This window comes from Citrobacter sp. 172116965 (assembly GCF_013458095.1).
GTDB classification, from domain to species: Bacteria; Pseudomonadota; Gammaproteobacteria; order Enterobacterales; family Enterobacteriaceae; genus Citrobacter; species Citrobacter braakii.
In genome coordinates, this window is record NZ_CP046673.1 from 4,996,981 (window position 1) to 5,054,651 (window position 57,671).

Sequence of the window (57,671 nt, forward strand, 5' to 3'; positions counted from 1 at the left end):
CATACCGCCATTCACGGGCTGTTGGCCTGGCGGGACTGGCAGATTAACCAGCAGTCGGCATCGGAAGTGTCGCTGATGATTTTTCTGCCGCCCTCTTATGGTTATCCCTTTTCATTACTGGTTGAAACAACATATCGCCTTGATGCAATAAGCGGTCTGCACATTTTTATTACTACGCTGAATATTGGTGATGAATCAGCGCCTTATGGTTCTGGCGCTCATCCCTATTTGACCTGTGGTCTTGAGAAGATAGATAGCTGTACGCTCACTCTTCCGACAGATGAGGTCTTTGACATTGATACCCTGGAAACGCATCGCGTTGAGAATACCGCGCTGAATTTCAACACGCCGCGCCCTGTCGCTGCAACGCAGATCGATCACACCTTTAAAACCCCTGTGTCCGGGCGTGAATGGGAAGTCAGCATGTTCAGTGCAACGAAAAATATGACGACGTACTTACGTTGCGACCAGCCGTGGCTACAGATTTACAGCGGCGAGAAATTACACCGTCTGGGGATTGCCGTAGAACCCATGACCTGCCCGCCAGATGCCTTTAATTCAGGCATCAGTCTTATCTCTCTGGCACCCGGCGAGATGCATCGGATGCATTTTTTAATCGGTGCCGAATAACCTTATCCCAAAACAAAAATTACCGAATTACCCTATTTTTACGGAGACGATAATGAATTCGCTACAACAACGGTCAACCGCTTTAGAACTAACGACGTTACAGAATGGCTTTACGCTGACATACCACCAGCGCCTGATTTTACGTCACAGCACAGAAACACCTTGCCTGTGGATCGGCGCTGGCGTTGCCGATATTGATATGTTCCGCGGCAACTTCAGCATTAAAGACATGCTCAATGAGAAGATTGCCCTAACCGACGCCACGGTCAGCGAGTCGCCTGACGGCTGGCAGGTGCATTTCAGTCGCGGTAACACCATCAACGCCACGCTGCACATCTCCACCGATGAACAGGGTCGCCTGAAGCTGGATCTGCACAACGATGATCTCAGCCATAACCGCATCTGGCTGCGTCTGGCTGCCAACCCGGACGATCATATTTACGGCTGCGGTGAACAGTTCTCTTATTTCGACTTACGCGGTAAACCGTTCCCACTGTGGACCAGCGAACAGGGCGTGGGCCGTAACAAAAATAGCTATGTCACCTGGCAGGCAGACTGCAAAGAAAATGCCGGTGGTGACTACTACTGGACCTTTTTCCCGCAGCCGACCTTCGTCAGCACGCAGAAGTACTACTGCCACGTTGATAACAGCTGCTATATGAATTTCGACTTCAGCGTGCCGGAGTATCACGAACTGGCATTGTGGGAGGACAAAACCACCCTACGATTTGAATGCGCTGACACCTACATCTCTTTACTGGAAAAACTGACCGCGCTGTTAGGACGCCAGCCGGAGCTGCCGGACTGGATCTACGATGGCGTCACGCTCGGTATTCAAGGCGGTACTGAGGTTTGCCAGAACAAACTGGACACCATGCGTAACGCAGGCGTGAAAGTAAACGGCATCTGGGCGCAGGACTGGTCCGGGATCCGCATGACCTCCTTTGGCAAACGCGTGATGTGGAACTGGAAGTGGAACAGCGACAACTATCCTCAGTTGGATAGCCGTATTAAGCAGTGGAAAGAAGAAGGCGTGCAATTCCTCTCCTACATCAACCCGTACGTCGCCAGCGATAAAGATCTCTGCGCTGAAGCGGCTGCGCACGGTTATCTGGCGAAAGATTCCTCTGGCGCTGACTATCTGGTTGAGTTTGGCGAGTTTTACGGCGGCGTGGTGGACCTGACCAACCCTGAAGCCTACGCCTGGTTCAAAGAAGTCATCAAAAAGAACATGATTGAGCTGGGATGCGGTGGTTGGATGGCCGACTTTGGCGAATACCTGCCAACCGACACTTACCTGCACAATGGCATTAGCGCTGAAATTATGCATAACGCCTGGCCTGCGCTGTGGGCGAAATGTAACTACGAAGCGTTACAGGAGACTGGCAAGCTCGGCGAGATCCTGTTCTTTATGCGTGCGGGTTACACCGGCAGCCAGAAATACTCCACCATGATGTGGGCAGGCGATCAGAACGTTGACTGGAGCCTTGACGACGGTCTGGCTTCCGTCGTTCCTGCAGCGCTGTCACTGGCGATGAGCGGTCATGGTCTGCACCACAGCGATATCGGCGGCTACACCACCCTATTTGAAATGAAACGCAGCAAAGAGCTGCTGCTGCGCTGGTGTGACTTTAGCGCCTTCACGCCGATGATGCGCACCCACGAAGGTAACCGCCCTGGCGATAACTGGCAGTTTGATGGTGATGCTGAAACCATCGCTCACTTTGCTCGTATGACCACCGTCTTTACCACCCTTAAACCGTATCTGAAACAGGCGGTCGCGCAAAACAGCGCTACCGGTCTGCCGGTGATGCGCCCGCTATTCCTACATTACGAAGACGATGCACGGACCTACACACTGAAATATCAGTACCTGCTGGGACAGGATGTGTTGGTTGCGCCGGTTCACGAACAAGGCCAGCAAAACTGGACTCTGTATCTGCCGGAGGATAGCTGGGTCAACATCTGGACCGGGGAAACTTACCAGGGCGGTGAAATTACCGTGGATGCGCCTATTGGCAAGCCTCCGGTGTTTTATCGCGCGAAGAGTGAATGGGCGTCACTGTTTGCCACTTTACGCAACATCTAATGCGGCTCGCCCGTGGGGAAACTCGCGGGCACATGGAGAATAATAATGAGTCAGACTTCCTCTAATCCGGCAACCCTACGCTTGCCGTTCAAAGAAAAACTCGCCTATGGGATGGGTGATTTAGGCTCCAATATCCTGCTGGATATTGGTACGCTCTATTTACTCAAGTTTTATACCGATGTCCTTGGTTTACCTGGAACTTATGGCGGTATCATTTTCCTCATCGCCAAGTTTTTTACCGCGTTTACCGATATGGGCACCGGGATTATGCTTGATTCCCGTCGCAAAATTGGCCCGAAGGGAAAATTCCGTCCGTTCGTTCTTTATGCCGCATTTCCGGTTACCTTGCTGGCGATTGCAAACTTTGTCGGTACACCGTTTGAAGTCACCGGTAAAACGGTCATGGCGACAATACTGTTTATGCTGTACGGGTTGTTTTTCAGCATGATGAACTGCTCTTATGGTGCGATGGTTCCCGCGATTACGAAAAATCCTGACGAACGCGCGTCGCTTGCCGCCTGGCGGCAAGGTGGCGCAACCCTTGGTCTGTTGCTGTGTACCGTCGGTTTTGTTCCCGTAATGAACCTGATCGAAGGCAACTCGCAGCTGGGTTATATCTTCGCCGCCACGTTGTTTTCTCTGTTTGGCCTGCTGTTTATGTGGCTCTGCTATGCCGGGGTAAAAGAACGTTACGTGGAAGTGAAACCCGTTGATGCCGCGCAAAAACCGGGATTGCTGCAATCCTTTCGCGCCATCGCCGGTAACCGCCCGCTGTTTATTCTGTGCATTGCCAACCTTTGCACGCTTGGCGCGTTTAACGTCAAGCTGGCGATTCAGGTCTACTACACCCAGTACGTTCTTAATGACCCGATCCTCCTTTCCTGGATGGGCTTTTTTAGCATGGGTTGTATCTTCATCGGCGTCTTCTTGATGCCAGGCATGGTCAGACGTTTCGGCAAGAAAAAAGTCTACATCGGCGGTTTGCTGATTTGGGTGGCGGGCGATCTGCTTAACTACTTCTTTGGCGGCGGCTCCGTCAGTTTTGTCGCGTTCTCTTGTCTGGCGTTCTTCGGCTCAGCATTCGTCAACAGCCTGAACTGGGCGCTGGTCTCCGATACCGTGGAATATGGCGAATGGCGTACCGGCGTACGCTCTGAAGGTACGGTATACACCGGTTTCACCTTCTTCCGTAAAGTATCACAAGCGCTGGCAGGATTCTTCCCGGGATGGATGCTGACGCAAATCGGCTACGTCCCCAATGTGGTGCAATCTGCAAGTACGGTCGAAGGATTGCGTCAGTTGATCTTTATTTATCCCTGCGCCTTGGCGGTGATCACCATTGTAGCTATGGGCTGTTTCTACAACCTTAACGAGAAGATGTATGTCCGCATCGTTGAAGAGATAGAAGCGCGTAAACAACCCGTTTGATAATAATAATAAATAGCGCTCTACGGGGCGCTATTGAGGAGCGATTATGTCTTTTCATGATCCGCTAACGCTAAAACTGAGCCTGCGTGAAAAATTCGCCTACGGAGTGGGTGACTTCGGCTCAAATTTGATGCTGTGTATCGGCACGCTGTATCTGCTTAAATTTTATACCGATGAACTAGGGATGCCGGCGTATTACGGTGGGATTATCTTTTTGGTGGCGAAGTTCTTCACCGCTTTCACTGATATGTTGACCGGTGTGTTGCTGGACTCAAGGCGTAATATTGGCGCAAAAGGGAAATTCAGGCCCTTTATTTTGTATGCATCATTTCCTGTTGCTGTCGTTGCCAGCGCGCAGTTTTTAGCGACAGATTTTACGCTAACGGTGAAAACCGGGCTGGCGACAGTGTTGTTTATGCTGTTCGGGCTGTTCTATAGCCTGATGAACTGCTCCTACGGCGCGATGGTGCCCGCGATCACGAAAAACCCGCATGAACGAGCTCAGCTCGCCGCCTGGCGTCAGGGCGGCGCTACCGTAGGCCTGTTACTGTGTACTGTTGGCTTTATGCCTATTCAGGCGCTATTTGTTAGTTCACCTTCGCTGGGTTATCTGATTGCCGCACTGATCTTCTCCGTCTGCGGACTGTTCAGCATGTGGTGGTGCTTTAGCGGTGTGAAGGAACGCTATATCGAAATCGTGCCGGATCACCATAAGCCCAGCATTCTCAAGTCGTTCTGCGCCATTTTCCGTAACCCTCCACTGCTGGTGCTGTGTGTCGCCAATCTGTGCACGTTGGCGGCATTCAACATCAAGCTGGCGATCCAGGTGTATTACACCCAGTACGTGCTCAACGATATTCATCTGCTGTCGTGGATGGGTTTCTTCAGCATGGGATGCATTCTGGTTGGGGTACTGCTGGTTCCCACAGCTGTAAAACGCTTCGGTAAAAAGCAGGTTTACCTCGGTGGCCTGGCGCTATGGGCTATCGGTGATGTGCTGAACTTTTTCTGGGGCAGTACGTCATTTTTATTCGTCACGTTCTCTTGCATGGCCTTCTTCGGAACCGCTTTTGTTAACAGTCTAAACTGGGCACTGGTTCCGGATACGGTCGATTATGGCGAATGGAAAACGGGGATCCGTGCGGAAGGTTCGGTGTATACGGGTTATACCTTTTCTCGCAAAATTTCTGCTGCGCTCGCAGGCTTCCTGCCGGGCATCATGCTGACGCAAATCGGTTATATCCCCAATATAGTCCAGAGCGATGCCACACTGCTCGGTTTGCGTCAGCTTATTTTCCTCTGGCCTTGCGGACTTGCAATTATTGCAGCACTCACGATGGGCTTCTTTTATAAGCTCAACGAAAATCGTTTTGCTTTTATTATTGAGGAAATCAGCCAACGGAAGAAAAACAACATCCAACCGGACCCTATTACTAATAAAAAGAATACCTCTGCTGTAAACGTATAAAAATAATTGCCGCCTATTCCATCCCAATGGATGGCGGCCTCCCTACGCGTAAAAAATGGATTTATCATGAAAAAATTAACGACAATAATTCTATTATCCTCTGTGGTATCAACCTCTGCTTTCGCTGGAGCCTATGTAGAAAACCGCGAAGCATATAACCTGGCATCCGACCAAATGGAGGTCATGCTGCGCGTTGGCTATAACTCCGATATGGGCGCGGGTATCATGCTTACGAACACCTACACTATGCAACGCAAGGATGAGTTAAAACACGGCTATAACGAAATAGAGGGTTGGTACCCGTTATTTAAACCGACAGATAAATTAACAATCCAGCCTGGAGGGTTAATAAACGATAAGAGTATTGGCTCAGGCGGTGCTGTTTATCTGGATGTTAACTATAAATTTACACCGTGGTTTAATCTTACCGTGCGTAATCGATATAACCATAATAACTACAGTTCAACCGACCTAAGCGGTGAGCTGGATAATAATGATACCTATGAAATAGGCAACTACTGGAACTTTACCATTACCGATAAATTTTCCTATACCTTTGAACCGCACTATTTTATACGAGTCAATGACTTCAATAGCAGCAATGGAAAAGATCATCACTGGGAAATTACCAATACCTTTAAGTATCGTATCAATGAACACTGGTTACCCTACCTTGAATTACGCTGGTTAGATCGCAATGTTGAACCCTATCATCGCGAACAAAACCAGATTCGTGTTGGGGCAAAGTATTTCTTCTAATTCTCCTGATGATAAAAAAAGCCGCTGAAATCAGCGGCTTTTTTATGCTTACCTGAGAAAGAGCGTTAATTACTCTTCTTTCGCGCCACGCATTGCACGGCGACGATCGTTTTCAGTCAGGTGACGCTTACGGATACGGATAGAGGTTGGGGTAACTTCTACCAGTTCGTCGTCATCGATGAATTCCAGAGCCTGCTCCAGAGTCATCTTAACCGGCGGAACCAGAACCGTTGCTTCGTCAGTACCGGACGCACGCATGTTGGTCAGTTTCTTACCGGTCAGGCAGTTTACAGTCAGGTCGTTAGAGCGGCTGTGAATACCGATGATCTGGCCTTCGTAAACTTCAGCACCGTGACCCAGGAACAGCTTACCGCGGTCCTGCAGGCTGAACAGTGCGAACGCAACTGCTTTACCCTGGCCGTTGGAGATCAGTACGCCGTTCTGACGCTGACCCACATCACCCGCACGAACATCGTCGTAGTGGCTGAAGGTGGAGTACAGCAGACCGGTACCGGAGGTCATGGTCATGAATTCTGAACGGAAGCCGATCAGACCACGGCTTGGGATCACGTAGTCAAGACGTACGCGGCCTTTGCCATCTGGATTCATGTTTTTCAGGTCGCCTTTACGCTCACCCAGAGCCTGCATGACAGAACCCTGATGCTGCTCTTCTACGTCCAGCGTTACGTTTTCGAACGGCTCTTGTTTACGGCCGTCGATTTCGCGGAAGATTACTTTCGGACGGGAAACCGCCATTTCGAAACCTTCACGACGCATGTTCTCGATCAGAACAGACAGGTGCAGCTCACCACGACCGGATACACGGAACGCATCCGCATCTTCGGTTTCTTCGACGCGCAGCGCAACGTTGTGCACCAGCTCTTTGTTCAGGCGATCAAGGATCTGACGAGAGGTAACATATTTACCTTCTTTACCACAGAACGGGGAGGTGTTTACGCAGAAGAACATGGTTACGGTCGGTTCATCAACGGACAGAGCCGGCAGCGCTTCGACGTTCTGCGGGTCGCAGATGGTGTCGGAGATGTTCAGTTCGCCCAAACCGGTGATCGCGATGATATCGCCCGCTTCGGCAATATCACTCTCGATACGTTCCAGACCCAGATGGGTCAGAACTTTACCGACTTTACCGTTACGGGTTTTGCCTTCGCTATCAATGATAGTGATCTGCTGGTTCGGTTTAACTTTACCGCGTTTGATACGGCCGATGCCGATTACGCCAACGTAGTTGTTGTAGTCCAGCTGAGAGATTTGCATCTGCAGCGGGCCATCAAGGTCTACGCTTGGAGCCGGAACACGATCAACGATGGTCTGATACAGCGGAGTCATGTCTTCAGCCATATCTTCGTGATCCAGACCTGCGATACCGTTCAGCGCGGAAGCGTAAACGATCGGGAAGTCCAGCTGCTCGTCGGTAGCGTCGAGGTTAACGAACAGGTCAAATACCTGATCAACAACCCAGTCAGGACGCGCGCCAGGGCGGTCAACTTTGTTGATAACAACAATTGGCTTCAGGCCATGGGCAAAGGCTTTTTTGGTCACGAAGCGCGTCTGCGGCATCGGACCATCCATTGCATCCACCACCAGCAGCACGGAGTCGACCATGGACATTACACGTTCAACTTCACCACCGAAGTCGGCGTGCCCTGGGGTATCAACGATGTTGATACGGTAGTCATTCCATTTGATAGCGGTGTTTTTAGCGAGGATGGTAATCCCACGCTCTTTCTCCAAATCGTTGGAGTCCATCACGCGCTCTTGGGTTTCAGCACGTGCATCGAACGTACCGGATTGTTGGAGCAGCTTGTCTACCAGGGTCGTTTTACCATGGTCTACGTGCGCGATGATGGCGATGTTACGCAAATTTTCGATCACAACTTTGCCTCAGGCATTTTAGAAATAGCGCGTTATTGTACACGGATTAATCGCAGTACAAAACAGGATCACAAACATCCTCCGCAAACAAGTATTGCAGAGTTTCTTTGTGATCACATTCACGGAGCGTTAAAAGGAGTAATCTGACATGCTTTGCACCAATATGGTGCTTAATGTTCACATTAAAGCACTATAATGGTGCAATACAACCTTCATGGTGCAGCCCCTTTGCACGATAGTGCGCATGATAACGCCTTTTAGGGGCAATTTAAAAGTTGGCACAGATTTCGCTTTATATTTTTTACGGCGACACGGCCAATTTTTTGCAGAATTGAAGACTTCGTTACCACGACGACCATGACCAATCCGGGAGAGTAAGTATGTCCGCTGAACACGTTTTGACGATGCTGAACGAACACGAAGTGAAGTTTGTTGATTTACGCTTCACTGATACCAAAGGTAAAGAACAGCACGTCACTATTCCTGCTCATCAGGTAAATGCCGAATTCTTTGAAGAAGGCAAAATGTTTGACGGCTCCTCAATCGGTGGCTGGAAAGGCATTAACGAATCAGACATGGTTCTGATGCCAGATGCGTCTACTGCACTCATCGACCCGTTCTATGAAGAGTCCACCCTGATCATCCGTTGCGATATCCTGGAACCAGGTACGCTGCAGGGCTACGACCGCGACCCGCGCTCCATCGCTAAACGCGCTGAAGAGTATCTGCGTTCTACCGGCATCGCAGACACCGTTCTGTTCGGGCCTGAGCCAGAGTTCTTCCTGTTTGACGACATCCGTTTCGGCGCGTCCATTTCCGGTTCCCACGTGGCTATCGATGACATCGAAGGCGCATGGAACTCCTCCACCAAATACGAAGGTGGTAACAAAGGTCACCGTCCTGGCGTGAAAGGCGGTTACTTCCCGGTTCCTCCGGTAGATTCTTCTCAGGACATCCGTTCTACCATGTGTCTGATCATGGAAGAAATGGGCCTGGTTGTTGAAGCGCATCACCACGAAGTGGCGACCGCAGGTCAGAACGAAATCGCGACCCGCTTTAACACCATGACCAAAAAAGCAGACGAAATTCAGATCTACAAATATGTGGTTCACAACGTCGCTCACCGTTTCGGTAAAACCGCGACCTTTATGCCAAAACCTATGTTTGGCGATAACGGTTCCGGTATGCACTGCCACATGTCCCTGTCCAAGAACGGCGTAAACCTGTTCTCTGGCGACAAATATGCGGGTCTGTCTGAGCAGGCGCTGTTCTACATCGGCGGCGTAATCAAACACGCTAAAGCGATCAACGCCCTGGCTAACCCAACCACCAACTCTTACAAGCGTCTGGTCCCAGGCTACGAAGCGCCGGTAATGCTGGCTTACTCTGCCCGTAACCGTTCTGCTTCTATCCGTATTCCGGTAGTGGCTTCTCCGAAAGCGCGTCGTATCGAAGTGCGTTTCCCGGACCCGGCTGCTAACCCGTACCTGTGCTTCGCAGCACTGCTGATGGCGGGTCTTGACGGTATTAAGAACAAGATCCACCCGGGCGAAGCCATGGATAAAAACCTGTACGACCTGCCGCCGGAAGAAGCGAAAGAGATCCCACAGGTTGCTGGTTCTCTGGAAGAAGCACTGAAAGAACTGGATCTGGACCGTGAGTTCCTGACTGCAGGCGGCGTGTTCACCAATGAAGCGATCGATGCGTACATTACGCTGCGTCGCGAAGAAGATGACCGCGTGCGTATGACTCCGCACCCGGTAGAGTTTGAGCTGTACTACAGCGTTTAATTAGTACCAATACTCCGTAGATTTCTTGTTGCGACCCACGCGGCTGTAGCAAGAAAAATATAGAGTCTTTAAGTTGCCGTGGAACTTTTAGCCCATCCCAGGATGGGCTTTTTTCTCCACTAACAACCTGCTTCCTCGCGCTTTTTTGATGTAAAAAGCTATAATGCACTAAATTGGTGCAACACTTTTCAGGAGACTGCTGAATGGCAACCGGCACGCTGCCCGATGCTGGGCAGATCCTCAATTCTTTAATCAACAGCATCTTACTCGTCGACGATGAGCTGGCGGTACATTACGCCAACCCGGCGGCACAACAGCTGCTCGCCCAAAGCTCCCGCAAACTGTTTGGTACCCCACTTCCGGATCTGTTGAGTTATTTCTCCTTAAACATCGGGCTGATGCGAGAGAGCCTGGAAGCAGGCCAGGGCTTTACGGATAACGAAGTGACGCTGGTGATAGATAGCCACTCACACATCCTCTCTGTGACCGCTCAGAGGCTGCCAGATGGCCTTATCCTGCTGGAGATGGCGCCAATGGATAACCAGCGCCGTCTGAGCCAGGAACAGCTCCAGCACGCCCAGCAGATTGCTGCCCGCGATCTGGTGCGCGGCCTGGCGCACGAAATTAAAAACCCGCTGGGTGGATTACGCGGCGCGGCGCAACTGCTCAGTAAAGCGCTTCCGGACCCGGCGCTGACCGAATATACCAAAGTCATTATTGAGCAGGCCGACCGCCTGCGTAATCTGGTCGACCGTCTGCTGGGACCACAACAGCCGGGAATGCACGTCACAGAAAGTATCCACAAAGTGGCGGAGCGCGTGGTGGCGCTGGTCTCGATGGAGCTGCCGGAAAACGTCACGCTGATTCGTGATTACGACCCGAGTCTGCCTGAATTACTGCACGACCCGGACCAGATCGAGCAGGTTTTGCTGAACATCGTGCGCAATGCTTTGCAGGCGCTGGGACCGGAAGGCGGCGAGATTATTCTGCGTACCCGCACCGCGTTTCAGCTCACGCTGCACGGTATGCGTTATCGTCTGGCGGCGCGGATTGATGTTGAGGATAACGGCCCGGGAATTCCCTCGCATTTGCAGGACACGCTGTTCTACCCAATGGTCAGCGGTCGCGAAGGCGGTACCGGCCTTGGATTATCCATCGCCCGTAATTTGATTGATCAACATTCCGGCAAAATTGAATTTACCAGTTGGCCGGGTCATACCGAGTTCTCGGTTTACCTGCCTATCAGGAAATAAAGGTGACGTTTATGCAACGAGGAATAGTCTGGGTAGTTGATGACGATAGTTCCATCCGTTGGGTGCTTGAACGTGCGCTCGCAGGGGCAGGACTAAGCTGCACTACATTTGAGAGTGGTAAAGAGGTACTGGACGCGCTGGCCAGCAAAACGCCGGACGTACTGCTGTCGGATATCCGTATGCCGGGCATGGACGGCCTGACGCTGTTAAAACAGATCAAACAGCGGCATCCGATGCTTCCGGTCATCATAATGACCGCACACTCCGATCTGGATGCTGCCGTCAGCGCCTACCAGCAAGGGGCGTTTGATTATCTGCCCAAACCTTTTGATATTGATGAAGCCGTGGCGCTGGTCGAACGCGCCATCAGCCATTATCAGGAACAGCAGCAACCGCGTAATGTTCAGATCAACGGCCCAACAACCGACATCATCGGCGAAGCACCGGCAATGCAAGACGTCTTTCGCATTATTGGTCGCCTGTCCCGTTCTTCAATCAGCGTATTGATTAACGGAGAGTCCGGGACCGGTAAAGAGCTGGTCGCCCATGCGTTGCACCGTCATAGTCCGCGCGTCAAAGCACCGTTTATCGCGCTGAACATGGCTGCTATTCCGAAAGATTTGATCGAGTCTGAGCTGTTTGGCCATGAAAAAGGGGCGTTTACCGGGGCGAATACGATTCGTCAGGGGCGCTTTGAACAGGCAGACGGCGGCACGCTGTTCCTCGATGAAATTGGCGATATGCCGCTGGACGTGCAGACACGTTTATTGCGCGTATTAGCCGATGGACAGTTTTACCGCGTTGGCGGTTATGCGCCTGTGAAGGTGGACGTACGTATTATCGCCGCCACGCACCAGAACCTGGAACTGCGGGTGCAGGAAGGCAAATTCCGTGAGGACTTATTCCATCGCCTGAACGTCATCCGGGTGCATCTGCCGCCACTGCGCGAACGTCGGGAAGATATCCCATGCCTGGCGCGTCATTTCCTGCAGGAGGCCGCCCGCGAACTGGGAGTAGAAGCCAAGCAATTACACACTGAAACCGAGGCGGCGCTCACCCGTCTGTCATGGCCGGGAAACGTGCGTCAGCTTGAGAATACCTGTCGCTGGTTAACCGTAATGGCCGCCGGACAGGAAGTACTCATTCAGGACTTACCGACCGAACTGTTTGAAACCACCGTGCCTGACGCACCGTCCCATATGCAGCCAGACAGTTGGGCAACCCTGTTGGCACAGTGGGCGGATCGGGCATTACGTTCCGGTCATCAAAACCTGCTTTCAGAGGCTCAACCGGAGATGGAGCGCACGCTGCTGACCACCGCGCTACGTCATACCCAGGGGCATAAACAGGAAGCGGCACGGCTGCTCGGTTGGGGCCGTAATACCTTGACGCGTAAGTTAAAAGAACTCGGAATGGAGTGACGATCGGTCACTGTGTAAAGATTGATAATTGAGCGCAAATTGCTGCTATTTTGCGCTTTACTGTTCCGATGAGTTAAGTATGATCGTGCCCGGCAAACGGGGGGAAGTCATCATGCTGGAATCAATGATAAATATGCTATCGAGCGGTGCGGTTGAAAGCCATACGCCACAAACTGCGGTTGCCGCCGTGCTGTGTGCGGCGCTGGTTGGGCTGTTCAGCTAGCGGGTTTGTCGGGTGGCGCTTCGCTTACCCGACCTACGTATTGAGATTTCGTAGGCCCGGTAAGCGAAGCGCCACCGGGCAACCCGGCTAAATAACGCGCGAGAACTGCTGCAAACGCGCTTTTTGGCGCAGATATGCATCGAAGCACATGCAAATATTACGAATCAGCAGACGCCCCTTCGGCGTAACCTGAATCCCCTTCTCATCCACATCCACCAGCCCATCTTTCGCCAGCGGCGCCAGCAGTTTCAGGTCTTCGGCAAAATAGTCAGCGAAGTTCAGACCCCATTGCTGTTCCACGGCGGCATAGTCGAGGCGGAAATTGCAGATCAGGAGCTTAATAACATCCCGACGAATGCAGTCGTCGCGGGTCAGGGCAATTCCGCGCCACAGCGCATTCCCCTGCTCGTCTACCTGCTGGTAATAGTGCTTCAGCTCTTTCTGATTCTGCGCGTAGTTGTCGCCAATCATACTGATGGCCGATACGCCCATCCCCAGCAGATCGGTATCCCCCTGGGTGGTATAGCCCTGGAAATTGCGATGCAAAACGCCCTCGCGTTGAGCAATGGCCAGTTCGTCATCCGGGCGGGCAAAGTGATCCATGCCAATGAACTGATAGCCAGTTTCGGTCAGTGAAGAGATGGTCTCCTGCAGGATATCCAGCTTCTGCTGCGCGCTGGGCAGGTCGGCATCTTTAATCTTGCGCTGGGCAGCAAACAGCGTCGGCAGGTGCGCGTAGTTAAAGACGCTCAGACGGTCTGGATTCAGCTCAGCCACGCGTTTCAGGGTAAAGGCGAAGCTCTCTGGCGTCTGTTTTGGCAGGCCATAAATCAGATCGATATTCGTTGAGGTAAAGCCAATCTCCCGCGCATGATTCAGCAGCGCAAAGATAAACTCCTCATCCTGCTCACGGTTCACCAGGCGCTGGACTTCTTTGTTGAAGTCCTGCACTCCCATGCTCAAACGGTTAAAACCTTCAGCGCGTAAATGATCAAGGACATCCAGCTCGATTTCACGCGGATCCACTTCGATCGAGATTTCGGCATCGTCGTTAAAGTTGAAATTGCCACGCAGCAGTGACATCAAACGGCTGATTTGCGCTTTATTCAGATACGTTGGCGTGCCGCCGCCCCAGTGCAGCTGGCTGACATGGCGCCCGGCGAACAGCGGTGCGCGATGAATAATTTCTTGTTCCAGGGCATCGAGATATTGATCTGCTTTATGCTGCTGGCGAGTCACAATCTTGTTGCAGCCACAGAAGTAGCACAGTTTGTGGCAGAACGGGATGTGAACGTACAGCGAGAGCGGACGCTCAGGATAACGCGCCACGGCCTTTAGAAATGCTTCTGTGCCGTAGTCTTCAGAAAACTCCAGCGCGGTCGGGTACGAGGTATATCGTGGCCCGGAATAGTTATATTTCTGGATCAGGGCCAGGTCCCAGTCTATTAACTGCTCTGACATGCTCACTCCTTCCGATGGCGTCTCTGGCGGGTACGGCGTACCGGCTTAACCCCAGTGCGGGTGATAAGCCGGTTGCGCAGCCACTTCTGTCGCCGCGACAACCGCTGTAGTTTAACGAATAACCACACCAGATAACATATAACCGGAAGGGTTATAAGCAGGACGGGAAGACCCACGGTGTAAAACCGTTAGTTGCCGCCTTTCAGCAGACGCATCATGTCTTCCTGCTTTTCTTCCTCTTCCTCTTCTTCCTCGTCATCGTAAGAAAGACCCAGCTTTTGCATCAGCTCATCGATGCGGTCCAGCTTGGCATCAACCCAGGTCTGATCTTCCGCGCTCAGGGTTTCTCCTGCTTCAAGACGCTCCAGCAGCGCATCCAGGCGCTCATCCGTTTCCAGTAAATCCAACTCAGCCTGTGGTGAAAGCATAGGTTTCTCACTCTTCGGTTTGTGCTGTTTGGTGACTTTTTCGGTCACGCCCAATGGAATGGGGTTTTTGCTGCCAATACGAGGATCTTTTTGCTTATTTTGGTTTCCGCCACCAGATGCGCCTTCGCTACCGGACGCACGGCTACCCGCCGCATGACCACGGTGTTTTTTCTGGCGCTTACGGTCGCGAGCTTCCTGATTAATTTCTTCGCGTGTTTTACGACGCGCTTTTGCAGGACCTTTACCGCGTGGTGTAGAAGTTGGTTTCATCATGATTCGTCTTTGGCTGTTTTATTCAGTATATAATTGCGCCGGAATCTAGCAGAAATAAAGAAAAAAGGCGACAGAGTAATCTGTCGCCTTTTTTCCTGACTCTCAACCCTTACGGGCTCTACAATCCTTGTTGGCTATCAACACACCCTGTTTTTCCCTTAGCCTGAAACATTCCGTGTTGTTTCCATTTCCTTTTACTAACGTCTCCGGACGTTTGTCTCCCTGACAATCCTGTGCCTTCGCCTCCTGGCGCTCCTGACCCTCATCCTGAGTCGACTATCCTGTCAGCTTCCTCGCTATGGGCGCTACTTTACCGCTTTGGTTTAAACGTACAAGTAACCTGGGTAACAATTTCGGACTTTAAGAATAGTGCCTTATCTTAACTATATGATTTATTTTAGTTACGTCATTTTTTACTCTGTCATCTCGTATAGAAACTATCGGCAATGTCTCACAAAGTACGAGGTTTTTACTTACATAGCCTACGCGTCGAAAAACCAGCCTTTTGCTGGGGTTCAGGTATAATCGCTGCAAAGCCCTGATTGATGGAGAGGACTGCTTTGACTAACTTGAATTATCAACAGACGCACTTTGTGATGAGTGCGCCTGATATTCGCCACTTACCTTCCGATACCGGTATCGAAGTGGCTTTTGCTGGCCGTTCCAACGCAGGCAAATCCAGTGCGCTAAATACCCTGACGAATCAAAAGAGTCTGGCGCGTACATCTAAAACGCCGGGTCGTACTCAGCTCATCAACTTGTTTGAAGTCGTTGACGGCAAACGCCTGGTCGATTTGCCAGGATACGGTTATGCCGAAGTTCCGGAAGAGATGAAGCGCAAATGGCAGCGCGCGCTGGCTGAATATCTGGAAAAACGTCAGAGCCTGCAAGGTCTGGTGGTATTGATGGATATTCGTCACCCGCTAAAAGACCTCGACCAGCAGATGATCCTGTGGGCGGTTGAGAGCAACGTTCAGGTTCTGGTACTGCTGACTAAAGCAGACAAGCTGGCCAGCGGTGCGCGCAAAGCCCAGTTGAATATGGTACGTGAAGCCGTACTGGCATTTAACGGTGATGTACAGGTAGAAGCATTTTCATCACTGAAAAAACTGGGCGTGGACAAACTTCGGCAGAAGCTGGATAGCTGGTTTAGTGAACTGGCGCCGATTGAAGAGATGCAGGACGGGGAGTAACCCACCGATATGCCGGATAGCGCCGCTGCGCGTCTTATCCGGCCTACAGCCTGTACGAAACTTTTCTTTCGCACAATAAAAAACGCCCCAGTCATTACTGACTGGGGCGGCTAAAATATTCAGCCAAATCCGATTACGTGAAGTAAAAGGTCTGAAAGATAGAACATCTTACCTCTGTACCCTACGTGAATAACTTTACTCTTTTTTGAGCAGCTCAGAAAGCACTTTTTGTAATTTTTTTTCATTCCTTACATAGGGAATTCTAATGGACATCACAAAAAGTTCTATCTTATGTTGCTTAGTTACGAAAAAGGGGCGTTATTCAGTAAACCCTTAGTGCGCCTGATCCCAGTTTTCGCCACTACCGACTTCCACCAGCAACGGCACATCAATCTGGGTCTCGTTTTCCATCAGTTGATGGATCTTTTTAGAGACGCTTTCGAGGTCATCTTTATGCACTTCAAACACCAGTTCATCGTGTACCTGCATGATCATGCGCACACGTGGTTGCTCGGTTTGTAGCCATCCGTCCACCGCAATCATGGCTCGTTTGATAATGTCTGCGGCAGTACCCTGCATCGGGGCGTTAATCGCCGCGCGCTCTGCACCAGCGCGACGAGCGCCATTACTGGATTTAATATCCGGTAAATAGAGACGACGCCCTTCCAGCGTTTCAACATAACCTTGCTCTTTTGCCTGTGCACGGGTGCGTTCCATATATTCCAGCACGCCAGGGTAGCGTTCGAAGTAGAGATCCATGTACTTCTGTGCTTCTTTACGCGGAATATTCAACTGGCGCGCCAAACCAAAGGCACTCATCCCGTAGATCAGACCGAAGTTGATGGCTTTCGCGCTGCGGCGTTGTTCACCAGTCACGGAATCCAGCGGTAAGCCAAAGACTTCCGCCGCCGTTGCGCGGTGAATATCTTTCCCTTCGGCAAATGCGGTAAGCAGACCTTTATCACGCGAGAGATGCGCCATGATACGCAGTTCAATCTGTGAGTAGTCTGCAGAGACAATCACGTAGTCTTCTGGCGCAATAAACGCCTGACGAATACGACGACCTTCGTCATTACGTACCGGGATGTTCTGCAGGTTTGGATCCGTGGATGACAAGCGCCCGGTAGCGGTCACCGCCTGGTGATAGGAGGTGTGAACGCGCCCGGTTTTCTTGTTAATCATCAACGGAAGCTTATCCGTATAGGTCGACTTCAGTTTTGCTAAGCCGCGATATTCCAGGATCACTTTCGGCAATGGGTAATCGAGCGCGAGCTCTTCCAGTACCTCTTCCGACGTTGATGGCGCGCCGCCAGGGGTTTTCTTCAGCGGCTTAATACCCTGCTTTTCAAACAGGATAGTTTGCAATTGTTTGGTGGAAGAGAGGTTAAACGCTTCTCCGGCGATCTCGTGCGCTTTTTGCTCCAGCTCGTTCAAACGCAGCGTCAGCTCTTCTGAATGTTTGTGCAGAACAGCCGGATCGATTTTCACACCATTGCGCTCAACGCGAGACAAAACAGGAACCAGCGGCATATCGATATTTTCAAAGACGTTCAGCGGTCCTTTATGCTGCTGCAATTCTGGCCACATTTTGAGATGGAGCTGTAGCGTAACGTCGGCGTCTTCCGCAGCATAACGTCCGGCTTCTTCCAGCGCTATCTGGTTAAAGGTCAGCTGGTTTTTGCCCTTTCCGGCGATCTCTTCAAAGGTGATGGTTTTATGTTTCAGCCAGCGGTCCGACAGGCTGTCCATATCGTGTCGGCCAGCGACGCTGTTAAGAATGTAGGATTCGAGCATGGTGTCATAGGTGATGCCACGCAGTTCAATGCCATAGTTCGCCAGGATACCGCGATCGTACTTCAGGTTTTGCCCGACTTTATGCGCGTTCTCATCTTCCAGCAGCGGCTTCAGCAATGCCAGCGCGCGGTCGCGAGCGATCTGATCAGGGGCGTCCAGGTAATCGTGGGCAACAGGAACATATGCAGCCACACCCGGTTCAATGGCAAAAGACAGGCCAACCAGATTCGCAGAGATGTTGTCCAGGCTGTCAGTTTCAGTATCGAAGGCAAAGACAGGCGCTTTTTTCAGCTTCGCAATCCACTCTTCCAGCGTCGCTTCATCCAGAATTGTCACATATTTATCATACGAGAGAACCGTGGCCGGCCCCTCAGGCGTTTCATCGACGGCGATAGTTTCCTGTGGTTTTGCCGCCGGCTTCGTTCCTTTCGCCTGTAGCCATTTACCCGCTTCAACGTCAGTAACCCAACGCTTGAATTCGTACTGTTTAAACAGGCCAAGTAGTTCATCCGCTGCCGGCTGACGTACTTCCAACTGCTCGCAGGTCAACTCCAGTTCAACATCCGTTTTGATGGTAGCTAATTGATAAGAGAGGTACGCTACCTCTTTATTCTGCTCAAGTTTGCTCGCCATAGTTTTCGCACCACGGAAAGTCAGCCCCGCGATTTTGTCTGATTCAGCATAGAGGGTATCCAGCCCCCCCAGCCCCTGCAGCAGAGCCTGCGCGGTTTTTTCACCTACGCCAGGAACGCCTGGGATGTTATCTGAGGAATCCCCCATCAGCGCCAGGAAATCGATGATCAGTTCTGGTGGAACACCATATTTATTCACCACTTCATCCGGGCCGAGGATCGTATTGGTCATGGTGTTGATCAGGGTGATATTCGGCGTCACCAACTGAGCCATATCTTTATCACCGGTGCTAATCAGCACCGGACGCCCCACCTTCTCTGCTTCTCGCGCCAGCGTACCGATGACATCGTCTGCTTCCACGCCCGAAACGGCCAGCAGTGGCAACCCCATCGCTTTTACCATCGCATGCAGAGGCTCAATCTGCGCACGCAGATCGTCCGGCATGGGTGGGCGGTGTGACTTGTAGTGTTCGAATAACTCATCACGGAAGGTTTTACCCTTAGCGTCGAATACCACCGCAGCATGGGTCGGCTGATATTGCAGAATCAAGCTACGCAGCATGTTGAGGACACCATACATCGCGCCAGTAGGTTCTCCTGCACTGTTGGTCAGCGGCGGGAACGCATGGTATGCGCGATACAGGTAAGAGGAGCCATCTACAAGGATAAGTGGGTTTTCTGGGATCTGAACCATAATGTCCGTGCCTGTTTATCAGATTATGGGTAAAGGATGCCACAGACAGGATGAAAACATGAGTTTTTCGCCGCATTTGTCGAAAAACTTTTGTAGATCTTCTGCTTTGAGCGCAAAGAAGACTGTGGATAACTTTGTGAATAAATAATTTTCAGCTCTTTAAATATAGCAATGAAATTAACACATCATTTTATTTATACATATATTTCAGAAGCTTAAATAAATACGTAGCATTTTATTCCATTTATACAGCTTATATCCTGATGTGGATAGATATTCCCTTTTTTTCTATTCAGGGAAGATCCATCATTTGGTTCGTTTTCTGATAAAATCAGCCCCTTGCGCCTCTTTAGCGCACTATCTATGGCTAACCTTTTGAATAATTTAATTATGACGAGAATACTCGCTGCGATAACGCTGTTGCTGAGTATCGTATTGACCATATTGGTCACGATTTTTTGTTCTGTGCCGATCATCCTTGCCGGGGTTGTAAAACTCCTTTTGCCCGTTCCCGTTGTCTGGCGCAAGGTTTCTGTCTTCTGTAATTTCATGATGTACTGCTGGTGTGAAGGTCTGGCGCTACTGCTACACCTCAATCCGCGACTGAAGTGGGATGTCGAGGGACTGGAAGGTCTTAGCAAGAAAAACTGGTATCTGCTCATTTGTAACCATTACAGTTGGGCTGACATCGTTGTGCTTTGCGTGCTGTTCCGTAAGCACATCCCCATGAATAAATATTTCCTCAAGCAACAACTGGCCTGGGTGCCCTTTATTGGCCTGGCCTGCTGGGCGCTGGATATGCCGTTTATGAAACGCTATTCGCGAGGCTACCTGCTCCGTCATCCAGAACGGCGCGGTAAAGATGTCGAAACAACGCGTCGTTCCTGCGAGAAGTTTCGCGTACACCCGACAACTATTGTGAATTTTGTCGAAGGTTCACGCTTTACCAAAGAGAAACGTGAGCAAACCCGCTCTCCTTATCAAAACTTGCTCCCTCCAAAGGCGGCCGGTATTGCGATGGCATTGAACGTACTGGGGTCGCAGTTCGATAAAATGTTGAACGTCACGTTGTGCTATCCGGAAAATAGCAGCCGACCGTTCTACGATATGCTGAGCGGTAAGCTAACGCGTATTGTCGTGCGGGTGAATCTCGAGCCAATTCATGAAGAGTTACACGGTGATTACGTGAACGATAAGGGATTCAAGCGTCGGTTTCAGCTGTGGCTTAATACGCTGTGGAGTGAGAAAGACGCGCAACTCGACGCGATTAAAGCCTCAAATGAAAAAGCCGGTCAGCACAAGTGACCGGCTTTTGCTTTTACTTCTGACCAACCAGATACTTCACAGTATCCGCATACTGTTGTACAAAGATATCCATGCTGCTGGTATCCATGCCCTGCGGATTTACCTGATATTTGCCATTCACGAACATTGCCGGAACGCCCTGCAGCTGTAAATCAGCCGCCGCTTTTTCCTGCTGCGCCACGAGTGATTTCACCACGAAGCTGTTCCATGCCGCATCATAGTCTTCACCTTTAATACCCGCGTCGACAAACACTTTACGGATATCAGCTACAGACTGAACGGTCTGGGTTTTCTGAACCCCTTCAAACAACGGAACGGTTACTTGATCTTCAACGCCCAGCGCCATAGCAACGGCCCAAGCTTGCGTCAGATCTTTGCCCAACGGCCCCAGAAACTCGACGTGGTACTTAGTCATCTTGGTGCCTTCCGGCAGTTTTTTCTTCACGTTATCAGATACGTGAAGAACTTCTTCAAACTGATAGCAGTGCGGGCAGTAGAAGGAGAAGAACTCCAACACTTGCGGTTCACCCGCAACAGGCTTTTCCAGAGTGATGTATTGTTTGCCATCCTGGAACTGCGCTGCAGATGCGCTAAAAGCTAAAACCATACCAGCCAGCGCCAGCCATAATTTTTTCATGTTCAAATTTCTCCGATTAATACATTGGCGTTAATTGTAAGGGGGGCTCTTGCAGAATTTTTGCCTGCTCAATAAAAGTCGCGGTCTGACGATGCCAGTAATCTTCCCCGGTTAACCACGGGAAGTTTTTTGGAAACGCAGGGTCAGCCCAACGTCGAATTAGCCAGGCAAGATAATAAACTAAACGCATAGCGCGTAAAGGTTCTATCAGTCCGATTTCAGAGGTGTCGAACTCACTAAACTCTTCATAAGCCTCGATAATGGTTTCAAGCTGCATGCGTTGTTCAGCTTTATCGCCATTGAGGAGCATCCATAAATCCTGAACAGCCGGGCCATTTCGGGCATCATCTAAATCGACAAACATCGGACCATCGCGCCACAGAATATTACCGGCATGACAATCACCGTGCAGACGTAACGTGGTAAAACGTGCATGCCAGCGTTCGGTAACGACCGCGATAAGCGCATCCGTTGCCTTCAGAAAAGCCGCTTTTTGCCCTGATGGGATCAACTGTGCGTGTTCAAAAAGCTTACGCGGCTCAGTCAGGTATTCTTCAAGGCCAATCGTCGGGCGAAAGGCAAAAGTACGCTTGCATCCGGTCTGATGCATACGCCCCAGATAGCGCCCCACCGCCTCCATCTGATCGATATTGTCGGCCTCAAACTGCCGTCCGCCGACACTGGGGAAGATCGCATAATGGAAACCCTGATGGCTTAACAGCGTTTGGCCGCTTAGTACCAGCGGTGCAGCTACCGGGACTTCATCGCTTACCAGTTCCAGAGCAAACTGGTGCTCTTCCTGGATCTGCTCGACAGACCAACGTTCAGGGCGATAAAACTTAACGACAAAGCGTCGACGGTCTTCGTCCTGGAATTGATAGACACGGTTTTCATAGCTGTTAAGCGGGGTAAGCCCGGAGTCCACCCGGATCCCCTGCTCAAACAGTGCATCCATGATGGTATCCGGGTGTAGCGTCTGGAAATTAAAAGCGTTGTCGTTCATCCCATCATCCGGAAAATACTACGAATGATTCAGGATATCATTTCGCAGCGCTTTCGGTGGTGGCGATTACAAGCTTTTACTCTTTAATTACGCCACGTGCGCGGAGTAGTGCGGTTTTAAAATCTTCTTCATAATCTTTCTGAATACCTGGGATGACGGCGTCTTTCGCCGAGTCACGCATTTTCAGGTGATAGATCAGAATGTCATCAGTTAAATCCGCCAGTTCGCCGTCAAAACCTGACTCTTGCGCCAGTTTCTGTAAAAATTGCATCAGGTTAAGATCGGGTTCCTTCTGCCAGGCCGGCTGGAGGAGTTCAATAACTTCATTCAGACGTTTACATTTCATGGTTGTGCTCCTTAGGCTCAATACAGATACGTTAGCAGGGTCAATCCCACATTAAAAGAGGCGATATCAGTGATTCTGGATAGTGCAATAACAGGGGTTGTGCTGGCAGGCGGTAAGGCCAGACGGATGGGCGGAACCGATAAAGGTCTGCTTGAGCTGGATGGTAAACCTCTTTGGCGGCATGTGGCCGATACCCTCGCTTTACAGGTCGAAACCGTGGTGGTTAATGCCAATCGCCACCGGGATATTTACCAACAAAGCGGCCTGAAAGTTATCCCTGATTCATTGGCCGATTTCCCTGGCCCACTGGCCGGGATGCTATCGGTATTCCTGCAGCAAGCGGGGGAGTGGTTTCTGTTCTGCCCGTGCGATATGCCCTATATTCCTCACGATCTGGTCAAACGTTTGAAGGAACAGCGCAAAGCTGCACCGGTTGTCTGGGTGCATGATGGCGAAAGAGATCATCCGACCATTGCGCTAATGCACCGCACCATGCAACCCTTGCTACAGGATTATCTTCAGTCCGGTGAAAGACGCGTTATGGTCTTTATGCGCCAGGCTGGCGGTCATGCTGTCGATTTCAGCGATCATAAAGATGCGTTCGTGAACGTGAACACCCCTGAAGAACTTGCAAAATGGCAGGACAAATCATGATCCCATTACTCGCTATAGCAGCATGGAGCGGAACGGGAAAAACTACGCTGCTTAAAAAATTGATCCCGGAGCTACGTGCCAGAGGCATTCGTCCCGGATTGATTAAGCATACTCATCACAATATGGATGTTGATAAGCCCGGCAAAGATAGCTATGAGCTACGCAAAGCCGGTGCAGCACAAACCCTGGTCGCCAGCCAGCAGCGCTGGGCATTAATGGTAGAGACCCCGGAAGAGCCCGAACTGGATTTAGCGTACCTGGTAAGCAGGATGGATGCTTCTACACTGGATATGGTGTTGGTTGAAGGCTTTAAGCATGAACCTGTTGCTAAGATCGTTCTTTTTCGCGACGGTTGCGGGCACAGTCCAGAGGACCTGGCGTTAGACAACTATGTTATCGCGGTTGCCAGTGATATTCCGCTTGCGGTGGATGTTCCATTGTTAGATATCAACGACATACAGCAAGTTGCCGATTTTGTTACGCAATGGATAAGAAGATAGCTGCTGTGTCGTGATACGCTTTTGTAGGCCGGATCAGGCGGGAGGTCACATCCGGCAGTTTTCATTCCCTGCAGACGCAAAAAAGCCCATCCGGCAGGATGGGCTTCTTCACTTATTTGATGCCTGGCAGTTCCCTACTCTCGCATGGGGAGACCCCACACTACCATCGGCGCTACGGCGTTTCACTTCTGAGTTCGGCATGGGGTCAGGTGGGACCACCGCGCTACAGCCGCCAGGCAAATTCTGTTTATCAACACACTTTTCGCATGTCGATGTCATCTGTAATCAAGCTGAATTTCGTGTCTCTTTCGCCAAAACATCTTCGGCGTTGTAAGGTTAAGCCTCACGGTTCATTAGTATCGGTTAGCTCAACGTATCGCTACGCTTACACACCCGACCTATCAACGTCGTCGTCTTCAACGTTCCTTCAGGACCCTTAAAGGGTCAGGGAGAACTCATCTCGGGGCAAGTTTCGTGCTTAGATGCTTTCAGCACTTATCTCTTCCGCATTTAGCTACCGGGCAATGCCATTGGCATGACAACCCGAACACCAGTGATGCGTCCACTCCGGTCCTCTCGTACTAGGAGCAGCCCCCCTCAATTCTCCAGCGCCCACGGCAGATAGGGACCGAACTGTCTCACGACGTTCTAAACCCAGCTCGCGTACCACTTTAAATGGCGAACAGCCATACCCTTGGGACCTACTTCAGCCCCAGGATGTGATGAGCCGACATCGAGGTGCCAAACACCGCCGTCGATATGAACTCTTGGGCGGTATCAGCCTGTTATCCCCGGAGTACCTTTTATCCGTTGAGCGATGGCCCTTCCATTCAGAACCACCGGATCACTAAGACCTGCTTTCGCACCTGCTCGAGCCGTCACTCTCGCAGTCAAGCTAGCTTATGCCTTTGCACTAACCTCCTGATGTCCGACCAGGATTAGCTAACCTTCGTGCTCCTCCGTTACTCTTTAGGAGGAGACCGCCCCAGTCAAACTACCCACCAGACACTGTCCGCAACCCGGATCACGGGTCTACGTTAGAACACCAGCCATTAAAGGGTGGTATTTCAAGGTTGGCTCCATGCAGACTGGCGTCCACACTTCAAAGCCTCCCACCTATCCTACACATCAAGGACCAGTGTTCAGTGTCAAGCTATAGTAAAGGTTCACGGGGTCTTTCCGTCTTGCCGCGGGTACACTGCATCTTCACAGCGAGTTCAATTTCACTGAGTCTCGGGTGGAGACAGCCTGGCCATCATTACGCCATTCGTGCAGGTCGGAACTTACCCGACAAGGAATTTCGCTACCTTAGGACCGTTATAGTTACGGCCGCCGTTTACCGGGGCTTCGATCAAGAGCTTCTCCTTACGGATAACCCCATCAATTAACCTTCCGGCACCGGGCAGGCGTCACACCGTATACGTCCACTTTCGTGTTTGCACAGTGCTGTGTTTTTAATAAACAGTTGCAGCCAGCTGGTATCTTCGACTGATTTCAGCTCCATGAGTAAATCACTTCACCTACATATCAGCGTGCCTTCTCCCGAAGTTACGGCACCATTTTGCCTAGTTCCTTCACCCGAGTTCTCTCAAGCGCCTTGGTATTCTCTACCTGACCACCTGTGTCGGTTTGGGGTACGATTTCGTGTTACCTGATGCTTAGAGGCTTTTCCTGGAAGCAGGGCATTTGTTACTTCAGCACCGTAGTGCCTCGTCATCACACCTCAGCGTTAGCAAGACTCCGGATTTACCTGGAATCTCCGCCTACATGCTTAAACCGGGACAACCGTCGCCCGGCTAACATAGCCTTCTCCGTCCCCCCCTCTCTCGCAGTAACACCAAGTACAGGAATATTAACCTGTTTCCCATCGACTACGCCTTTCGGCCTCGCCTTAGGGGTCGACTCACCCTGCCCCGATTAACGTTGGACAGGAACCCTTGGTCTTCCGGCGTGCGGGTTTTTCACCCGCATTATCGTTACTTATGTCAGCATTCGCACTTCTGATACCTCCAGCAACCCTCACAGGCCACCTTCAACGGCTTACAGAACGCTCCCCTACCCAACAACACATAGTGTCGCTGCCGCAGCTTCGGTGCATGGTTTAGCCCCGTTACATCTTCCGCGCAGGCCGACTCGACCAGTGAGCTATTACGCTTTCTTTAAATGATGGCTGCTTCTAAGCCAACATCCTGGCTGTCTGTGCCTTCCCACATCGTTTCCCACTTAACCATGACTTTGGGACCTTAGCTGGCGGTCTGGGTTGTTTCCCTCTTCACGACGGACGTTAGCACCCGCCGTGTGTCTCCCGTGATAACATTCTTCGGTATTCGCAGTTTGCATCGGGTTGGTAAGTCGGGATGACCCCCTAGCCGAAACAGTGCTCTACCCCCGAAGATGAATTCACGAGGCGCTACCTAAATAGCTTTCGGGGAGAACCAGCTATCTCCCGGTTTGATTGGCCTTTCACCCCCAGCCACAAGTCATCCGCTAATTTTTCAACATTAGTCGGTTCGGTCCTCCAGTTAGTGTTACCCAACCTTCAACCTGCCCATGGCTAGATCACCGGGTTTCGGGTCTATACCCTGCAACTTAACGCCCAGTTAAGACTCGGTTTCCCTTCGGCTCCCCTATTCGGTTAACCTTGCTACAGAATATAAGTCGCTGACCCATTATACAAAAGGTACGCAGTCACCCCATAAAGAGGCTCCCACTGCTTGTACGTACACGGTTTCAGGTTCTTTTTCACTCCCCTCGCCGGGGTTCTTTTCGCCTTTCCCTCACGGTACTGGTTCACTATCGGTCAGTCAGGAGTATTTAGCCTTGGAGGATGGTCCCCCCATATTCAGACAGGATACCACGTGTCCCGCCCTACTCTTCGAGTTCACAACACATGCACTTTTGTGTACGGGACTATCACCCTGTACCGTCGGACTTTCCAGACCGTTCCACTACCACACATGCTGATTCAGACTCTGGGCTGCTCCCCGTTCGCTCGCCGCTACTGGGGGAATCTCGGTTGATTTCTTTTCCTCGGGGTACTTAGATGTTTCAGTTCCCCCGGTTCGCTTCATTACGCTATGTATTCACGCAATGATAGTGTGACGAATCACACTGGGTTTCCCCATTCGGAAATCGCCGGTTATAACGGTTCATATCACCTTACCGACGCTTATCGCAGATTAGCACGTCCTTCATCGCCTCTGACTGCCAGGGCATCCACCGTGTACGCTTAGTCGCTTAACCTCACAACCCGAAGATGTTTCGTAAAACACTTCAGTGTTGCGAAAATTTGAGAGACTCGAACACACCGCTTTTCATTTCTTGTTTACGGAGAAATGAAACAGTGTGTCGTTTCAATTTTCAGCTTGATCCAGATTTTTAAAGAGCAAAACTTCGCAGTGAACCTTTTCAGGTACACTCTGAAGTTTTCTTGTGTTTTTGCAGTAAAGATGGTGGAGCTATGCGGGATCGAACCGCAGACCTCCTGCGTGCAAAGCAGGCGCTCTCCCAGCTGAGCTATAGCCCCATCGTAGTTAAATCTCGTTTAACCTTAATTTCTGTTGAGGCAAGGCGTGGTGACGCGAAGCATACTGAAGTATGTGAGCGTCGCCGCAACGCAGCATCAGCAGAAATTTGGTAGGCCTGAGTGGACTTGAACCACCGACCTCACCCTTATCAGGGGTGCGCTCTAACCACCTGAGCTACAAGCCTGCAGAGATTTTCTTACTGCTAATTTTCATCAGACAATCTGTGTGAGCACTACAAAGAACGTTTCTTTAAGGTAAGGAGGTGATCCAACCGCAGGTTCCCCTACGGTTACCTTGTTACGACTTCACCCCAGTCATGAATCACAAAGTGGTAAGCGCCCTCCCGAAGGTTAAGCTACCTACTTCTTTTGCAACCCACTCCCATGGTGTGACGGGCGGTGTGTACAAGGCCCGGGAACGTATTCACCGTGGCATTCTGATCCACGATTACTAGCGATTCCGACTTCATGGAGTCGAGTTGCAGACTCCAATCCGGACTACGACATACTTTATGAGGTCCGCTTGCTCTCGCGAGGTCGCTTCTCTTTGTATATGCCATTGTAGCACGTGTGTAGCCCTACTCGTAAGGGCCATGATGACTTGACGTCATCCCCACCTTCCTCCAGTTTATCACTGGCAGTCTCCTTTGAGTTCCCGGCCGAACCGCTGGCAACAAAGGATAAGGGTTGCGCTCGTTGCGGGACTTAACCCAACATTTCACAACACGAGCTGACGACAGCCATGCAGCACCTGTCTCAGAGTTCCCGAAGGCACGTTCGCATCTCTGCAAACTTCTCTGGATGTCAAGAGTAGGTAAGGTTCTTCGCGTTGCATCGAATTAAACCACATGCTCCACCGCTTGTGCGGGCCCCCGTCAATTCATTTGAGTTTTAACCTTGCGGCCGTACTCCCCAGGCGGTCGACTTAACGCGTTAGCTCCGGAAGCCACGCCTCAAGGGCACAACCTCCAAGTCGACATCGTTTACGGCGTGGACTACCAGGGTATCTAATCCTGTTTGCTCCCCACGCTTTCGCACCTGAGCGTCAGTCTTTGTCCAGGGGGCCGCCTTCGCCACCGGTATTCCTCCAGATCTCTACGCATTTCACCGCTACACCTGGAATTCTACCCCCCTCTACAAGACTCTAGCCTGCCAGTTTCGGATGCAGTTCCCAGGTTGAGCCCGGGGATTTCACATCCGACTTGACAGACCGCCTGCGTGCGCTTTACGCCCAGTAATTCCGATTAACGCTTGCACCCTCCGTATTACCGCGGCTGCTGGCACGGAGTTAGCCGGTGCTTCTTCTGCGAGTAACGTCAATTGCTGCGGTTATTAACCACAACACCTTCCTCCTCGCTGAAAGTACTTTACAACCCGAAGGCCTTCTTCATACACGCGGCATGGCTGCATCAGGCTTGCGCCCATTGTGCAATATTCCCCACTGCTGCCTCCCGTAGGAGTCTGGACCGTGTCTCAGTTCCAGTGTGGCTGGTCATCCTCTCAGACCAGCTAGGGATCGTCGCCTAGGTGAGCCGTTACCCCACCTACTAGCTAATCCCATCTGGGCACATCCGATGGCAAGAGGCCCGAAGGTCCCCCTCTTTGGTCTTGCGACGTTATGCGGTATTAGCTACCGTTTCCAGTAGTTATCCCCCTCCATCGGGCAGTTTCCCAGACATTACTCACCCGTCCGCCACTCGTCACCCAAGGAGCAAGCTCCTCTGTGCTACCGTTCGACTTGCATGTGTTAGGCCTGCCGCCAGCGTTCAATCTGAGCCATGATCAAACTCTTCAATTTAAGTTTGATGCTCGTGAATTAAACTTCGTAATGAATTACGTGTTCACTCAGAGACTTGGTATTCATTTTTCGTCTTGCGACGTTAAGAATCCGTATCTTCGAGTGCCCACACAGATTGTCTGATAAATTGTTAAAGAGCAGGTGCGACGCGCTTTAGCGCTCTGTCGCGAGGTCCCGTATATTACGTTTTCCTCATTCAGAGTCAAGCATTTATTTTCGCTTTTCTCCGCTGACCCGGCGGTTTGTAATCCGTTGTTCCGTGTCAGTGGAGGCGCATTATAGGGAGTTATTTCAGGCTGACAAGGGGAAATTTAAAATAATCTTCCGAGTGCGTATTTTTTATTCTTTGCGCTTATTTTGACAACGTTTTGTGGGTTAATTGGGCGATTTCCCGCGCGAAATCCGCGACCTGTTCCCAATCGGTATACACCACTTCTTTATTGGTATCTGTTTCACCGCCTGACATCTTCATTATCAGTTGGATCATAACGCGGTCATACCAGCGATAGCGTGGATACAGCAAAGCGCCAGCAATAACCGCACTGCGATCAGGCCGCCACGGCGAACTCATCAGGAACTTACGCGCATAGCTGTTAGTTTGCGGCGTGCGTTTCTCCGGTTTACGGGCAACCAGGTTTACGGAGTAGAAGGCACTCGGCATCGCATTCAGCCGCGTGGCATGCTTTTTCACAAACTCCTGAAAAGCTGCATGGTAATGACCATAGCGAATCGAGGCGCCAATCACCACGCTGTCATAATGTTGCCAGTCAGGCTCCGCGGTACGATGCAAATTAACGACATCCGCCCAAACGCCCAGCTCTTTGAGTTCAGAAGCCAGATACTCGGCGATTTCACGCGTTTGTCCGTCCCGGGAAGAAAAAAGAATCAGTGTTTTCACGTGTTACTCCATTATTCACGCCAGAAAGTAGGGGTAAAGAGTACCAGCAGGGTAAAGACCTCCAGACGACCAAACAGCATATTGGCAATCAGGATCCACTTCGCCACGGGGTTCATACTGGCAAAGTTGTCGGCGACAACCCCCAGCCCTGGCCCCAGGTTATTCAGCGTCGCCACAACAGAGGCAAACGCGGAGAAGTCATCAACACCAGTCGCAATAATCGCCAGCATACTGATAATAAAGACCAGCGCATAGGCAGAGAAGAATCCCCACACAGCTTCAAGGATTCGCTCCGGCAAAGCACGGTTACCCAGCTTGATACTGTAAACCGCATTCGGGTGGACCAGTCGTTTCAATTCGCGGTTACCCTGCTTAAACAGCAACAGGATTCGAATCACCTTCAAGCCGCCGCCCGTCGACCCGGCACAGCCGCCAATAAAAGCAGAACACAGCAACAGCACCGGCAGGAACAACGGCCAGCGGGCAATACTGTCCGTAGTGAATCCGGCGGTCGTCGCCATTGATACCACCTGAAAAAAAGCCTGGTTGATGGTCGTGAGTGCCGAACCGTAGGTATTGTGTATCCACAGCACCAGCGTACAGACAGCCACCAGCGTCAGCTGCACCCCAATGAACATGCGGAATTCTGGATCGCGCCAGTAGACCTTCAGGCTGCGACCGCTTAATAAAGAGAAGTGCAGACCATAGTTACAACCGGAGATCAGCAAGAAGATAGCAATAATGGTGTTAATCGTGGGACTGTCGAAATACCCCACGCTGGCATCGTGTGTGGAAAAGCCGCCGATGGCTATCGTAGCAAAGCTGTGCCCAATAGCGTCAAACGCGGGCATCCCGGCAAACCATAGCGCCAGCGCACACGCCACCGTCAGTAATACATAGATAAGCCACAGCGTTTTCGCCGTTTCGGCAATACGCGGACGCATTTTGTTATCTTTCAGCGGGCCCGGCATTTCTGCCCGGTAGAGCTGCATCCCACCGACGCCAAGAATAGGCAAAATAGCCACCGCCAGCACGATGATCCCCATCCCGCCGAACCATTGCAGCATCTGTCGATAAAAGAGGATAGCGTGTGGCAATGAATCCAGCCCCACCAGCGTTGTCGCCCCCGTGGTGGTTAATCCGGAGAAGGATTCAAAAAAAGCGTCGGTTATCGTGAGGTTAGGGCTTTCCGCAAAGATGAACGGTAGCGCACCCACGCTACCCAGCACGGTCCAGAACAAAACGACAATCAGAAACCCTTCGCGCGATTTCAGCTCGCCCTTCTCTTTACGGTTTGGCCACCACAGCATGGAGCCGATCGCCAGAGCAACGAAGAAAGTTTGAGTAAACGCACGCCCTGCCCCATCGCGGTAGATGAGCGCTACCAGTCCGGGGATAATCATTGTCCCCGAGAATAAGATGACCAGTAGTCCAACGATTCGGGTGATGGCGCGAAAATGCATCTCTGCCGCTTCCTTAGTTCTTTAAAATGAGGTGGGGATTATTCTTCAATCGCTGACAATTGCAATGAACCACGACTAAAATCCGCCAGTTTTGCCGAAAATTCATCCACTTTGGCATAAGGAAGCGCCACCCTGAGCCGAACAAAAGCCTGGTAATCACTGGCAACAACTTTACCGTCAAACTGCCCCAGCAAAGCTTCAATGCCTGCCAGCTGACCGTACTCACACTGCAAAGTATATTCGGTTAATGGCGTCTTGCGCTGCGTCGTTAACTGACGCAACGCCTGATTCACGCCGCCACCGTAGGCTTTCACTAGCCCACCCGTACCCAGAAGGATACCGCCGTAGTAGCGCACCACCACCGCGGTAATCTCACCGATGCCACTCCCCATCAGCTGCGCGAGCATCGGTTTTCCTGCCGTACCTGCCGGTTCGCCATCGTCTGAAAATCCCAGCTGCTGCGAGTCATTGGGCGCGCCCGCCACCCAAGCCACACAATGGTGGCGGGCGTCCGGGTGTTCCGTTTTGACTGACTCAACAAACGCTTTCGCCGCTTCTACGCCGTCCGTATGGGCGAGCAGCGTAATGAAGCGGCTTTTTTTGATCTCTTCAACGACGATTACCGGCGCCGCAGGGATTAACCAACTGTCCATTACGCCAGTTTTAAATCCCGTGTCATGTTTTCGATATTGTTCTCGTGGACCACCACGTTATCTTCAATACGAATACCGCCGAACGGTTTCAGGGCTTCAATTTTCTGCCAGTTGAAGTGTTTGCTGAACTGCCCTTCACGCCACGGCGCCAGCAGCGATTCAATGAAGTAGATGCCCGGTTCGATGGTCAGGACCATGCCCGGTTGCAGAACGCGGGTGCAACGCAGGTAAGGATACTTCGACGGCGCGGCCAGATGCGAACCGCTGTCATCTTGCATAAAGCCAGCGACATCGTGTACCTGCAGGCCCAGCGGGTGACCAATACCATGCGGCATAAACGGCCCGGTAAGATCGTTTTCCACCATCGCCTCTTCACTCATATCGGTGATGATTTGATGCTTACGCAGCAGCTTCGCGATGCGCTGATGGAACTGAATGTGATAATCCACGTAGCTGGTGCCCGCTTTCATAGTGGCAATCAGCGCCAGTTGCTCGTCATTCACATCCTTCACCAGATGCGCATAGTCGTTGTCGCTTTTCGCCGACCACGTACGCGTCAGGTCTGCTGCATAGCCGTTGTATTCCGCACCGGCGTCCAGCAGGAAACTGCGGATTTCAGACGGAGCCTGATGATCCAGCCTGGTGTAATGCAGAACCGAAGCATGCTCGTTAAGCGCCACGATGTTGCTGTACGGCACGTCGGTGTCGCGATGACCGGTAGCAGTCAGGTAAGCGAGGTTGATGTCAAACTCGCTCATCCCGGAACGGAACGCTTCTTCCGCGGCACGGTGTCCATTCACCGCCATTTTCTGTGCTTCGCGCATACAGGCCAGTTCGTAATCTGTTTTGTAAGCACGATAATAATGTAGGTAGTCGATAACCCCTTTAGGGTTGATATTGCTGGCCGCGATGTCCAGCTGCAGCGCGCGTTCCGGAACCGGACCGATGTAACCGATATTGCCGCGAGCAGCAGGCAGTTGGCTACCGATACCATCAGCTTTTGGCAGCGCGATGATCTCAATTTCTTCCGTCCAGAAGGAGGTCGGCAGCGGCTCAACGTTGTGCCAGTAATCGACCGGCAGGTAGAACCACAATTTCGGCTTATTCACGCCATCCACCAGCAACCAGCAGTTAGGAACCTGCGTTACAGGCACCCAGGCTTTGAATTGCGGATTGACCTTAAACGGGTAGGGATGATCGTCGAGAAAGACGTTAACAAGTTCTCCTGAGTGAATAAGTAACGCATCCAGCTTGAAGCGCTCCAGCGCGTCGCGCGTCCGTTCTTGTAGGGTAACGATATGATTTTTATAGAGTGCGGCCAGTGATTCCATTTTCTATCCTTCTGTTTTTTTGACCTCAAGTGTCCGCATCTTAGCACATCGTTTTGTGAGTGCGTGATTTCTGCCGAGCGTGATCAAATCGTCATTTCTTTAATCATTCATTTGCATTTTTTTAACATAAAACACACACTTCGATTCATCTGGTATGACCAGATCACCTTGCGGATTCAGGAGACTGACATGCTTTACAAAGGCGACACCCTGTACCTCGACTGGCTGGAAGATGGCATCGCCGAACTGGTGTTCGATGCCCCAGGTTCAGTCAATAAACTCGACACGGCCACCGTTGCCAGCCTGGGCCATGCGCTTGACGTGCTGGAAAAACAACCGAATTTAAAAGGGCTGCTGCTGCGTTCTAACAAAGCAGCCTTTATTGTTGGTGCCGACATCACCGAATTCCTTTCACTGTTCCTCGTACCTGAAGAGCAACTGAGCCAGTGGCTGCATTTTGCCAACAGCGTGTTTAATCGCCTGGAAGATCTGCCTGTTCCGACTCTCTCAGCGGTTAACGGCTATGCGCTGGGCGGTGGCTGCGAGTGTGTCCTGGCGACCGATTATCGTCTGGCTACGCCGGACCTGCGCATCGGCTTGCCAGAAACCAAGCTGGGCATTATGCCAGGCTTTGGCGGCTCCGTGCGTATGCCACGTATGCTGGGTGCGGACAGCGCGCTGGAAATTATTGCTGCGGGTAAAGATGTGGGTGCTGAGCAGGCGCTAAAAATCGGTCTGGTCGATGGCGTAGTGAAGCAAGACAAACTGCTTGATGGCGCGATCGCGGTATTACGTCAGGCGATTAACGGCGACCTCGACTGGAAAGCCAAACGTCAGCCGAAGCTGGAGCCGTTGAAACTCAGCAAAATTGAAGCAGCAATGAGCTTTACCATCGCCAAAGGTATGGTGGCGCAGACGGCAGGTAAGCATTATCCCGCACCGATTACCGCGGTAAAAACCATTGAAGCAGCGGCCCGTTTTGGTCGTGAAGAAGCGCTGAATCTGGAAAATAAAAGCTTTGTTCCACTCGCGCACACCAATGAAGCCCGCGCACTGGTTGGAATTTTCCTTAACGATCAGTTCGTGAAAGCCAAAGCCAAAAAGCTCACCAAAAATGTTGAAGCGCCAAAGCAAGCGGCTGTGCTGGGCGCAGGCATTATGGGCGGCGGCATCGCTTACCAGTCGGCCTGGAAAGGCGTGCCGGTTGTCATGAAAGATATCAACGACAAATCATTAACGCTGGGTATGACCGAAGCGGCCAAGCTACTGAACAAACAGCTGGAGCGCGGCAAAATTGACGGTCTGAAAATGGCGGGCGTTATTTCCACCATTCACCCCACCCTCGACTATAGCGGTTTCGAACGCGTGGACGTGGTAGTTGAAGCGGTCGTAGAAAACCCAAAAGTGAAAAAAGCGGTACTGGCGGAAACCGAAGATCAGGTTCGCCCGGACACCGTACTGGCTTCGAATACTTCCACCATCCCAATCAACGAACTGGCCAGCGCGCTTAAGCGTCCGGAAAACTTCTGTGGGATGCACTTCTTTAACCCGGTGCACCGTATGCCGCTGGTTGAGATCATTCGCGGCGAGAAAAGCTCGGATGAAACCATCGCTAAGGTTGTCGCCTGGGCAAGCCAGATGGGCAAAACGCCGATTGTGGTTAATGACTGCCCTGGTTTCTTCGTTAACCGCGTGCTGTTTCCCTATTTTGCCGGTTTCAGTCAGCTGCTGCGCGACGGGGCGGATTTCCGCAAAGTCGACAAAGTGATGGAAAAACAGTTTGGTTGGCCGATGGGCCCGGCTTATCTGCTGGACGTGGTAGGTATTGATACCGCGCACCACGCGCAGGCGGTGATGTCCGCAGGCTTCCCTCAGCGTATGCAGAAAGATTATCGCGATGCGATAGACGCCCTGTTTGATGCTAACCGTTTCGGGCAGAAAAACGGTCTTGGATTCTGGCGTTATAAAGAAGACAACAAGGGCAAGCCGAAGAAAGAAGAAGATGCCATCGTTGACGATCTGCTGGCAGAGGTCAGCCAGCCGAAACGCGACTTCAGCGATGAAGAGATTATCGCCCGCATGATGATCCCTATGGTCAACGAAGTAGTGCGTTGCCTGGAAGAAGGCATTATCGCCAGCCCGGCAGAAGCCGATATGGCGCTGGTATACGGTCTGGGCTTCCCTCCGTTCCATGGCGGTGCGTTCCGCTGGCTGGATACGCTCGGCAGCGCGAAGTATCTCGATATGGCTCAGCAGTATCAGCACCTTGGTCCGCTGTATGAAGTTCCGGTCGGTCTGCGTGATAAAGCGCGCCATAACGAACCGTATTATCCCCAGGTTGAGCCAGCCCGCCCGGTTGGCAGCCTGAAAACGGCTTAAGGAGTCACAATGGAACAGGTTGTAATTGTTGATGCGATCCGTACCCCGATGGGCCGTTCGAAAGGGGGCGCGTTTCGGAACGTGCGGGCAGAAGATCTCTCTGCACATTTAATGCGTAGCCTGCTGGCGCGTAATCCGGCGCTGGAGCCAACCGCGCTTGATGACATTTACTGGGGCTGTGTGCAACAAACGCTGGAGCAGGGTTTCAATATCGCCCGTAATGCCGCGCTGCTAGCGGAAGTTCCGCACTCCGTTCCGGCCGTCACGGTCAATCGCCTGTGCGGTTCGTCCATGCAGGCGCTGCACGATGCGGCACGCATGATCATGACTGGCGATGCTCAGGCGTGCCTGATTGGCGGCGTTGAGCATATGGGCCATGTGCCAATGAGCCACGGCGTTGATTTCCACCCGGGTATGAGCCGCAACGTGGCGAAAGCCGCAGGGATGATGGGCCTGACCGCGGAAATGCTCTCCCGCATGCACGGCATCAGTCGTGAAATGCAGGACGCTTTCGCCGCACGTTCACACGCTCGCGCCTGGGCTGCAACACAGTCTGGCGCTTTTAAAAACGAAATCATCCCGACCGGCGGTCATGATGCCGACGGCGTGCTGAAGCAGTTTAACTACGATGAGGTTATCCGTCCGGAAACGACCGTTGAAGCGCTCTCCACCCTGCGCCCAGCGTTCGATCCGGTGAACGGAACGGTGACTGCCGGTACCTCTTCTGCGCTCTCCGACGGCGCAGCGGCGATGCTGGTAATGAGCGAAAGCCGCGCCCGTCAACTGGGTCTGACGCCGCGTGCCCGTATTCGTTCGATGGCTGTTGTCGGCTGCGATCCGTCAATCATGGGTTACGGCCCGGTTCCGGCCTCAAAGCTGGCGCTGAAAAAAGCGGGGCTCTCCACCAGCGACATCGGCTTGTTTGAGATGAACGAAGCCTTTGCCGCTCAGATCCTGCCGTGTATTAAAGATCTGGGGCTGATGGAGCAGATCGATGAGAAGATCAACCTCAACGGCGGGGCGATCGCCTTGGGTCACCCGCTGGGCTGTTCTGGGGCGCGTATCAGCACCACCCTGCTCAACCTGATGGAACGCAAAGACGTGCAGTTTGGTCTGGCGACGATGTGTATCGGGTTAGGTCAGGGTATCGCAACGGTATTTGAGCGAGTTTAATCAAAGATAAATTCCCAAATAATTCGCGCTGCATCGCGGCAGCCACTGAGCGAATCCCCGGGAACATAGATAACTATGTGACCGGGGTGAGCGCAGGCAGCCCACAAAGAGGCAGTGTGAATTATGACGGGGAAAGGTTTAGTTGCCGTTCTTCCCGCCTGTCAGGGGCGGGTTTTTTATTTCCCTGAACTACCACGCACCACTAACTGCACCGGCAGCAGCAGATTCTCTTCCTGATTTTCTTCCAGCAGTAAACGCAGCGCTTCACGCCCCAGCTGTTTTTTATCAACCGCAATGGTAGTCAGCGGCGGATGTGACCAGGACGCAGCATCGATATCATCAAATCCCACCAGCGCAAGATCTTCCGGGATACGTATACCCTGCTGCGCACACACCTGCTGAACAACCATCGCTGCAGCGTCGTTATAGGCAAAAATGGCATCGGGCGGCTCTGGCAGTCTGAGTAGCTCATTAACCGCATCCACCAGAGATTGCTCGGTATCCAGCAGCGGCGGCGCAACGACATCGTACTCTGGCGGCATTAGCAAACGGGCTTCATACAATGCCTGACGGTAGCCCTTTTCACGCTGACGGATGCTGTAGTGCGCGAGCGTACTGGCAAGAAACGCAATGCGGCTGCGGCCTTGTGCAATCAGATGTTGCGTGGCCAGATAGCCGCCCAGAGTATTGTCAGGATTCACGCAAGGCAGTCCTGGCGCCCAGAGATCCACCAGCACCAGCGGCAATTTCATCTGTTGTAGCAGCCCAAGCAACTCAGGTTCAAAAAATCCCGCGCAGATCAGCGCATCAGGCTGGTGCAGCATCACCTGCTCACTTACTGCATCGCCTGGACCTATAGAGAGAAAGCTCAGCGCAACCCCCTTTTCGCGACACAGATCTTCTATCCCCAGCAGCAGTTGAGAATAAAACGGTAAAGCCCGGCTGATATTGTGCTGGCGATGCAGTAAAAACAGGACACGTTTGATTTTATCTGCGCGCAGGCGTGAAAAATCATAACCCTGCTGCTGCGCCACTGAAATAATGCGCTGCCGGGTCTCTTCACGCAGCCCCGGTTGCCCTTTTAGCGCGCGGGAAACAGCGCCAACCGAGACGCCACAAGCGTCGGCAATGTCTCTGATACGTACAGGTTTCGTCATTTCAGTCTCATGGATTTACTGTGGCTTGTTGCGCCCCCAGCCAGGCTGCGCCGCGTACGCCGCTGCTGTCGCCGTGGCGGGCCTGAACGATCGGTGTGCGACACTGTTTACCAAACACGTACTGCGCCACTCGCGCCTGTAAGCCTGAGTACAGTAAATCGATATTGGATACCCCGCCCCCCAGCACGATAACATCGGGATCGAGCATATTCACCACACTCGCCAACGCGCGAGCCAGTTGATCGCAATAGCGTTCCCACAACAAACAGGCGTCTGCATCACCTGATGCTACCCGTTGCATAATTTGTGGCACACCCATATGTTGCGCGGTGTGATTCATATACTGGCGCTCCAGGCCACTCCCCGAAATAAAGCTCTCAATACAGTTCAACTGTCCGCAATAGCATGTCACTTCAGCCCCGTCCCGAGATCCGTGGTAGCGCGGCAAGGCATTATGCCCCCACTCTCCGGCACAGGCGTTAGGGCCGGAGATCAACCGGTTCTCGATGCACAGACCACCGCCGCATCCGGTACCGAGGATCACGCCAAATACCACGCTATGCCCACGCCCACTACCGTCCATCGCTTCTGACAGGGTAAAGCAGTTGGCATCATTGGTAACGGGCACTGGCATTCCTAATGCACGCTCGAGATCTTGCGCAAAGGCCTGCTGATTCAGCACCAGAATGTTGGAATTCTTAATCAAACCTTCGCTATCCACCGCACCTGGCACCCCGACACCAACCGATAAAGGCTGATTAATGGCCTGCATAGCCCTGGCTATCATCTCCGTCACGGCCTGGAAAAAATCACCGTAACGCTGCTTTGGTGTCGCACATCGTTCTCGGTAAACAATTTCACCCGCGTTATCAATCACCACCGCTTCGATTTTAGTCCCGCCGATATCCAGTCCGAGCCTCATGGTTTTTCCTCATTTGCATCTCACAATGTGATGCGGTTTAGCTTGCCTATTTTGTTTACTAAACACATGGAGAGCTGTCACAAAAACTCAATTTATGTTTGAGTGACGGACATATTATGTTTACTAAAAAATAATTATGATGAGAAAGAGAGGCAATGACGCCGGGCCTGCGCCCTGCTAGTTGGAAGACAGATGATTGATGGATGCGCCGGAAGGGCTCCGGCGCACAGCGCTTAAATGAACGCGAAAGCGTCGCCAAACAGGCGATCTTCACGCGCACTGCGTTCATTACAGAACAGATCGCGCGCGATTTTGGCCATTTCAAAACGACCGGCAATATAGATATCGTGCTCCGCCAGGGTACCGTAATCCTGCAATACCGCCGTTAACACGGTTCCCGTACGACCACGCCAGCCGTCTTCTGGCTGTTCCACCACTGGCTCAACGCGCAGATTCGGGTGATTAACAGACAACGCTTCCAGTTCGGAGAGATCATAGAGATGCTTCTCTTCACGCCCACCCCAGTAAATGGTGATATCGCGGTTTGGATTACGTGCCAGCGCAGTAAGCAGAATGGAACGCACGTAAGAGAACCCTGTACCACCGGCAATCAGGATCAGCGGGCGCTCGTCTTCATCACGCAGCCAGGCTTCGCCATGCGGAATGTCGACCTTGATTTCCCGGTCTTTCAGAATGCGGTCCATCACAGCCATGGCATAAAGATTTAGCTCAGAGGCGCCAACGTGCAGCTCAATGAATCCTTGCTCGTCCGGCGTGGATGCCATGGAGAACGGACGCTTATCCCTTTCGTCCATCACGACCATTAAATACTGGCCAGCACGAAAGGAAAACGCCGCGTCTGGCACTAAACGAACGCGATATACGGTATCAGTGATAGCTTCTACCGAGGTCACTTTACAGCTTAAGGTTGTCATGCGCTCTCTCTGTCGGATCAATAGGCAAAACGATCGCGCCTCAGGCGCTTTTGCCGTCATTAAAGATGGCCAGTTCATCCCAAATTGCGTCAATACGCGCAGTTACTTCAGGATCTTTTTTAATCGGGCGTCCCCATTCGCGTTGGGTTTCGCCCGGCCATTTATTTGTGGCATCCAGCCCCATTTTTGAACCCAGGCCGGAAACCGGCGAGGCAAAGTCCAGGTAATCAATTGGCGTATTCTCTACCAGTACCGTATCCCGAGCCGGGTCCATACGGGTAGTAATTGCCCAAATCACATCATTCCAGTCGCGTGCATTGACATCATCATCGCAGACAATAACAAATTTGGTGTACATAAACTGGCGTAAAAACGACCAAACACCCATCATGACGCGTTTGGCATGACCAGCGTACTGTTTTTTCATCGTCACCACGGCCAGACGATATGAACAGCCTTCCGGAGGCAGGTAAAAATCGACGATTTCCGGGAACTGCTTTTGCAGAATAGGAACGAAAACTTCGTTCAGCGCCACACCAAGCACCGCGGGCTCATCAGGCGGACGTCCGGTATAAGTAGAGTGATAAATCGCCTCTTCACGCTGGGTAATGTGCGTGACGGTAAAGACCGGAAAGCTATCTACTTCGTTGTAGTAGCCGGTATGATCGCCATACGGCCCTTCCGGGGCCAGCTCACCCGGTTCGATATACCCTTCCAGCACGATTTCAGCACTGGCGGGCACTTCCAGATCGTTGGAAATACATTTGACCACTTCGGTCTTGGTGCCACGTAACAGCCCGGCAAATGCGTACTCGGATAATGTATCAGGGACGGGCGTCACGGCCCCCAGAATGGTCGCAGGATCTGCCCCCAACGCCACCGAAACCGGGAAGCGTTCGCCAGGATGCGCCGCACACCACTCCTGGTAATCGAGTGCGCCGCCGCGGTGGGACAGCCAGCGCATAATGAGCTTGTTTTTGCCAATCAGCTGCTGGCGATAAATACCCAGATTCTGCCGCTCTTTATGCGGACCACGCGTTACGGTTAGCCCCCAGGTAATCAGCGGTGCGGCATCTTCCGGCCAACAGGTCATAATCGGAATACGGTTTAAATCGACGTCATCACCGGAGTAGATTTTTTGCTGACAAGGCGCACCGCGCAACCGCTTAGTCGGCATGTTCAGCACCTGCTTAAACTGCGGCAGCTTATCAAACAGATCGCGGAATCCTTTAGGTGGCTCCGGCTCTTTCAAAAACGCCAACAGTTTACCGACTTCCCGTAGTGCCGAGACATCTTCCTGCCCCATCCCCATCGCAACACGCTTCGGTGTGCCAAACAGGTTACACAGCACCGGCATGGAATAGCCTTTAGGATTCTCAAACAGTAACGCAGGCCCGCCAGCACGCAGAGTGCGATCGGCAATTTCAGTAATTTCCAGGTGGGGATCCACCTCAAGCGAAATGCGTTTGAGCTCGCCCTGCTGTTCAAGCAGCGTCAGGAAGTCGCGTAAATCGTGATATTTCATGGCGTCCATTGTGGCCTCTTCGTAAGCGCTTCATTATACGGCGTTCATCATTGTGATGCTGTATTTTTGTTAAATTAGCGTGAACTCTGGCGATACATATAAGCCCTGGGAGTATATACCCGTTGGGTTTCAGCCTGCTTTGAGGCGGGTATAATTAACTTAACTCATGGCTTTTGCTATGCTAGCGCTCAGAACAAGCGAATAAGAGTTATTATGCAATCTTGGTATTTACTGTACTGCAAACGTGGGCAACTTCAGCGAGCCCAGGAACACCTGGAAAGACAGGCGGTGAACTGCCTGACGCCTATGATCACCCTGGAAAAAATGGTGCGCGGTAAACGTACCACAGTCAGTGAACCACTATTCCCTAATTACATGTTTGTCGAGTTCGACCCGGAAGTGATCCACACCACCACGATCAACGCCACGCGTGGTGTCAGCCATTTCGTTCGTTTTGGAGCGACGCCTGCGACCGTCCCATCCCCCGTTATTCACCAGCTTTCTATCTACAAGCCTGAAGGTATTGTTGACCCGCAAACCCCTCAGCCAGGGGACAGCGTGATTATTACTGAAGGGGCGTTTGAGGGACTGAAAGCGATCTTCACCGAACCGGATGGCGAAGCGCGTTCCATGCTGCTGCTTAACCTCTTGAATAAAGAGATTAAGCAGAGCGTGAAAAATACCGGTTTTCGAAAGATATAAGCCGTTTAGAAGGTCACTTCGAACAGCGTTCTGACGTTGGCATCAATGGTTGCTGACAGCCATTGAGGATCTTCCCCACGCCAGTGAGCAATTCGCTCAAGAATATGCGGCAGGTGCGCCGGTTCATTGCGACGTGACGTCGGTTTAGGCGTTAAGTCGCGAGGGAGTAGATAAGGTGCATCGGTTTCTATCAGCAGTCTTTCCACCGGAATAAACGGCAGCAGCTCCCGCAGTTCCATCCCCCGGCGTTCATCACAGACCCACCCGGTGATACCGATATAAAGCCCTCGGTCCACGCAGTCCTGCATCTCCTGGCGCGAACCAGTGAAACAGTGCAGCACCGCGCCTGGGAGGCTGTCCAGCCACGGCTCCAGCAACGTCAGAAAACGCGCATGCGCATCCCGACAATGCATGAAAATCGGCATCTGCAGTTCAGCAGCAATGCGCAGTTGCGCTTCAAAAGCACGTTCCTGCTCCTGCGGCGTGGAGAAATTGCGATTGAAATCCAGGCCGCACTCACCAATAGCGACTACCTTCGACTGGTTTGCCAGCGTGATAATCTCGTCTTCCGTTGAGGATTGCCATTGGCTGCTGTCATGCGGGTGCACACCAGCCGTGGACCAGCAATGCGGATAATGCTGCGCCAGCTTTAACGCCTGCTGGCTTTCGTGAAGGTTTGTGCCGGTCAGAAGCATACCGTTTACGCCCGCAGCAAAGGCGCGCGCCACGACCTCATCCCGGTCTTTCGCAAATTGTGAACTGGTTAAATTAACGCCAATATCAAACATGCTTCCTCCCATATGACAACCGCCCTGACGGGCGGTTGAATTTATTCTTCAGTTTTCTCGGTGGCTTCGGCTTCTTTTGCTTCTTCAGCCTCGTTGTCCTCATCTCTCGTACGTCGCTTACCGACATAGAAACGAGAGAAGAAAACACCCACCTCGAACAGGCAGTACATCGGTATCGCCAACAACGTTTGCGAGAAGACATCTGGCGGGGTCAGTAGCATCCCAACAACAAAGGCTCCCACCACAACATAAGGACGTTTTTTGCGTAAATCATCTGGCGTCGTAATGCCCATCCAGCATAGCAGCACGATGGCGACAGGCACCTCAAAAGAGACACCGAAAGCCATAAATAGCGCCATTACAAAGCTGAGATAGCTGGCAATGTCCGTTGATACCTGCACGCCTTGCGGAGCCGTGTTGGCCAGAAAACCAAACGCCAACGGGAAGACAACAAAATAGGCGAATGCCATGCCGATGTAGAACAACAACGAACTGGAGACCAGCAGCGGAACAACCAGACGGCGTTCATGTTTATATAACGCTGGCGCAATAAATGCCCACACCTGGTAGAGGATCACTGGCGCTGACAGGATCAGCGATACCATGAAGGTCAACTTGATTGGGGTAAAGAACGGCGAAGCCACATCGGTGGCGATCATCGTTGCACCCTGCGGCATCTGTTTAATCAACGGCGCCGCGACCATATGGTAAATGTCGTTGGCAAAGTAAACCAACGCCAGAAAGATCACGATTACCGCAATGATGCAGTTCAGGAGTCGCTTACGCAGCTCAATAAGATGCGTGATGAGCGGTTGGGTATCTTCTACAGCCATGTTTACGGTTTATCACTCGACGAGGGGGAGGATTCGGCAACAGGTGCGACAGCTTTCTTTTCTGCATCCATTAACGTAGCGGAAGTGTTTTCCGTTGGCTCTGGCGTTTTAGCACCCGTGGATTCCGGTTTTTGCTCCGGCGAACTGGCCTGGTTTTCAGCGGCAGCAGGGGTGACCCCTTCTCGCTGCGCTTCAGCTTCTTTCACCACCGGATTATGGATAGTGTGCGCTTCATCGCTCTCTTTCTCAGGATCGTGCACACTGTAAGAACGCTTCATCGACTCTGCCGCTTCACGCAGCTCATCCATTGAGGCTTTCAACTCCGGGGTCAGATTTGTCAGGCTCGCTTTCTCTACTTTCTTCAGGCTGTCCTGAAACTCCTGAAGCTTAAGCTCCTGGGTCAGTTCATTCTGAACAGTAGTTGCCAGGGAACGCAAAGCACGAACCCAGCCAGCAACCGTTTTTACCGCTACAGGTAATCGTTGCGGCCCCAGGACGATGAGGCCGATCACGAACACCAATAACAGTTCGCTAAAACCGATATCAAACACGGATTATACCTGCTCTTTATCTTGGCTTTTGGCGTCTTCTTTTTTCACTTCGCCCTGCTTATCGGTAATGGATTTAGCAGTAAAATCAGCGTCCTGGCTGGTTTTATCTTGCTTTGGCTCATCATCACCCATTGCTTTTTTGAAGCCTTTAATCGACGCGCCAAGATCGGAACCGATGGAGCCGAGTTTCTTGGTGCCAAATAGCAGTACAACGATGACGGCAATGATCAACAACTGCCAAATACTGATACCACCCATACATGTTCCTCTGTCATAGATGATGAATTAATAAGGCCGTAGTATACGTTACACGACCTGCCTAGGGCGATGAAAAATTCAGCGCATTTTGCGCCAGCCGATCAACCAGGCTAAGACACCGCCGGCCATTAACCAGCCCGGCATAAGCCCCCACTCAGGACGGCTTACCAGCAGGAATGTTCCACTGAGCAACAATGTTGCACCAATGCCCAATAAATAACGGGATTGTCCCTGACGTACATGATTCGCGTGAAGCTCGCGGGCAATCTTATCAACACTGTGCTGTAAATATTTGCCCTGGCGCAAACTGTCATACACCAGTTCAGGTATTTCTGGCATTTTTTCGACCCAGAACGGTGCTTTTTCTTTAAATGCCCTAACAAGCGCCGGAATACCGACCTGATCTTTGATCCAGGATTCGAGGAAAGGCTTGGCCGTTTTCCACAAATCTAACTGCGGGTAGAGCTGTCGTCCGACACCTTCAACGTACAGCAGAGTCTTCTGTAGCAATACCAGTTGAGGCTGAACTTCCATATTGAATCGGCGCGCTGTGTTGAACAGATTTAACAGCACATGGCCAAAGGAAATCTCCGCCAGCGGTTTTTCGAAAATCGGCTCGCACACGGTACGAATGGCAAATTCAAACTCTTCTACGTTGGTATCCGGCGGAACCCAGCCAGAATCCACATGCAGTTCAGCAACTTTGCGGTAGTCGCGGTTAAAGAACGCGATGAAGTTTTCAGCCAGATAACGCTTATCTTCTTTGTTTAAAGAACCCACAATCCCACAATCAATACCAATGTATTTCGGGTTTTCAGGATGCTCATAACTCACGAAAATGTTCCCAGGGTGCATATCCGCATGGAAAAAGCTGTCGCGGAATACCTGAGTAAAGAAGACCTGAACACCGCGTTCAGCCAGCAGCTTCATATTGGTGCCGTTCTTCTCAAGCGAGGTGACATCTGAAACGGGAATACCGTAAATGCGCTCCATCACCATCATGTTCTGACTGCAATAGTCAGAGTACACTTCCGGGATGTACAGCATTGGGCTGTCTTCAAAATTACGTCGCAGCTGAATCGCGTTCGCCGACTCGCGCAGCAGATTCAGCTCATCAATCAACGTTTTTTCATATTCACGGACCACTTCTGTTGGTCGCAGGCGGCGGCCGTCTGGCATCAGGCGAGGTACCCAGCGGGCAAGGCGGTAGATCAGTTTCAAATCCGCTTTAATTACCGGCAGTATGTCCGGGCGGATAACTTTGATCACCACCTCTTTCCCATTCGATTTCAGTCGCGCGGTGTGAACCTGAGCAATAGACGCGGATGCCAGCGGTGTGATCTCAAAATCATCAAACCATTCTTCGACGGGCAGCCCCCCCATCGCCTCTTCGATTTGTTCTTTCGCTCTTTGCCCATCGAATGGGGCTACCCGATCCTGCAATAGCGCTAGCTGATCGGCGATGTGCGGCGGGAAAAGATCACGGCGGGTAGAGAGCATTTGCCCGAACTTAATCCACACCGGGCCGAGCTCCTGTAAAGCCAGTCTCAGCCGTTCTCCCAGCGGTTTGTCTTTATGTCGGTTGGGCATCCAGAACAGCGTGTAACGCCACAACCGGAGCGGCAGCGTGATACGCATTTTGGGGATGAGTTCATCAAGACCGTAGCTTAAAAAAGTGCGAATGATGAAATAAAGGCGCCGTACTTCACCTGGCGTCATTTGGCCTCCAGTTTTTCCAGCCGTTTGGCCAGAGATTCGACCGCACGCTCAACGGCTGCCGTTTCTTCTGCAAACCATGCAACCTCAAGCGGACCTGGAGCCATACGCCACTCTTCGGTGATCGCTTCGGCAACATAGCGCTGCTGGCGTTGAATGTTGTGGCACAGGAACTTCGCTCCACCACGCAAAACTTTGCTGACCCCTTCCGCGACGATATCGCCGGTATAGGGGGCTAACAGTTCTGCGGGATCAAACTCCGCCAGATCGGCCAACGCGACAAAATTCTGTACCACCTGGATATCGCCCTGAACCTCCAGCTCACCACTGCGGATAAGCGTGGTGAGTTGCTGCCGGTCGCGTAATTTCGGTAACACGCTGGCATGTGTGATTACGGTGCAATCGGCTTCGCCTTCCCATGCCCCCAGCACATCGACCTGGCGCTCACTAAACACCAGCACTAACGGTGTTGAAAATCCTTTGAGCTCAACACGCAGCACTTTGCCCTGTAAACGCGTTCTGGCTGACTTGAGCGCAGGAGAACGATACAGAAAGGTGTTAAGCAAATTTTCAACGCCGGCGGTCACTAAGGGTTTTAAAGGCATCCCCAATCTCCTGTCAGAACTTGTAACCACGATGCAGCGCAACGACACCTGCCGTCAGGTTGTAGTAATCAACGCTTTCGAACCCGGCATCTTGCATCATTGCTTTTAAGGTGTCCTGATCGGGATGCATGCGGATGGACTCCGCCAAATAGCGATAACTGTCTGCATCGCTTGCCACCATAGAACCAATGCGCGGCAAAACGTGGAAAGAGTATGCGTCGTAGGCTTTGCTCAGCGGTTCGATAATCGGCTTGGAGAACTCCAGCACCAGTAGACGTCCGCCCGGCTTCAACACGCGATACATAGATCGTAATGCTTTGTCTTTATCCGTTACGTTGCGCAGACCGAAAGAGATGGTGATGCAGTCAAACGTGTTGTCTGGGAAAGGTAATGCTTCCGCATTCGCCTGAACGTACTCAACGTTACCCACGACGCCGATATTACGCAGCTTTTCACGACCCATTTTGAGCATTGAGTCGTTGATATCCGCCAGCACAACTTTGCCAGTTTCGCCTACCATGCGAGAGAATTTCGCCGTCAGATCGCCCGTACCGCCCGCCAAATCGAGAACGGTTTGCCCGCGACGCACGCCACTGCAGTCAATGGTGAAGCGCTTCCACAAACGATGAATGCCAAATGACATTAAGTCATTCATAACGTCATATTTAGACGCCACAGAATGAAAAACGTGGGCCACCATGTCAGCTTTCTGCTCTTTAGCGACGGTCTGAAAGCCAAAGTGCGTCGTTTCTTGTGAATTATCCACCATCTCAGTGCCTGCTCATCCAAAAAATGTTCAAGAAGTGTAACAGATTGGGCCAATTTGCCCTACCCTTCTGCCCGGTTCAACTACCCCAAACGGACTAGTTTGATTGCTGGTTTACCGCTTCATCATCAGGGTAAGGTTCATCCTGCTGCGTTTCAGGAACCGAACGCAAGCGGTACTCTTCATCCTGCGTAGTGGCTTGTTCAGCCAGTTCAGGATTAATCTCGCGCTTAATTTCCACGCCTAAACTGCGAAACGCTTCTGCCTGTGACAGGACGTTTCCACGGCCTGAAGAGAGTTTTTTCATCGCCTGTCGGTAGTTATCCTGAGCTTTATCCAGGCTTTGGCCAATTGCCGACATATCATCCACAAACAAACGCATCTTGTCATAAAGTTTGCTGGCCCGATCGGCAATCTGTTGCGCATTACGACTCTGATGCTCGTAGCGCCACAAGTTGGCAATCGTGCGCAATGCCACCAACAACGTGGTAGGGCTAACCAGCATAATGTTATTTTTAAGGGCTTCGGTAATCAGTTCAGGCTGTCTATCGAGCGCCAGTAAAAAAGCAGGCTCAACGGGGATAAACATCAGCACATAGTCAAGTGTGCGCAGCCCAGGAAGCTGCTGATAGTCTTTGCGCCCCAGCAGACGGATATGGTTTCGTACCGAGGCGATGTGCTCCTGCAACGCGCTCTCGCGGGTGTATTCATCTTCAGCATTAAAATAGCGTTCATAGGCGACCAGCGTCATTTTCGCGTCGATCACCACATCTTTGCCCTGCGGTAACCGGACGATGACATCTGGCTGCATCCGCGAACGGGCATCGTTCTCAATGCTGACCTGGGTTTCGTATTCATAGCCTTCGCGCAGACCGGAAGCCTCAAGCACCCGCGTGAGTACGACCTCGCCCCAGTTGCCCTGCGTTTTGTTATCGCCTTTTAATGCCCGCGTCAGGTTTACCGCTTCCTGCGCCATCTGCGCGTTCAGTTGCTGCAGATTACGAATTTCGTGCGCCAGAGTATGGCGTTCTTGCGCCTCTTTACCAAAGCTATCCTGAACCTGGCGTCGAAAACCGTCCAGTTGTTCGCGAAGCGGTGTAAGCAGGCTGTTCAGGCTTTGGCGATTTTGCTCGTCTACACGACGGTTGCTGTGCTCGAAAATACGGTTCGCCAGATTTTCAAACTGTTCGCTCAGACGCTGTTCGCTGTTGATCATCTGGCGGATTTTATCTTCCGCATGCTGCTGCGTCGCTTCCAGTCGGGTAGTGACTTCACGAAGATCGGCTTCAAGAGAGGTGTTGATGCTGTGCAGGCTGCGCAATTCGTTATTGAGTAGTTCGCACTCATCGCGCCAGTGGGCTTCCTGTGAGAGCTGCTGGCGGGCGGCGCTTAGCGCAATATCCAGTTCGCGTCGTTCTTCGATGAGGTCGGCACGGATCCGATCGGCGTGCGCTTTTGTTGCTAGCCACCCCACCAGCAGCCCTGCGGCTAACGCCAGCACGGCACTCATCATAATTGAAATATCCACAACGCCCCCTTACAGCAACGACTTACCCGCACAAAATAGAATTGTGCTGTATAAACGTCCAGTTTAAAAGGAATTTCCTGCGAGGCACTACGCAAAATAAAAAGGCCGAACGCGTCGGCCTTTTTGAATAGACGGGAGAATTACAGTAAACGACGCGCAGCTTCCACCACGATTTTCACCGCGTGGCTTTCTGTTTGTTTCATCGTTTCCGCATTAGGGATCTCTTGCTGAGTACGGTTCACGATAACCCCCGCGACCATACCTGCACGCAGACCCTGGCTTGCGCACATGGTGAGCAGCGTAGCAGATTCCATTTCGTAGTTCATGACACCCATAGACTGCCACTCTTCCATTGAGCCTTTGAAACGGCTCACTACGCGACCAGAGAAGGTGTCATAACGCTCCTGGCCCGGATAGAAGGTATCAGAAGACGCGGTAACGCCTACGTGGGTGGTGGCGCCGATAGATTTCGCCGCTTCCACCAGCGCGGTGGTGCACTCGAAGTCCGCGACGGCCGGGAATTCCATTGGCGCGAAGTGCAGGCTTGCACCGTCCAGACGGACAGATGCTGTGGTGACCAGTACATCACCTACGTTGATATGTGGCTGGATGGCGCCAGTCGTACCGATACGCAGGAAGGTACGAATGCCCAGCTGTGCCAGTTCTTCTACGGCAATAGAGGTTGACGGACCGCCGATACCGGTAGAGCAAACGATCACGGCTTTACCATCCAGCTCAGCACGCCAGGTAGTGAACTCGCGATGAGATGCCAGCTTAACCGGCTTATCCATCAGCGCGGCGATCTTTTCCACACGCTCCGGGTCGCCAGGGACGATAGCGAGCTGAGCCCCTTGTAAATCGTTCTTAGTGAGGCCGAGATGAAAAACATCAGACTTAGACATAAAAACTCCTCTGTGAATCGGTTTTGTCAGAAGAAGCAAAAACACACTTTACCGAAGGCATGAACATATTTTCGTGACAGTAATCACTATGATGTAAATCAATTGCATTCCATTACCATAAAATAGTGACTTGAATCACATAAATGATGCGATGTAAGGAAGCCCTGCACAAAAGATAGACCGTTTAAGGCAATGTGGTTCGTTGCATGTGTCTATAGTTAACAATGCGCTTTTTGGCTGAATATTTAAGGGTACGGAGAATACCATGACAACACGACAATCTGGCTTTGCACCTGCTGTATCTCCACCGACGTCTACCACGGTTCACACTCCGGATAACGCCATTATCGCCGGTGTAACGTCCATACCTTCACAAGGCGATGATATGCCAGCGTATCACGCACGACCAAAACAGTCCGATGGCCCGCTGCCTGTGGTCATTGTCGTGCAGGAGATTTTTGGCATTCATGAACACATTCGTGACGTTTGCCGCCGTCTGGCTCTGGAAGGGTATCTGGCTATCGCACCAGAGCTCTATTTTCGTGAAGGCGATCCCAATGACTTTGCCGATATCCCCACGTTGCTCAGCAGCCTTGTCGCCAAAGTGCCTGACTCTCAGGTATTGGCCGATCTGGATCACGTCGCCAGTTGGGCTTCTCGTAACGGAGGAGATGCCCACCAGTTGATGATCACCGGATTTTGCTGGGGTGGACGCATCACCTGGCTGTATGCAGCTCATAATCCGCAGTTAAAAGCGGCGGTAGCGTGGTATGGCAAACTGGTGGGCGATAAAACCCTCAACTCACCGAAACATCCTGTTGATATCGCGACCGATCTTAACGCCCCCGTTCTGGGACTTTATGGCGGCCAGGACACCAGTATTCCGCAAGATACCGTTGAAACAATGCGTCAGGCGCTACGCGCCGCCAATGCAAAAGCGGAAATCGTGGTCTATCCCGATGCCGGACATGCGTTTAACGCCGATTATCGTCCGAGCTATCACGAAGAGTCCGCAAAAGATGGCTGGCTGAGAATGCTGGAGTGGTTCACACAATACGGCGGGAAGAAATAAACGTTAATTGCCCGGCGGCGACTACACCTTACCGGGCCTACAACTCTTGCTATTTCCTGTAAGCCGGGTAAGCGCTTGCGCTTCCCGGCCACCGGCTCTGAATTACGCCTGACGCAGGTTCTGCGCAGCTTTGACCATGTTCGCCAGCGCGGCGCGGGTTTCCGGCCAACCGCGCGTTTTCAGGCCGCAGTCCGGGTTGACCCACAGACGCTCGGCCGGAATACGCTGCTCGGCTTTCTTCAGCAGGGCTTCAATCCACTCCACGCTCGGGACGTTCGGCGAGTGAATATCGTATACGCCCGGCCCGATTTCGTTCGGATAGTCGAACTCTTCAAACGATTCCAGCAGCTCCATATCAGAGCGTGAAGTCTCAATGGTGATCACGTCCGCGTCCAGCGCCGCAATGGAGTCCATGATGTCGTTGAACTCGCAGTAACACATGTGGGTGTGGATCTGGGTTTCATCCTTCGCCACCGCCGCGTTAATGCGGAAGGCTTCCACGCCCCACTCCAGATACGCCGCCCAGTCGCTGCGGCGCAGCGGCAGACCTTCGCGCAGTGCCGGTTCGTCAATCTGGATGATGCCAATACCCGCCGCTTCCAGATCCGCTACCTCATCACGCAGCGCCAGCGCAATCTGCTTAGCGATGGTTTCACGCGTCACGTCTTCACGCGGGAATGACCAGCAGAGAATGGTCACCGGACCGGTCAACATGCCTTTTACCGGTTTGTCGGTCAGCGACTGGGCATACTTCGCCCACTCCACGGTGATCGCTTCCGGGCGGCTGACATCGCCAATAACCACCGGTGGTTTCACGCAGCGAGAGCCGTAGCTCTGCACCCAACCATTCTGGGTAAAGACGAATCCGTCCAGGTGCTCGCCAAAATATTCCACCATGTCGTTACGTTCGGCTTCACCGTGCACCAGCACGTCGAGCCCCAGACGTTCCTGTTCAACAATCGCCTGTTTGATATGTTCCGCGATACCGGTGCGGTAGTTACTTGCATCCAGGTTGCCCTTTTTGAAGTCCAGACGCAGGCCGCGAATTTCCGTGGTTTGCGGGAATGAGCCGATAGTGGTGGTCGGCCATGCCGGCAGATTAAAGCGGGCACGCTGCGCTTCGGCGCGAACCGGGTAAGCGTTGGCACGTTGGCTGTCCTGGGCGGTGATCGCCGCCAGACGTTTTTCCACTGCGGCGTTGTGTACGCGGGTAGAGTGACGACGAGCCTGGATCGGTGCGCTCCACGCCACAATTGCCGCCGTATCACCGCTGTTCAACGCATCACGCAGCAGCGCCAGCTCGCCGCATTTTTGTAGGGCGAAGGCAAACCAGCTCTTCACTTCTGCATCAAGGCGGGTTTCCACGCTGAGATCGATTGGGCTGTGCAGCAAGGAGCAGGAAGAAGCTACCCACAGGTCACGTTTCCCGACGATATCTTTAATTTGCGCGTATTTTTCGCTGAGATCGGCACGCCAGACGTTGCGACCGTTCACCAGCCCCGCTGACAGCAACCAGTCGGCAGGCAGACGCTTGTGCAGCTCGGCCACATCATCTTTACCGTGCACGAAGTCAACGTGCAGCCCCTGCACCGGCAGCGCGGTAATGGTATCCAGGTTTGGCGTTACGCCTTCGAAGTAGGTGGTCAGCAGCAGCTTTACCTGACCCGTCAGCGCGTCATACGCCGGTTTGAAGGCGTTCAGCCAAACCTGAGGCAGCTCCAGCACCAGAGCCGGTTCATCAATCTGCACCCACTCAATACCGCGTTTCGCCAGCTCAGCCAGCACCTGCTGGTAAACCGGCAGAATATCGTTCAACAGGCTCAGGCGGTCAAACTGTTCGCCCTTCACTTTCCCCAGCCACAGGTAAGTTACCGGTCCCAGCAGCACAGGTTTCACCTTGTGACCGAGCGCCAACGCTTCATCCACTTCATCTAACAGTTGGGTCCAGGTCAGTTTGAACTGCTGACCTTTGGTAAACTCTGGCACCATGTAGTGATAGTTGGTGTTAAACCATTTGGTCATTTCTGCCGCCGCCGCGGGCTCCCCGGTTGGTGCGCGGCCACGGCCAATGCGGAATAAGGTATCGATATCGACCGAGCCGTCTTTATTTTGATGACGAGCCGGAACGTTGCCGAGCAGCAGGCTGGTGGTCAGCACGTGATCGTACCAGGCAAAATCGCCCACCGGCAGCAGGTCAACGCCCGCCTGCTTCTGCTGATCCCAGTGACGGGCACGCAGCTCGCGGCCAACGGTTAGCAAATCTTCACAGGAAGAATTTCCCGCCCAGTAGCTTTCTTGCGCTTTTTTCAGCTCGCGACGCAGGCCAACGCGAGGGAAACCGAGGGTGTGATTAAGTATTGTCATTTTTCTTCCTCTAATTATATGTAAATCCTATTGATTTTTAATTTAGGGAGGGTGGCAAGTTTATTCATCCCAGGAGCTTACTGAAGTAAGTGACCGGGGTGGAAAAACACAGCCAACGCACCATAAATTTAAAAGACGAAGGATTTTAGCCATCCAGATGTTTACACATCCATAATTGACAGTTACTGTATATTCCTCAAGCGCAATTTGTTCATGCCGAAGTGAAGGACTTTCATGATCGAGATTAAACACCTGAAAACGCTCCAGGCGTTGCGGAATAGTGGTTCGCTGGCGGCCGCAGCGGCGACGTTGCATCAGACCCAATCCGCCCTCTCTCACCAGTTCAGCGATCTGGAACAGCGCCTTGGCTTTCGACTTTTTATCCGTAAAAGCCAGCCTCTGCGCTTTACGCCGCAAGGCGAAATTTTGCTGCAGTTAGCAAATCAGGTGTTGCCGCAAATTGGTCGTGCGCTGCAGGCCTGCAACGAACCGCAGCAAACCCGGCTGCGGATCGCTATTGAATGCCATAGCTGTATTCAATGGCTGACGCCCGCGCTGGAGAATTTTCGTGTCAACTGGCCGCAGGTGGAGATGGACTTTAAATCCGGCGTGACGTTCGATCCGCAACCAGCGCTACAACAGGATGAGCTGGATCTGGTGCTGACATCCGACATTCTGCCGCGTAGCGGACTGCACTACTCGCCGATGTTCGATTTTGAAGTCCGCCTGGTACTGGCGCCGGACCATCCGCTGGCCAGCAAGACGCAGATCACGCCGGAGGATTTAGCCAGTGAGACGCTGCTTATTTACCCGGTGCAACGGAGTCGACTGGATGTCTGGCGGCATTTCTTGCAGCCTGCGGGCGTTAGTCCGTCGCTGAAGAGCGTGGATAACACCCTGCTGCTGATTCAGATGGTTGCAGCCAGAATGGGTATTGCAGCTTTACCGCACTGGGTGGTGGAGAGTTTTGAACGCCAGGGCCTGGTGGTGACCAAAACCCTGGGTGATGGATTGTGGAGCCGGCTGTACGCCGCCGTGCGCGATGGCGAGCAGCGACAGCCAGTCACGGAAGCGTTTATTCGCTCAGCGCGGAATCACGCCTGCGATCACCTGCCGTTTGTACGGAGTGCGGAACGACCCACTTTCGATGTACCCACAGTGAAGCCACTATCACAGCCGCACCAATGATGAAGCTTGGCCAGTGAGGCTGTTGATGCCAGATAGCCAGGTTAACCAGCAGCCCGGCCGGCACATGCATATTGTTCATGATGCCCAGCGTCCCCGCATCCACCTGGGTCGCGCCATAGTTCCACATAAAGTAACCAATGCCGGACGCTGCCACGCCAAGAAAGACCAGAATTCCCCACTGTAGGGTAGTTGCAGGCATTTTCTGCGCATTCCCCAGCATGAACCAGGCCACGACCGCCACCATAAAGGCCCCCATGTAAAACCAGGCAAAGGCGTTGTGCTGCGGCATTGGCCGCGTTTCCATCAGACGCTTGTAGCCCACCATGCCAATGGCAAAGCTGATATTGGACAACTGCACCAGCAGCAGGCCGGTCCAGAAGTGGCTGGTCACCTGATCGTAACGAATGATCCCCGCACCAATCACCGCCAGCAACGCACTGAAGGCGTAGCTCCAGCGCAGACGACGTCCGCTCATCAGGTCATAAATCAGCGTAATGTAGAGCGGCGTCAGCACGGTAAAGAGCAGCAGTTCTGATACCGTCAGGTACAGATAGGCGTGAAAACTCAGCATATACATAATGCCAAGCTGCATGGCGCCCACCAGCATATACAGCGCGATGGTTTTTACGCTATGCCCACGGGTACGTAAAAACGGCAGGAACACCAGCGCCGCCAGCCCAACGCGCACCAGCACCGCAAAATAGCTATCGACATGACCGGCAAGGTACTCGCCAAACAGGCTAAAGGAAAAGGCCCACAGAATTGTGGTAATGATGAGTAACGCCACAATGGATGTCTCTTAACAAAAGGTACGCCCATTGTAGCGAAGTTTTAAGTTGACATCTGGTCAACTAACGAACAAAAAAATTACTGCAAAAACAGCTCACGCAGATAATGCGGCACGGCATCGTCGGCATTAAGACCAATGACTTCCAGTTCCGGATGCAGATCCTTCAGGCGCTGGTGAGCGTTGCCCATAATGCAGCCTTTCCCTGCCATGGAGAGCATTTCCGCATCGTTCATCCCGTCGCCAAAAGCGATGCAATCTTTCAGGCTGTAGCCCATCGCTTTCGCTACCGCTTCAAGCGCATGACCTTTCGATACGCCGCCAGCCATGACTTCCAGGCAGGTAAGCGTAGAGAAACTGACGTTGACGCGGTCGCCCCAGCGGGCGTTAATCGCCTGCTCCAGCGGCAGCAGCCTTTCGTGAGAATCGGTGGTGAAAAACACCTTACTCACGCCTTCCGGCTCCAGTAGCGCAGGTTCAAACAGTGAATAGTTAAACACTGCTTCTTTGAAGAAGCGCATTTCGTCTGGGCGATGGCGGTTCATAAACCACTCATCATCACGATAAACGTTGGTCACGATGTCCGGGTTTGCATTCACTACGCCAAACAGGTCGCTGGCAATGTCGCGATCCAGGTTATGCGAAAACACCAGATTCCCGTCAGAATCATGCACCCGCGCGCCGTTGGACGTGATCATGTAGGTTTTAATGCCGAGGTTATCGCGAATTTGCCCCACATCAACATGATGACGGCCAGTCGCAAACACGAAGTTAACGCCACGAGCGGTCAATAACTTCAGCGTATCTTTGGCATAAGGGGACAGAGTATGGTCGGGAGAAAGCAGCGTACCGTCTAAATCAGACGCAACAACCTGATACATAAGAAAATTCAACCTCTAGGCAAAGCGGGTTCCGCTGGATGAGTTATGCTTGTCGAAAAATTCGACAATAGCGTTAAGCGCGACTGAGCGCATTGCGTCCTTTTCAAAAAGGATCTCATGGTACGCGCCTTTGATGACCAGCGGCTGCCCCCCTTCTACGGGATGGCCCGCTGCGGCGCGGAGTTCACAAAAACGATCGTGCATGCGGTTATCTACCACACGCTCTTCTTCGGCCTGAATCAGCAGCGTCGGCGTCGCGTCGTCTCCTGCTCCAGCCAGAACCTGTTCGCCTGCCAGAATACCTTCACGTACCCAGTGGTAGGTGGGGCCGCCAACGCGCAGCCGTGGCTCATCCGCATAGAAGCGTAGATTGCGCCGATAGCGCTGTCGACTATGGGTTAACGCATTCATACCGAATGGCAGCGCCCGCCAGCGCCCGGTACCCATCGCATAACCTTCGCGGATCCGCGGATGCCCTTCAGCCCAGTCCAGAATGTGGCGTACCATCCAGTCGGGAAAGCGCATCACAATACCAAACATCGGCGCGCAAAGCGCGATGGCATCACACTGATTCGGGTGGCGCTGCAAGAATAACGTGGCTATCGCTCCGCCCATTGAATGCGCCAGTATATAGCGCTTTCTCCACGGACCGGGTAGCACTTCCTGCTGCCAGAAGGCGGTTAAATCGTCGACATAGTCATTAAAGTTATCGACATGACCGCGATGCGGGTCCGAAAGCATACGCCCGGAACGCCCCTGGCCACGGTGATCGATAATGAGGACGTCAAAACCAGAATGAAACAGGTCATACGCCAGTTCAGCGTATTTCACGTAGCTTTCAATGCGTCCAGGACAGACGACGATGACGCGATCGTTTTTTTCTGCGTGAAAACGCACAAAATGGACGGGGATATCATCCACGCCCGTAAATTCCGCTTCTTCCCGCTGACGCCAGAAATCTGTCAGTGGCCCCATGGAAAAAGCAGCAAACGCGTTTTCTCTTGTTTCCCAGTCTTTTTGCTGCTGAAACATCGGGTATCCAGCCTCGCTGACCAAGTAAAATCGTTTTTTTCGCCGTCGCTGACACAACCTAACG

The 57,671-nt window shown here is 52.2% G+C and carries 46 protein-coding genes, 2 tRNA genes, 3 rRNA genes and 1 pseudogene (1 of these 52 running past the window's edge); 18 read left to right on the forward strand and 34 right to left on the reverse strand.

The genetic code is table 11. From position 1 onward, the window contains the following. The 5 genes from GPJ68_RS24150 to ompL form a co-directional block, all read left to right on the forward strand. Positions 1-630: the 3' portion of an aldose-1-epimerase gene (locus GPJ68_RS24150; protein WP_104651903.1), read on the forward strand. Its footprint begins 246 nt before the window's first position; the window shows 630 of its 876 coding nt (coding positions 247-876); the start codon falls outside the window, past its left edge; the stop codon is at positions 628-630. A gap of 52 nt (positions 631-682) precedes the next feature. Continuing rightward, positions 683-2,719, forward strand: a complete 2,037-nt coding sequence (locus GPJ68_RS24155) for an alpha-glucosidase (RefSeq protein ID WP_104651904.1) — start codon at positions 683-685, stop codon at positions 2,717-2,719. A gap of 45 nt (positions 2,720-2,764) precedes the next feature. Further along, positions 2,765-4,147: an MFS transporter gene (locus GPJ68_RS24160; RefSeq protein WP_104651905.1), complete on the forward strand. Its 1,383-nt coding sequence runs from the start codon at positions 2,765-2,767 to the stop codon at positions 4,145-4,147. A 46-nt stretch (positions 4,148-4,193) separates the two neighbouring features. Beyond that, the gene (locus tag GPJ68_RS24165) at positions 4,194-5,615 is read left to right on the forward strand and encodes an MFS transporter (protein ID WP_104651906.1); all 1,422 of its coding nucleotides are present in this window, start codon (positions 4,194-4,196) and stop codon (positions 5,613-5,615) included. A 66-nt stretch (positions 5,616-5,681) separates the two neighbouring features. Beyond that, entirely contained in the window at positions 5,682-6,374 is a 693-nt protein-coding gene (ompL, locus tag GPJ68_RS24170; RefSeq protein ID WP_047415641.1) for a porin OmpL, read from the forward strand. Positions 6,375-6,443: 69 nt separating this feature from the next. Here ompL and typA read toward each other — a convergent pair whose 3' ends face one another. After that, positions 6,444-8,267 (reverse strand): ribosome-dependent GTPase TypA, encoded by a 1,824-nt coding sequence (typA, locus tag GPJ68_RS24175; protein ID WP_008786988.1) that lies wholly within the window; start codon positions 8,265-8,267, stop codon positions 6,444-6,446. 380 nt (positions 8,268-8,647) lie between these two features. Here typA and glnA point away from each other — a divergent pair, with 380 nt between their 5' ends. The 4 genes from glnA (at position 8,648) to GPJ68_RS24195 (ending at position 12,954) form a co-directional block, all read left to right on the forward strand. Continuing rightward, entirely contained in the window at positions 8,648-10,057 is a 1,410-nt protein-coding gene (gene glnA, locus GPJ68_RS24180; protein WP_003028638.1) for a glutamate--ammonia ligase, read from the forward strand. 203 nt (positions 10,058-10,260) lie between these two features. After that, a complete protein-coding gene (gene glnL, locus GPJ68_RS24185; protein ID WP_016155163.1) occupies positions 10,261-11,310 on the forward strand; it encodes a nitrogen regulation protein NR(II) in 1,050 nt (349 codons plus the stop codon). A gap of 11 nt (positions 11,311-11,321) precedes the next feature. Continuing rightward, positions 11,322-12,731, forward strand: a complete 1,410-nt coding sequence (gene glnG / locus GPJ68_RS24190) for a nitrogen regulation protein NR(I) (RefSeq protein ID WP_180837040.1) — start codon at positions 11,322-11,324, stop codon at positions 12,729-12,731. A 112-nt stretch (positions 12,732-12,843) separates the two neighbouring features. Beyond that, on the forward strand, positions 12,844-12,954 hold the full coding sequence (locus tag GPJ68_RS24195; protein WP_087121870.1) for a YshB family small membrane protein: 111 nt from the start codon (positions 12,844-12,846) through the stop codon (positions 12,952-12,954). 87 nt (positions 12,955-13,041) lie between these two features. Here the strand turns inward: GPJ68_RS24195 and hemN are convergent, their stop codons facing one another. From hemN to GPJ68_RS24210, 3 genes and pseudogenes are all read right to left on the reverse strand, one after another. Then, the gene (gene hemN / locus GPJ68_RS24200; protein WP_075848752.1) at positions 13,042-14,415 is read right to left on the reverse strand and encodes an oxygen-independent coproporphyrinogen III oxidase; all 1,374 of its coding nucleotides are present in this window, start codon (positions 14,413-14,415) and stop codon (positions 13,042-13,044) included. Positions 14,416-14,603: 188 nt separating this feature from the next. Next, entirely contained in the window at positions 14,604-15,113 is a 510-nt protein-coding gene (gene yihI, locus GPJ68_RS24205; protein WP_019077947.1) for a Der GTPase-activating protein YihI, read from the reverse strand. Positions 15,114-15,218: 105 nt separating this feature from the next. Then, a pseudogene (locus GPJ68_RS24210) lies at positions 15,219-15,467 on the reverse strand (hypothetical protein). A 209-nt stretch (positions 15,468-15,676) separates the two neighbouring features. On the opposite strand from GPJ68_RS24210, the gene yihA reads away from it, so the two are divergent. Continuing rightward, positions 15,677-16,309 carry a ribosome biogenesis GTP-binding protein YihA/YsxC gene (yihA, locus tag GPJ68_RS24215; protein WP_005121851.1) on the forward strand — a complete coding sequence of 211 codons (633 nt, stop codon included), beginning with the start codon at positions 15,677-15,679 and terminating at the stop codon, positions 16,307-16,309. A gap of 333 nt (positions 16,310-16,642) precedes the next feature. Here the strand turns inward: yihA and polA are convergent, their stop codons facing one another. Continuing rightward, on the reverse strand, positions 16,643-19,429 hold the full coding sequence (gene polA, locus GPJ68_RS24220; RefSeq protein WP_104652345.1) for a DNA polymerase I: 2,787 nt from the start codon (positions 19,427-19,429) through the stop codon (positions 16,643-16,645). A 363-nt stretch (positions 19,430-19,792) separates the two neighbouring features. Between polA and GPJ68_RS24225 the strand changes: the two genes are divergently transcribed. Continuing rightward, positions 19,793-20,734 (forward strand): acyltransferase, encoded by a 942-nt coding sequence (locus GPJ68_RS24225; protein WP_016157862.1) that lies wholly within the window; start codon positions 19,793-19,795, stop codon positions 20,732-20,734. A 13-nt stretch (positions 20,735-20,747) separates the two neighbouring features. On the opposite strand, the gene dsbA is transcribed toward GPJ68_RS24225, so the two are convergent. The 3 genes from dsbA to GPJ68_RS24240 form a co-directional block, all read right to left on the reverse strand. Then, entirely contained in the window at positions 20,748-21,371 is a 624-nt protein-coding gene (gene dsbA / locus GPJ68_RS24230; RefSeq protein ID WP_016155156.1) for a thiol:disulfide interchange protein DsbA, read from the reverse strand. 16 nt (positions 21,372-21,387) lie between these two features. Then, positions 21,388-22,374 (reverse strand): serine/threonine protein kinase, encoded by a 987-nt coding sequence (locus GPJ68_RS24235; RefSeq protein ID WP_016155155.1) that lies wholly within the window; start codon positions 22,372-22,374, stop codon positions 21,388-21,390. A 76-nt stretch (positions 22,375-22,450) separates the two neighbouring features. After that, positions 22,451-22,720 (reverse strand): YihD family protein, encoded by a 270-nt coding sequence (locus GPJ68_RS24240; protein WP_003028616.1) that lies wholly within the window; start codon positions 22,718-22,720, stop codon positions 22,451-22,453. Positions 22,721-22,789: 69 nt separating this feature from the next. Between GPJ68_RS24240 and mobA the strand changes: the two genes are divergently transcribed. After that, entirely contained in the window at positions 22,790-23,374 is a 585-nt protein-coding gene (gene mobA, locus GPJ68_RS24245; RefSeq protein ID WP_016157861.1) for a molybdenum cofactor guanylyltransferase MobA, read from the forward strand. Next, the gene (gene mobB, locus GPJ68_RS24250) at positions 23,356-23,874 is read left to right on the forward strand and encodes a molybdopterin-guanine dinucleotide biosynthesis protein MobB (RefSeq protein ID WP_029139699.1); all 519 of its coding nucleotides are present in this window, start codon (positions 23,356-23,358) and stop codon (positions 23,872-23,874) included. Before mobA ends, mobB begins: the two co-directional genes overlap by 19 nt. A 121-nt stretch (positions 23,875-23,995) precedes the next feature. Here mobB and rrf read toward each other — a convergent pair. From rrf to pepQ, 9 genes are all read right to left on the reverse strand, one after another. Beyond that, a 5S ribosomal RNA gene (rrf, locus tag GPJ68_RS24255) occupies positions 23,996-24,111 on the reverse strand. 95 nt (positions 24,112-24,206) lie between these two features. Further along, positions 24,207-27,117: ribosomal RNA gene (locus GPJ68_RS24260) — 23S ribosomal RNA — on the reverse strand. A 207-nt stretch (positions 27,118-27,324) separates the two neighbouring features. Further along, positions 27,325-27,400 (reverse strand) — tRNA-Ala (locus GPJ68_RS24265). 108 nt (positions 27,401-27,508) lie between these two features. After that, positions 27,509-27,585 (reverse strand) — tRNA-Ile (locus GPJ68_RS24270). A 71-nt stretch (positions 27,586-27,656) separates the two neighbouring features. Beyond that, a 16S ribosomal RNA gene (locus tag GPJ68_RS24275) occupies positions 27,657-29,198 on the reverse strand. The 16S, 23S and 5S rRNA genes sit together here with 2 tRNA genes alongside, the layout of an rRNA operon. Positions 29,199-29,550: 352 nt before the next feature. Continuing rightward, positions 29,551-30,096, reverse strand: a complete 546-nt coding sequence (hemG, locus tag GPJ68_RS24280; RefSeq protein ID WP_016157860.1) for a menaquinone-dependent protoporphyrinogen IX dehydrogenase — start codon at positions 30,094-30,096, stop codon at positions 29,551-29,553. 11 nt (positions 30,097-30,107) lie between these two features. Beyond that, complete coding sequence (trkH, locus tag GPJ68_RS24285; RefSeq protein ID WP_003017848.1) at positions 30,108-31,559, reverse strand: Trk system potassium transporter TrkH; 1,452 nt, start codon at positions 31,557-31,559, stop codon at positions 30,108-30,110. 38 nt (positions 31,560-31,597) lie between these two features. Beyond that, positions 31,598-32,212: an IMPACT family protein gene (locus GPJ68_RS24290; protein WP_016157859.1), complete on the reverse strand. Its 615-nt coding sequence runs from the start codon at positions 32,210-32,212 to the stop codon at positions 31,598-31,600. Further along, entirely contained in the window at positions 32,212-33,543 is a 1,332-nt protein-coding gene (pepQ, locus tag GPJ68_RS24295) for a Xaa-Pro dipeptidase (RefSeq protein ID WP_180837042.1), read from the reverse strand. Before pepQ ends, GPJ68_RS24290 begins: the two co-directional genes overlap by 1 nt. A 189-nt stretch (positions 33,544-33,732) precedes the next feature. On the opposite strand from pepQ, the gene fadB reads away from it, so the two are divergent. Further along, entirely contained in the window at positions 33,733-35,922 is a 2,190-nt protein-coding gene (gene fadB / locus GPJ68_RS24300) for a fatty acid oxidation complex subunit alpha FadB (RefSeq protein ID WP_103767367.1), read from the forward strand. A 9-nt stretch (positions 35,923-35,931) separates the two neighbouring features. Beyond that, entirely contained in the window at positions 35,932-37,095 is a 1,164-nt protein-coding gene (gene fadA / locus GPJ68_RS24305; RefSeq protein ID WP_016155148.1) for an acetyl-CoA C-acyltransferase FadA, read from the forward strand. 176 nt (positions 37,096-37,271) lie between these two features. On the opposite strand, the gene GPJ68_RS24310 is transcribed toward fadA, so the two are convergent. From GPJ68_RS24310 to ubiD, 4 genes are all read right to left on the reverse strand, one after another. Beyond that, positions 37,272-38,252 carry a LacI family DNA-binding transcriptional regulator gene (locus GPJ68_RS24310; protein WP_047416482.1) on the reverse strand — a complete coding sequence of 327 codons (981 nt, stop codon included), beginning with the start codon at positions 38,250-38,252 and terminating at the stop codon, positions 37,272-37,274. Between the two features lie 7 nt (positions 38,253-38,259). Next, entirely contained in the window at positions 38,260-39,174 is a 915-nt protein-coding gene (locus GPJ68_RS24315) for an ROK family protein (RefSeq protein WP_019078422.1), read from the reverse strand. Positions 39,175-39,407: 233 nt separating this feature from the next. After that, positions 39,408-40,109 carry an NAD(P)H-flavin reductase gene (gene fre / locus GPJ68_RS24320; RefSeq protein ID WP_003828903.1) on the reverse strand — a complete coding sequence of 234 codons (702 nt, stop codon included), beginning with the start codon at positions 40,107-40,109 and terminating at the stop codon, positions 39,408-39,410. 40 nt (positions 40,110-40,149) lie between these two features. Further along, positions 40,150-41,643 (reverse strand): 4-hydroxy-3-polyprenylbenzoate decarboxylase, encoded by a 1,494-nt coding sequence (ubiD, locus tag GPJ68_RS24325; RefSeq protein ID WP_016155145.1) that lies wholly within the window; start codon positions 41,641-41,643, stop codon positions 40,150-40,152. Between the two features lie 204 nt (positions 41,644-41,847). On the opposite strand from ubiD, the gene rfaH reads away from it, so the two are divergent. Further along, the gene (rfaH, locus tag GPJ68_RS24330; protein WP_047358740.1) at positions 41,848-42,336 is read left to right on the forward strand and encodes a transcription/translation regulatory transformer protein RfaH; all 489 of its coding nucleotides are present in this window, start codon (positions 41,848-41,850) and stop codon (positions 42,334-42,336) included. Positions 42,337-42,341: 5 nt separating this feature from the next. Here the strand turns inward: rfaH and tatD are convergent, their stop codons facing one another. The 9 genes from tatD to udp form a co-directional block, all read right to left on the reverse strand. Beyond that, positions 42,342-43,124: a 3'-5' ssDNA/RNA exonuclease TatD gene (gene tatD / locus GPJ68_RS24335; protein WP_049269820.1), complete on the reverse strand. Its 783-nt coding sequence runs from the start codon at positions 43,122-43,124 to the stop codon at positions 42,342-42,344. A 41-nt stretch (positions 43,125-43,165) separates the two neighbouring features. After that, positions 43,166-43,957: a Sec-independent protein translocase subunit TatC gene (gene tatC, locus GPJ68_RS24340; protein ID WP_016155142.1), complete on the reverse strand. Its 792-nt coding sequence runs from the start codon at positions 43,955-43,957 to the stop codon at positions 43,166-43,168. Positions 43,958-43,959: 2 nt separating this feature from the next. After that, positions 43,960-44,508, reverse strand: a complete 549-nt coding sequence (tatB, locus tag GPJ68_RS24345; RefSeq protein ID WP_016155141.1) for a Sec-independent protein translocase protein TatB — start codon at positions 44,506-44,508, stop codon at positions 43,960-43,962. Between the two features lie 3 nt (positions 44,509-44,511). Then, positions 44,512-44,766: a Sec-independent protein translocase subunit TatA gene (gene tatA, locus GPJ68_RS24350; protein WP_003017888.1), complete on the reverse strand. Its 255-nt coding sequence runs from the start codon at positions 44,764-44,766 to the stop codon at positions 44,512-44,514. A gap of 78 nt (positions 44,767-44,844) precedes the next feature. Beyond that, positions 44,845-46,485, reverse strand: coding sequence for a ubiquinone biosynthesis regulatory protein kinase UbiB (gene ubiB / locus GPJ68_RS24355; protein WP_016155140.1), 1,641 nt, complete (start codon positions 46,483-46,485; stop codon positions 44,845-44,847). Then, the gene (ubiJ, locus tag GPJ68_RS24360; protein WP_016155139.1) at positions 46,482-47,087 is read right to left on the reverse strand and encodes a ubiquinone biosynthesis protein UbiJ; all 606 of its coding nucleotides are present in this window, start codon (positions 47,085-47,087) and stop codon (positions 46,482-46,484) included. The genes ubiB and ubiJ overlap by 4 nt, the downstream gene beginning before the upstream one ends. 13 nt (positions 47,088-47,100) lie before the next feature. Continuing rightward, the gene (gene ubiE / locus GPJ68_RS24365) at positions 47,101-47,856 is read right to left on the reverse strand and encodes a bifunctional demethylmenaquinone methyltransferase/2-methoxy-6-polyprenyl-1,4-benzoquinol methylase UbiE (RefSeq protein ID WP_003017897.1); all 756 of its coding nucleotides are present in this window, start codon (positions 47,854-47,856) and stop codon (positions 47,101-47,103) included. Positions 47,857-47,950: 94 nt separating this feature from the next. Then, a complete protein-coding gene (rmuC, locus tag GPJ68_RS24370; protein WP_019078423.1) occupies positions 47,951-49,381 on the reverse strand; it encodes a DNA recombination protein RmuC in 1,431 nt (476 codons plus the stop codon). A gap of 140 nt (positions 49,382-49,521) precedes the next feature. Then, positions 49,522-50,283, reverse strand: a complete 762-nt coding sequence (udp, locus tag GPJ68_RS24375; protein WP_006686084.1) for a uridine phosphorylase — start codon at positions 50,281-50,283, stop codon at positions 49,522-49,524. Between the two features lie 265 nt (positions 50,284-50,548). Here udp and GPJ68_RS24380 point away from each other — a divergent pair, with 265 nt between their 5' ends. Further along, positions 50,549-51,355, forward strand: coding sequence for a dienelactone hydrolase family protein (locus tag GPJ68_RS24380; RefSeq protein ID WP_016155137.1), 807 nt, complete (start codon positions 50,549-50,551; stop codon positions 51,353-51,355). Between the two features lie 102 nt (positions 51,356-51,457). On the opposite strand, the gene metE is transcribed toward GPJ68_RS24380, so the two are convergent. After that, a complete protein-coding gene (gene metE / locus GPJ68_RS24385; RefSeq protein WP_049042346.1) occupies positions 51,458-53,719 on the reverse strand; it encodes a 5-methyltetrahydropteroyltriglutamate--homocysteine S-methyltransferase in 2,262 nt (753 codons plus the stop codon). Positions 53,720-53,953: 234 nt separating this feature from the next. Here metE and metR point away from each other — a divergent pair, with 234 nt between their 5' ends. Next, entirely contained in the window at positions 53,954-54,907 is a 954-nt protein-coding gene (gene metR / locus GPJ68_RS24390) for an HTH-type transcriptional regulator MetR (RefSeq protein WP_104651948.1), read from the forward strand. Here metR and GPJ68_RS24395 read toward each other — a convergent pair. From GPJ68_RS24395 to pldB, 3 genes are all read right to left on the reverse strand, one after another. Further along, positions 54,795-55,694 (reverse strand): carboxylate/amino acid/amine transporter, encoded by a 900-nt coding sequence (locus GPJ68_RS24395; protein WP_016157852.1) that lies wholly within the window; start codon positions 55,692-55,694, stop codon positions 54,795-54,797. The genes metR and GPJ68_RS24395 overlap by 113 nt on opposite strands. Before the next feature lie 80 nt (positions 55,695-55,774). Continuing rightward, positions 55,775-56,575, reverse strand: coding sequence for a sugar/pyridoxal phosphate phosphatase YigL (gene yigL, locus GPJ68_RS24400; RefSeq protein ID WP_180837044.1), 801 nt, complete (start codon positions 56,573-56,575; stop codon positions 55,775-55,777). A gap of 15 nt (positions 56,576-56,590) precedes the next feature. Beyond that, positions 56,591-57,607, reverse strand: coding sequence for a lysophospholipase L2 (gene pldB, locus GPJ68_RS24405; RefSeq protein ID WP_003017911.1), 1,017 nt, complete (start codon positions 57,605-57,607; stop codon positions 56,591-56,593). Positions 57,608-57,671: the final 64 nt, after the last annotated feature.

Excerpts from the sequence above, each read along its gene's own strand:
- GPJ68_RS24240 (WP_003028616.1), bottom strand. The coding sequence starts at position 22,720 with ATGAAATGTAAACGTCTGAATGAAGTTATTGAACTCCTCCAGCCGGCC.
- GPJ68_RS24195 (WP_087121870.1), top strand. The coding sequence starts at position 12,844 with ATGCTGGAATCAATGATAAATATGCTATCGAGCGGTGCGGTTGAAAGC.
- GPJ68_RS24155 (WP_104651904.1), top strand. The coding sequence starts at position 683 with ATGAATTCGCTACAACAACGGTCAACCGCTTTAGAACTAACGACGTTA.
- GPJ68_RS24290 (WP_016157859.1), bottom strand. The coding sequence starts at position 32,212 with ATGGACAGTTGGTTAATCCCTGCGGCGCCGGTAATCGTCGTTGAAGAG.
- polA (WP_104652345.1), bottom strand. The coding sequence starts at position 19,429 with ATGGTTCAGATCCCAGAAAACCCACTTATCCTTGTAGATGGCTCCTCT.
- pldB (WP_003017911.1), bottom strand. The coding sequence starts at position 57,607 with ATGTTTCAGCAGCAAAAAGACTGGGAAACAAGAGAAAACGCGTTTGCT.
- glnL (WP_016155163.1), top strand. The coding sequence starts at position 10,261 with ATGGCAACCGGCACGCTGCCCGATGCTGGGCAGATCCTCAATTCTTTA.
- ompL (WP_047415641.1), top strand. The coding sequence starts at position 5,682 with ATGAAAAAATTAACGACAATAATTCTATTATCCTCTGTGGTATCAACC.
- tatA (WP_003017888.1), bottom strand. The coding sequence starts at position 44,766 with ATGGGTGGTATCAGTATTTGGCAGTTGTTGATCATTGCCGTCATCGTT.
- ubiD (WP_016155145.1), bottom strand. The coding sequence starts at position 41,643 with ATGGACGCCATGAAATATCACGATTTACGCGACTTCCTGACGCTGCTT.
- GPJ68_RS24160 (WP_104651905.1), top strand. The coding sequence starts at position 2,765 with ATGAGTCAGACTTCCTCTAATCCGGCAACCCTACGCTTGCCGTTCAAA.
- fadA (WP_016155148.1), top strand. The coding sequence starts at position 35,932 with ATGGAACAGGTTGTAATTGTTGATGCGATCCGTACCCCGATGGGCCGT.
- GPJ68_RS24310 (WP_047416482.1), bottom strand. The coding sequence starts at position 38,252 with ATGACGAAACCTGTACGTATCAGAGACATTGCCGACGCTTGTGGCGTC.
- hemN (WP_075848752.1), bottom strand. The coding sequence starts at position 14,415 with ATGTCAGAGCAGTTAATAGACTGGGACCTGGCCCTGATCCAGAAATAT.
- yihI (WP_019077947.1), bottom strand. The coding sequence starts at position 15,113 with ATGAAACCAACTTCTACACCACGCGGTAAAGGTCCTGCAAAAGCGCGT.
- ubiE (WP_003017897.1), bottom strand. The coding sequence starts at position 47,856 with ATGGTGGATAATTCACAAGAAACGACGCACTTTGGCTTTCAGACCGTC.
- tatD (WP_049269820.1), bottom strand. The coding sequence starts at position 43,124 with ATGTTTGATATTGGCGTTAATTTAACCAGTTCACAATTTGCGAAAGAC.
- pepQ (WP_180837042.1), bottom strand. The coding sequence starts at position 33,543 with ATGGAATCACTGGCCGCACTCTATAAAAATCATATCGTTACCCTACAA.
- fadB (WP_103767367.1), top strand. The coding sequence starts at position 33,733 with ATGCTTTACAAAGGCGACACCCTGTACCTCGACTGGCTGGAAGATGGC.
- glnA (WP_003028638.1), top strand. The coding sequence starts at position 8,648 with ATGTCCGCTGAACACGTTTTGACGATGCTGAACGAACACGAAGTGAAG.
- metE (WP_049042346.1), bottom strand. The coding sequence starts at position 53,719 with ATGACAATACTTAATCACACCCTCGGTTTCCCTCGCGTTGGCCTGCGT.
- GPJ68_RS24225 (WP_016157862.1), top strand. The coding sequence starts at position 19,793 with ATGGCTAACCTTTTGAATAATTTAATTATGACGAGAATACTCGCTGCG.
- rfaH (WP_047358740.1), top strand. The coding sequence starts at position 41,848 with ATGCAATCTTGGTATTTACTGTACTGCAAACGTGGGCAACTTCAGCGA.
- GPJ68_RS24380 (WP_016155137.1), top strand. The coding sequence starts at position 50,549 with ATGACAACACGACAATCTGGCTTTGCACCTGCTGTATCTCCACCGACG.
- ubiB (WP_016155140.1), bottom strand. The coding sequence starts at position 46,485 with ATGACGCCAGGTGAAGTACGGCGCCTTTATTTCATCATTCGCACTTTT.
- ubiJ (WP_016155139.1), bottom strand. The coding sequence starts at position 47,087 with ATGCCTTTAAAACCCTTAGTGACCGCCGGCGTTGAAAATTTGCTTAAC.
- trkH (WP_003017848.1), bottom strand. The coding sequence starts at position 31,559 with ATGCATTTTCGCGCCATCACCCGAATCGTTGGACTACTGGTCATCTTA.
- GPJ68_RS24315 (WP_019078422.1), bottom strand. The coding sequence starts at position 39,174 with ATGAGGCTCGGACTGGATATCGGCGGGACTAAAATCGAAGCGGTGGTG.
- mobB (WP_029139699.1), top strand. The coding sequence starts at position 23,356 with ATGGCAGGACAAATCATGATCCCATTACTCGCTATAGCAGCATGGAGC.
- fre (WP_003828903.1), bottom strand. The coding sequence starts at position 40,109 with ATGACAACCTTAAGCTGTAAAGTGACCTCGGTAGAAGCTATCACTGAT.
- dsbA (WP_016155156.1), bottom strand. The coding sequence starts at position 21,371 with ATGAAAAAATTATGGCTGGCGCTGGCTGGTATGGTTTTAGCTTTTAGC.
- glnG (WP_180837040.1), top strand. The coding sequence starts at position 11,322 with ATGCAACGAGGAATAGTCTGGGTAGTTGATGACGATAGTTCCATCCGT.
- yigL (WP_180837044.1), bottom strand. The coding sequence starts at position 56,575 with ATGTATCAGGTTGTTGCGTCTGATTTAGACGGTACGCTGCTTTCTCCC.
- metR (WP_104651948.1), top strand. The coding sequence starts at position 53,954 with ATGATCGAGATTAAACACCTGAAAACGCTCCAGGCGTTGCGGAATAGT.
- GPJ68_RS24165 (WP_104651906.1), top strand. The coding sequence starts at position 4,194 with ATGTCTTTTCATGATCCGCTAACGCTAAAACTGAGCCTGCGTGAAAAA.
- udp (WP_006686084.1), bottom strand. The coding sequence starts at position 50,283 with ATGTCTAAGTCTGATGTTTTTCATCTCGGCCTCACTAAGAACGATTTA.
- GPJ68_RS24235 (WP_016155155.1), bottom strand. The coding sequence starts at position 22,374 with ATGAACGACAACGCTTTTAATTTCCAGACGCTACACCCGGATACCATC.
- tatC (WP_016155142.1), bottom strand. The coding sequence starts at position 43,957 with ATGGCTGTAGAAGATACCCAACCGCTCATCACGCATCTTATTGAGCTG.